The organism is Streptomyces sp. NPDC007945, from assembly GCF_042958885.1.
GTDB lineage: Bacteria > Actinomycetota > Actinomycetes > Streptomycetales > Streptomycetaceae > Streptomyces.
The window spans coordinates 173,966-231,043 of the sequence record NZ_JBIBJV010000001.1; the positions used below are offsets into that span (position 1 = coordinate 173,966).

The following is a 57,078-nucleotide window of genomic DNA, read 5'->3' on the forward strand; positions in this document are numbered from 1 at the left end:
CGGGGCCGGAGGGGCTGTCGGTCGCCGCCTCCTACTTCGACCGCACGCCCTACGTCGAGCAGGACGAGCAGGGGCGGGCGGTGTACGTGGAGCACCACCGGACGCTCGGCGACCGGGTGCGGGACGTGGTGGCGGGCGGGTTCCGGCTGATGGACCTGGTCGAGCCGGAGTGGCCGGAGTGGAACAGCCAGGAGTGGGGAGGCTGGTCCCCGCTGCGGGGGAACCTGATCCCGGGCACCGCGATCTTCGTGTGCGAGCGCGAGGACTGACGGAGCCGGACCGTCCCACCCGAGAGTCGGACAGTCGTAATTATGGGCGGGCCTGTGGACAACCGGGCCCGCCCTTTTTCCTTCGCGTACGAGACTGAGTGCGTGATCCGAAACGACGTACTCGATCTGCTTCCCGTCCGGCATGCCGTGCCCGAGCTGCTGGCCGCGCTCGAAGGGCGCGGCACGGCGGTGCTGCACGCACCGCCCGGCACCGGCAAGACCACGCTGGTGCCGCTGGCGCTCGCGGGGCTGACAGGGGACGGGCCGGAGCGGCGGGTGCTGGTGGCCGAGCCGCGCCGGATGGCGGTGCGGGCGGCGGCCGGGCGGATGGCCTGGCTGCTGGGCGAGGACGTCGGCGGCACGGTCGGCTTCGCGGTGCGCGGCGAGCGGCGGGCGGGGCCCGCGACGCGGGTCGAGGTGGTGACGACCGGCCTGCTGCTCCAGCGGCTCCAGCGGGACCCCGAGCTCGCGGGGGTGGACGTCGTGCTGCTCGACGAGTGCCACGAGCGCCATCTGGACGCCGACACCGCCCTCGCGTTCCTGGTGGACGTGCGGGCCGCGCTGCGGCCGGAGCTGGGGGTCGTCGCGGCCTCGGCGACCAGCGACGCGGAGGCCTGGGCCCGGCTGCTGACCTCCCAGGAGGGCGGCGGGCCCGCGCCGGTGGTGCGCAGCGAGGGCGAGGGGCACGGGTTCGCGGTGGTCCACGCTCCGCCGCCGGCGGGGATCCGGCCGGCGCACGGCACCTGGGTGGATCCGGCGCTGCTGCGGCACGTGGCGGCGACGGTCCGGGAGGCGCTGGCGCGGCACGAGGGAGACGTCCTCTGCTTCCTGCCGGGCACGGGGGAGATCGCACGCACGGCGGGGCTGCTCGACGGGGTGGACGCCGAGGTGCTCCAGCTGCACGGGCGGGCGCCGGCGGCGGTGCAGGACGCGGTGCTGCGGGGCGTGGGGCCCGGTGGCCGCCGACGGGTGGTGCTGTCGACGTCGGTGGCGGAGTCGAGCCTCACGGTGCCGGGGGTGCGGGTCGTGGTGGACGCGGGGCTGGCCCGGGAGCCGCGGATGGACCACGCGCGCGGCCTGGGGTCGCTGGCGACGGTGCCGGTGTCGGCGGCGGCGGCGACGCAGCGGGCGGGGCGTTCGGGGCGTGAGGCGCGGGGGACGGTGTACCGGTGCTGGTCGGAGGCGGAGGAGAGCGGGCGGGCGCGGTTCCCCGCGCCGGAGATCCGGATCGCCGACCTGACGGGGTTCGCGTTGCGGGCCGCCTGCTGGGGCGATCCGGCGGCGGAGGGCCTGGCGCTGCTCGACGCGCCGCCGGCCGGGGCGCTGGCGGCCGCGCGCTCGGTGCTCGCGTCGATCGGGGCGGTGGACGGGGCGGGGAAGGCGACGGGGCGCGGGGTGCGGATGGCCCGGCTCGGGGTGCATCCGCGTCTCGGGCGGGCGCTGCTCGACGGGGCGGCGGAGGTGGGCGCGCGGCGGGCGGCCGAGGTGGTGGCGCTGTTGAGCGAGGAGCCGCCGCGGGAGTACGGGGACGACCTGGCGGCGGCGTGGCGGGAGGCCCGCCGGGGCGGGGACGCGTACGGGGCCAGGTGGCGGGCGGAGGTGCGGCGCCTGGAGCGGGCGGCGGCCGCGGAGGCGGAGGGCGGTGCCGGGGAAGGGCGTGGGGCCGGGGACGACGCGGTCGCGGGGGTGGTGACGGCGCTGGCGTTCCCCGAGCGGGTGGCTCGGGCGCGGGAGCAGGGCGGGCATCTGATGGTGTCGGGGAGCGGGGCGCGGCTCGCGGAGGGTTCGGGCCTGCGGTCGGCGCCGTGGCTGGCGGTGGCGGTGGCGGACCGGACGGCGCGGGACGCGACGGCGCGGGTGCGGCTGGCGGCGGTGGTGGACGAGGCCGTGGCGCGGCGGGCGGCGGGCCATCTGTTCCGCTCGGGCGAGGAGGTGCGCTGGGAGGACGGCGACGTGGTGGCGCGGTCGGTGGAGCGGCTCGGGGCGGTGGAGCTGACCGTGCGCCCGCTGGGGGCGGGGGCCGATCCGGCGCTGGTGCGGGAGGCGCTTCTCGACGGGCTGCGGCGGGAGGGGACGGGGCTGCTGCGGTGGGGGCGGGAGGCGGTGGAGCTGCGGGAGCGGTTGGCGTTCCTGCACGGGGCGGTCGGCGGGGCGTGGCCGGACGTGGCGGAGGAGGCGCTGGTGGAGCGGGCCGAGGAGTGGCTGGAGCCGGAGCTGTCGCGGGCGGCGCGGCGGGCGGATCTGGGGCGGATCGACGCCGGGGAGGCGCTGCGGCGCCTGCTGCCGTGGGCCTCGGGCGAGGCGGGGCGGCTGGACGAGCTGGCGCCGGAGCGGATCGAGGTGCCGAGCGGTTCGCGGATCCGGGTGGCGTACGGGGAGGGGCGACCGGTGCTCGCGGTGAAGCTCCAGGAGATGTTCGGGCTCGCCGAGACGCCTCGGGTGGCGGGGGTGCCGGTGCTCGTCCATCTGCTCTCCCCCGCCGGGCGGCCGGCGGCTGTGACCGCCGATCTGGCCTCGTTCTGGCGGGACGGGTACCGGGCGGTGCGGGCGGAGCTGCGGGGGCGGTACCCGAAGCACCCGTGGCCGGAGGATCCCTCGGTGGCGGTGCCGACCCGGCACACGAGCGCGCGGCTCAGACGGGAGGGGTGACCGGCTCGGGGGCGGGCCGCGGCTCCGGGGGCCGGGCGGTGCCGGGAGCGGGGCGGCGGGCGCGGTGCTCCAGCCCGAGTGCGAGGGCGAGGAGGACGAGGGCGAGGAAGGTGAAGGTCCAGGGGAGCCGCGAGACGAGGAGGAGGACGGTGGTGCGGTTGGCGGAGACCAGCTCGACGGTGTCGGCGATGTAGTCCTCGCGCATCTTCACGATCTTCTCGACCTCGCGGGACGTGAGGGCGCCGTAGTCGAGGAGGGTCGCGGGGCGGGCCTCCAGGACGACCTCCTGGTACTGGTTCGGCGGCACCTTGGCCAGCCGGGGGAAGGCGTACCAGCGCAGGGTGGGCGCCATGGCGGCGAAGAAGACGGCGAAGGAGAGGAGGACGAGGCTGGCTCGGCGGCGCACGGGGGTTCCCTACTTCTTGGGGCCGGGGTCGGCGGTGAGCAGGGGTCTGGGCGAGGTGGCGCCGTGGGGCGGCAGATCGACCAGGGAGACGAGCAGGACGAAGAGCAGGACGGGCACGAGTCCGATCGCCGCGGCGACGAGGGCGCGCATGTCGGCCTCCCGGCAACTGAGCTGATGGGTCGTCAGGAAGTGGGCACGGTAGCAACGCGGCCGTGAGATGAGAACAGCCCGTGGCGGGGCGGACCGGAACGCGCGCCGCCCATGGACGGGGTGGATCGAAACGCGCGCCGCCCCCGGCGTCCCGGGAGGGGACGGCGGGGGCGGCGCGGAGAGCGGAGGTGCGGGTCAGGCGGAGGGCGAGGCGCTCGCGGTGGGCGAGGTGGCGGCGGAAGGGGAGGTCGACGGCGAGGTCGACGGCGACGTGGAGGAGGTCGGGGCCGGGTCCTTGGCCGGCTCCTCGGTCGGGTCCGGGGTCGCGGGCGGTGTGGTCGCCGGGGCGGTGACGGTGAGCGTCACCTTCGCGGTGCCGCCACCGGGGGCGGTGAGCAGCAGGACGTAGTCGCCGGCCTTCTGGCCCGCCACGAGGCCCGCGACGACCAGGCGGCCCTGGGCGTCGGTCTTCAGGACCTTGGTGCGGATCGGGTTGCCGGCGGCGTCCTTGCCGAAGGACGGGCCGTCGGTGCTCTGGGCGTCGGAGTCCGCGGAGTCGGTGATGACGGCGGTGACGGTCACGCCCGGGGCGAGGGCGCCGGCGAGCCGGGACTCGACGGTGACGTCGGCGTAGCCGGCGCCGGTCGCGGCCGTCAGGGCGGTGGTGCCGATCCGGGTGAGGGCGTCGGCCTTGCGGACCTCCACGGTCGCCTTCAGCTCGGCGGCCGGCAGGGAGGAGCGGCCGGGAACGGTGGCGCGGATGGTGAAGGACGCGGCCTTCTCGCCGGCGCGCAGGGCGGGGGCCTTGGCGACGCCCCGCGCGTCCGAGGTGACGGTGACCGTGGTGGCGCCCGCGGGGAAGCGGGCGTCCGTGGTGGCGGGGAGCGCGAAGCGGACGCTGACGCCGGCGACCGGGCGGCCGGAGGCGTCCACGGCGGTGACGGACGCGGTCTGGGCGAAGGTGCTGCCGGTGACCGCGGTGAGCGTCGCCGTGCCGGCCTTCAGACGGGAGACCCGGAGGGTCGGCGGCACCTCGATGGACGGCCGGGTGGGGTCCGCGGTCGGCGGCTTCGTCTGCTCCGCGGGCTTCGCCGGCGGGGTCGTGGCCGGGTCGGTGGGCTTCGGCGACGGCCTGTCCTGCGACGGGCGCGGCGAGGGCGCCGCCGGCGAGCTCGGCGTGACCGTGATCGGGAGGGGCGGCCGGCCGGGGGTGGGGCGGTCGCTGCGGTCGACCGGCAGCTGCCCCGTGCCGTCCGGGACGGTGTGGGCGCCGCGCCCGTAGTACTCGAACCAGTGGAGGACGGTCGTCAGGTACTCCCGGGAGCGGTTGTAGCTGAGGATCGCCTTGTCGAGGTCGGCCTTGATCGCCAGGTTCCGGCCGCCGGCGCACAGGTACATGCCCGCGGCCTGGGCGGCGTCGTAGACGTTCTGGGGGTCCTTCTTCCCGTCGCCGTTGGCGTCCTGGCCCCAGACGGCCCAGGTGGACGGGATGAACTGCATGGGGCCGAGCGCCCGGTCGTGGGTGGCGTCGCCGTCGAAGGCACCGTTGTCGGTGTCCTGGATGAGGGCGAAGCCGTTGCCGTTGAGGGCCGGGCCGAGGATCGGGGTGAAGGTGGTGCCGTTGCCGTCGACACGGCCGCCGTTCGCCTGGCCGGACTCGACCTTTCCGATGCCGGCGAGGAGCTGCCAGGGCAGGTTGCAGGCGGGGTCGGAGGCGCGGATCGAGGCCTCGGCGCGCTGGTAGGCAGCGAGGACGGTCGCGGGTATGCCGGCCGCGGCGGGCCCGGTGACGATCGGCACCTGGGGGGCGGTGGGCGCCACTCCGGGCACCTTCGGGGGGTTCAGCGGCGGCAGGTCCGTGAAGTAGGGCGAGTCGCCGGTCGCCGAGCCGCCGGTGCCTCCGCCGCCGTGCGGGGTGGTGGCGTCGCCGGCGCCGATGGCGGTGTCGCCGTTGAGGTTGTCGGTCGGCGGCGGGATCGCCCCCGGGCCCTGCGAGGCGGCCAGCGCCGCGACCGCGGCGGCGACGATCGCACCGCTCGTCGCTCCCCTGCGCAGGCGGCGGCCGAATTGCGCTGCCATTCCGGAACTCCCTCCCCAGTCGACTGCGGCCCCACGCTCCCCGCGTGCGGCCTCAGGCGACCCTATGCGATGTCCCTAGCACACGAAACCACGGCCTGCCCGTGTTTCACGCTTTCGTCACCCCTTGGCCTCCCGACGGCCGGACACGGAGGTCCGCACTCCGGAGTCGGGCCTCCGAAGCGCCGCCTTCGGGGCGTGAGGGACACGAGGGACAGGCGGTACGGAGGGGGCGCGCGGGAACCGTGCGGGCGGTCCGGTCCCTCTTGCACTCGGGCCGATCATCCGTACGACCGGGAGGTTCTCCGTGCCCTTCACCCTGAGCCATGCCGCCGCCGTCCTGCCGGGGCTGCGCCGGGACGGGACCGCGCGGGGACCGCTGGTCGCCTCCGCCCTCGTCGCCGGAAGCTTCTCCCCCGACCTCACCTACTTCGCGGCGACGGTGGTCCCCGAGGCGATGGCGTTCGGGGACGTGACCCACTCCCCCGTCGGGATCCTCACCGTCGACGTGCTGATCACCGCCGCCCTGGTGGGGCTGTGGCTGACGGTCCGCGAGCCGCTGGTGGGGCTGCTGCCGGCGCGGTGGCGCGGCCGGGTGTACGGAGTGGTGCGCGGCCGGCCGTGGCGGGAGCGGCGGCCGGCCGGCCTCGTTGCCTGGTTCGCGGTCTCGGCGGTGCTCGGCGCGGTCACGCACGTGGTCTGGGACGCCTTCACCCATGTCGACCGGTGGGGGACGCGGGCGATCCCCTTCCTGTCCGAGGTGGTGGCCGGCTTCCCGGTCTACCTGTACGCGCAGTACGGCGGTTCGGCGCTGGCGCTCGCCCTCCTGGTCTGGTGCGCGGCCCGGGCGCTGCGGGCGGTGCCGGCCGGTGCGGAGCCGCCCGCCGCGGTGCCGGTGCCGGGGCGGCGGGGGCGGCGGGCGGTGCTGCTGCTGATCGGGGCCTGCGTGCTGGCGGGGATCGCGCACCGGGTGCTGCGCTGGGCGGCGTACTGGGGCTGGGGCCGGATCGAGACCCCGCTCGACATCATCCCGACCGCCTGTTTCGGGGCGGGCGCGGGGCTCGTCGCGGGGCTGCTGCTGTACGGGACGGCGGCCCGGCTGTGGAGGAGGGGAGGGACTCCGGTCCCGGCCTCCACCCCCGGTCCGGGAGCGGGAGCGGAGGCGGAGGCGGAGGCGGAGGGGGACCCGGCGGACCGTGCGGCGCGCTCCGGTCCGGGCGTCCGCTGATCCCGGAGGCGCGGGGGTGCGGCCGCGCCTGGCGGGGCGGCGGGTGCGCCGGGTCGGCGCGAGGTGCGCGTACCCGACGGCATCCGCGAGGTGCGTACACACCGGTGGCCGCACCCCTCGGGGGAGGTGCGGCCACCGGTGGAGCGGTACGGGATCAGTGTGCGGCGGAGTCCCAGTTCGGGCCGACGCCGACGGAGACGTCGAGCGGGGCGCGGAGGTCGGCGGCGGCCGACATCTGCTCGCGGACCAGGGCCTCGACGCGCTCGCGCTCGCCGGGGGCGATCTCCAGGACGATTTCGTCGTGGACCTGGAGGAGCATCCGGGAGGTGAGGCCGGCCTCGGTGAGGGCCTGGTCGACCTTGAGCATGGCGACCTTGACGATGTCGGCGGCCGTGCCCTGGATCGGGGCGTTGAGCGCCATCCGCTCGGCGGCCTCGCGGCGCTGGCGGTTGTCGCTGTTGAGGTCCGGGAGGTAGCGGCGGCGGCCGAGCATGGTCTCGGTGTAGCCGGTGGCGCGGGCCTCGTCGACGACCCGGCGCAGATAGTCCCGCACCCCGCCGAAGCGCTCGAAGTAGGTGTCCATCAGGCCGCGGGCCTCGCCCGGGTCGATGTTCAGCTGCTGGGAGAGGCCGAAGGCGGAGAGGCCGTAGGCGAGGCCGTACGACATGGCCTTGATCTTGCGGCGCATCTCGGCGTCGACCGCGGACCGCTCGACGCCGAAGACCTGGGAGGCGACGGTGGTGTGCAGGTCCTCGCCGGAGGTGAAGGCCTCGATGAGGCCCTCGTCCTCGGAGAGGTGGGCCATGACGCGCAGCTCGATCTGGCTGTAGTCGGCGGTCATGAGGGACTCGAAGCCCTCGCCGACGACGAAGCCGTGCCGGATGGCGCGGCCCTCGTCCGTCCGCACCGGCACGTTCTGCAGGTTGGGGTCGGTGGAGGAGAGGCGGCCGGTGGCGGCGACGGTCTGGCTGAAGGTGGTGTGGATCCGGCCGTCGGCGGCGATGGTCTTGATCAGGCCCTCGACGGTGGAGCGGAGCCGGGCCTGCTCGCGGTGCCGGAGCATGATCACCGGCAGTTCGTGCTCGGTCTGGCCGGCCAGCCAGGCGAGCGCGTCGGCGTCGGTGGTGTAGCCGGTCTTGGTCTTCTTGGTCTTCGGGAGGTTGAGCTCGCCGAAGAAGACCTCCTGGAGCTGCTTGGGCGAGCCGAGGTTGAACTCGTGGCCGACGGAGGCGTGGGCCTCCTTGACGGCCTGCTGCACGGCCCCGGCGAACTGCTGCTCCATCGCCTCCAGGTGGTCGCGGTCGGCGGCGATGCCGTGCCGCTCCAGGCGGGCGAGGAGGATGGAGGTGGGCAGTTCGATGTCGTACAGCAGCTCGCGGGCGCCGACCTCGTCCAGCTTGGACTCGAAGGCGGCCCCCAGGTCGAGCACGGCGCGGGCCTGGGTCATCAGGGCCTCGGCCTCGGCGTGGTCCTCGGCGCCGAAGGCGAGCTGGCCCTCGGTGGCGGCGGCCGGGGCGAGCTCGCGGCCGAGGTACTCCAGGGAGAGGGCGTCCAGGGCGAAGGAGCGGCGGCCGGGCTTGACCAGGTAGGCGGCGAGCGCGGTGTCCATGGTGACGCCGGCGACGCTCCAGCCGTGCTCGGGGAAGACCCGCAGCGCGCCCTTGGCGTTGTGCAGGATCTTGGGGCGCTCGGGGTCGGAGATCCAGGCGGCCCAGGCCCGCTCGTCGGCCTCGTCGAGCTCGCTGGGGTCGAACCAGGCGGCCTCGCCACCGGCGCCGGCCAGGGCGATCTCGGCGACGGACCCGGTGCCGAGGGCCCAGGCGTCGACGGTGGCGACGCCGAGCGGCTGCTCGCCGTGGGCGGCCAGCCAGGGGGCGAGCTCGCCGGAGCCGAGGACGGTGAAGTCGAGCTCCACGCCGGGAGCGGGGGCCGGCTCGGCCTCCTCGGCGGAGCCGGGGTCGACGGCGAGGAGCCGCTCGCGCAGCGAGGGGTTGCGGATCTCCAGGGTGTCGAGGACCAGAGCGACGGCCTTGCGGTCGTAGGGCTCGCGGGCGAGGTCGGCGACGGTCTTCGGCAGCTCGACGTCCCGGACCATCTCGGTGAGGACGCGGTTGAGCTTGACGGACTCCAGGTGGTCCCGGAGGTTCTGCCCGGCCTTGCCCTTGACCTCGTCGGCGCGCTCGACCAGCTCGGCGAAGGAGCCGAACTGGTTGATCCACTTGGCGGCGGTCTTCTCGCCGACGCCGGGGATGCCCGGGAGGTTGTCGGACGGGTCGCCGCGCAGGGCGGCGAAGTCCGGGTACTGGGAGGGGCTGAGGCCGTACTTCTCCTGGACCTTCTCCGGGGTGAAGCGGGTCAGCTCGGAGACGCCCTTGGTGGGGTAGAGCACGGTGGTGTGGTCGGTGACGAGCTGGAAGGAGTCCCGGTCGCCGGTGACGATGAGGACCTCGAAGCCCTCGGCCTCGGCCTGGGTGGCGAGGGTGGCGATGACGTCGTCGGCCTCGAAGCCGTCGACGGCGAACCGCGGCGCGTTCATGGCGTCGAGGAGCTCGCCGATCAGCTCGACCTGCCCCTTGAACTCGTCGGGGGTCTTGGAGCGGTTCGCCTTGTACTCGGGGAACTCCTCGGACCGCCAGGTCTTGCGGGACACGTCGAAGGCGACCGCGAAGTGCGTGGGCGCCTCGTCGCGCAGGGTGTTCGCCAGCATCGACGCGAAGCCGTAGATCGCGTTCGTCGGCTGCCCGGTCACGGTGGTGAAGTTCTCCGCGGGCAGCGCGAAGAACGCCCGGTACGCGAGCGAGTGCCCGTCCATGAGGAGCAGGCGGGGGCGGGTGTCTGCGGGGGTCTTCGATGCTGTCTGGGCCACACGACGATCCTGCCACGGACCGCCGACAATCCCTTCCACACCGGCCGGGGTGCCGGGCTGTCGGTGCCGCGTGACAGGATCGGGGACGTACGACGCAGGACGATCGCTCAAGGGAGAGCGCGATGGTCAGCAAGCCGCCGGCCGGCGACCCGGTCCAGGACGCACCGCAGGTCACGCCGCCGCAGCACGCCGCCGCCGGGCTGCCCGCGATCGGGCACACCCTGCGGATCGCGCAGGAGCAGATGGGCGCCGTGCGCACCGCGCGCACCCTCCTCAAGGTCAACCAGAAGGACGGCTTCGACTGTCCCGGCTGCGCCTGGCCCGAGGGCGACAAGCGCCACCTCGCGGAGTTCTGCGAGAACGGCGCGAAGGCGGTCGCCGAGGAGGCGACGCTGCGGCGGGTGACGCCGGAGTTCTTCGCCGCGCACCCGGTCGCGGAGCTGGCGGAGCGGAGCGGGTACTGGCTGGGGCAGCAGGGCCGGATCACCGAGCCCATGTACCTGCCGGAGGGCGCGGACCGCTACGAGCCGGTGACCTGGGAGCGGGCCTTCGCGATCCTCGCGGAGGAGCTGACCGCGCTCTCCTCCCCCGACGAGGCGCTCTTCTACACCTCGGGCCGGACCAGCAACGAGGCCGCGTTCCTGCTCCAGCTCTTCGCCCGGGAGTTCGGCACCAACAACCTCCCCGACTGCTCGAACATGTGCCACGAGTCCTCGGGCTCGGCGCTGACCGAGACGATCGGCATCGGCAAGGGCAGCGTCACCCTGGAGGACCTGCACCGGGCGGACCTGATCGTCGTGGCCGGGCAGAACCCGGGCACGAACCATCCGCGCATGCTGTCGGCGCTGGAGAAGGCGAAGGCGGCCGGGGCGCGGATCATCTCGGTGAACCCGCTGCCGGAGGCCGGTCTGGAGCGGTTCAAGAACCCGCAGACCCCTCAGGGCATGCTGAAGGGGGCGGCGCTCACCGACCTCTTCCTCCAGATCCGGATCGGCGGCGACCAGGCCCTGTTCCGGCTCCTCAACAAGCTGGTCCTGGAGACGCCCGGGGCGGTCGACGAGGAGTTCGTGCGGGAGCACACCCACGGCTTCGAGGAGTTCGCGGCGGCGGCCGGGGAGGCCGACTGGGCGGAGACCTTCGCGGCGACCGGGCTGTCCCGCGCGGAGATCGAGCGGGCGCTGGAGATGGTGCTGGCCTCGGAGCGGACGATCGTCTGCTGGGCGATGGGCCTGACCCAGCACAAGCACTCCGTGCCGACCATCCGCGAGGTGGTCAATCTGCTGCTGCTCCGGGGGAACATCGGCCGGCCGGGCGCGGGCGTGTGTCCGGTGCGCGGGCATTCGAACGTGCAGGGCGACCGGACGATGGGCATCTTCGAGCGTCCCGCGCCGGCCTTCCTGGACGCGCTGGACAAGGAGTTCGGGATCGTCTCGCCGCGCCACCACGGCTTCGACGTGGTGCGTTCGATCCAGGCGCTGCGGGACGGCGAGGCGAAGGTCTTCTTCGCGATGGGCGGGAACTTCGTCGGCGCGACCCCGGACACCGAGGTGACCGAGGCGGCGATGCGCAGGGCCCGTCTGACGGTGCACGTGTCGACGAAGCTGAACCGCTCGCACGCGGTGACCGGCGCCCGGGCGCTGATCCTGCCGACGCTGGGCCGCACGGACAGGGACGTGCAGCGGAGCGGGCGCCAGTTCGTGACGGTGGAGGACTCGATGGGTCTGGTGCACGCCTCGCGCGGCAATCTGCCGCCGGCGAGCCCGCACCTGCTCTCCGAGCCGGCGATCGTGGCGCGGATGGCGCGGGCGGTGCTCGGATCGGCGTCGCGGACGCCGTGGGAGGAGTTCGAGGCGGACTACGCGGCGGTGCGGGACCGGATCGCGCGCGTGGTGCCCGGTTTCGAGGACTTCAACGCGCGGCTCGCGGCGAACCCCGGGGGGTTCGCGCTGCCGCACGCGCCGCGGGACGAGCGGCGCTTCCCGACGAAGACCGGCAGGGCGAACTTCACGGCGGCGCCGGTGGAGTACCCGAAGGTGCCGGAGGGCCGGCTGCTGCTGCAGACGCTTCGCTCCCACGACCAGTACAACACCACGATCTACGGTCTGGACGACCGCTACCGGGGGATCCGGGGCGGCCGCCGGGTGGTCCTGGTGCACCCCGACGACGCGGCGGCGCTGGGTCTGGCCGACGGGGCGTACGCGGATCTGGTGAGCGAGTGGACGGACGGCAGCGAGCGGCGGGCGCCCGGTTTCCGGGTGGTGCACTACCCGACGGCCCGGGGCTGCGCGGCGGCGTACTACCCGGAGACGAACGTGCTGGTCCCGCTGGAGTCGACGGCCGACATCAGCAACACCCCCGCGAGCAAGTCCGTGATCGTGCGTCTGGAAGAATCTCCGCAGCCGTCCGCCTAAGCGCTTGCTCAGCCAGCCGGGCGACGGAAGGATCAGCCGTACGACGACGAACGGAGCCGGGCCATGGGTGAGCAGCAGCACGTGAAGTTCCCGCAGGAGGTCATCGACGAGTACGCCGCGCTCGGCGTGGATCTGCCGGCGCTGTTCTCGGCGGGCCACCTGGGGAACCGGATGGGCGTCCAGATCCTGGAGGCCTCGGCGGAGAAGGTCGTCGGCACCATGCCGGTGGAGGGCAACACCCAGCCGTACGGGCTGCTGCACGGCGGCGCCTCGGCGGTGCTGGCGGAGACCCTGGGCTCGGTGGGCTCGATGCTGCACGGCGGCTCGTCGAAGATCGCGGTGGGCGTGGACCTGAACTGCACGCACCACCGCGGCGCGCGCAGCGGTCTGGTGACCGGCGTGGCGACCCCGGTGCACCGCGGGCGGTCGACGGCGACGTACGAGATCGTCATCAGCGACGAGGAGGGGCGCCGGGTCTGCTCGGCCCGCCTCACCTGCATGCTGCGGGAGATCGGTCCGCTGGACGCGGGCAACCTGCCGGCGGAGGGGAAGCTCGGCGGCGCCTGAGCCGCAGGGCCGGTCGACCGGCCCGTCTTCGCCGGAGGGGGCGGTACGCGGACGCGTACCGCCCCCTCCGGCATGTCCGGGGCACATCCGGGCACTTCGGGGAAGAACGCCGGCGCGGGGCCGATCGCGCCGGCTCCCGCCCACGGTCACCCTCCGCGCCCCAACTCCGTTTCCCTAATGCCTCTTTCACGCCAACCCCTCCCAACTCACCGCCCTCGTAGGTACGTTCGAGAGGGACGGGTTCCAGCCGAAGGAAGAGTGACCGACCGACCTTTCGGGAGGCGTTTTCCGTCACGCTGGGTGATCGCCAACGCCGTATGTCGAAAGGACGCCGAGGCTTGACATCCGTCCGCTCAGTTCGGGCGTCGTGTCCGATATCCGGAGACCCACCAAACCTCCACGTCAGCACCAAGATTCCCTCAAGCCCCTTAGCGGAACTGCACGTTCTCACGATGTGAACACCGGCCCGCGGACCGCAATGCCCGGATTTCGCCTGACCTCTCAGCCTCGCTCCACCCGTCGGCATAACAAGACAGTCACATCCTTCCCCCGCCGCTCCCCGACCCTCCCCACCTGCGCTTAGAGTCACCGCCAGTCACCGCGCCACTTGGACGGGACCTCCTGCACGGCCTCGTACCACCACGCAGTACGGCCCGGCATCCACCTCCGGCACCTCTTGCTCCGCAGCTCCACGGCACCGCCTCGGCAGAGGGGGCCGCGCCTGGGAAAGGACCCTTCGTGCGAAACCGTTCGTTGCTCATACTCACCACCGCGGTCACCGCGGGAGCGCTCACCCTCACCGCCTGCGGTTCCCGCGACGACAAGGGCGGCGACAGCTCTGGCGAGGGCGGCGGCGTCACCGTCACCATCGGTCTGGACTCCCCGCTCACCGGCGAGCTCTCGGCCCTGGGCCTCGGCATCAAGAACTCGGCCGACCTCGCGGTCAAGACGGCCAACAAGAAGCAGTACGTCAAGGGCGTCACCTTCAAGCTGGAGGCCCTGGACGACCAGGCCCAGCCCTCCGCCGGCCAGCAGAACGCCACCAAGCTGGTCGCCGACAAGACCGTCCTCGGCGTGGTCGGCCCGCTGAACTCCGGCGTCGCCGAGTCGATGCAGAAGGTCTTCGACGACGCCAAGCTGGCGCAGATCTCCCCGGCCAACACCAACCCGGCGCTCTCCCAGGGCCCGAACTGGGCCTCCGGCGACAAGAAGCGCGGCTACAAGTCGTACTTCCGCACCGCCACCACGGACGCGATCCAGGGCCCGTTCGCCGCGCAGTACGTCTTCAACGACGCCAAGAAGACCAAGGCGTTCATCATCGACGACAAGAAGACCTACGGCGCCGGCCTCGCGGGCACCTTCAAGGGCGAGTTCGAGAAGCTCGGCGGCAAGGTCGTCGGCACCCAGCACATCGACCCCGACACCAAGGACTTCTCCGCGGTCGCCACCCAGGTCAAGAGCTCCGGCGCCGACGTCGTCTACTTCGGTGGCGAGTACCCGGCCGCCGGCCCGCTGGCCAAGCAGATCAAGGAGGCCGGCGCCAAGGTCACCCTCGTCGGCGGTGACGCGCTCTTCAGCCCCGAGTACGTGAAGCTGGCCGGTGCCACCGCGGCCGAGGGCGACTTCGCCACCTCCGTCGGCGCCCCGATCGAGACCCTCGCCTCCGCCAAGGAGTTCCTGGCCAACTACAAGGCCGAGAACTACAAGGAGGCCTACGAGGCCTACGGCGGCTACTCCTACGACTCGACCTGGGCGCTCATCGAGGCCGTGAAGAAGGTCGTCGACGGCAACGGCGGCAAGCTCCCCGAGGACGCCCGCGCCAAGGTCGTCGAGGCCGTCCAGGGCGTCTCCTTCGACGGTGTGACCGGCAAGGTCTCCTTCGACGAGTTCGGTGACACCACCAACAAGCAGCTGACCGTCTACCAGGTCAAGAACGGCGCCCACGCGCCGGTCAAGTCCGACACCTTCGGCGAGTGACCGAGGGCCTCGGCGGCTGATCCCCAGCTCCACCCACTCCAGCACCACTCAGCACCACTCAGCACGATCTTTCACCGCGCGGGGGGCCGCACACCACAGGCACCCCGCGCGGTGTCATATCCGTCGAAAGTCTCGGAGGACAATGCGGTGAACGAACTGCCGCAGCAGCTGGTCAACGGCCTGCTACTGGGATCCATGTACGGGCTGGTCGCCGTCGGCTACACGATGGTCTACGGCATCGTCCAGCTCATCAACTTCGCCCACGGCGAGATCTTCATGACCGGCGGCTTCGGGGCCCTGACGGTCTGGCTCATCCTGCCCGGCGGCACCAGCATGTGGGTCGCGCTGCCCCTCATGATCATCGGTGCCGTGATCGTCGCGACGACCATAGCCGTCGGAGCGGAACGTTTCGCCTACCGTCCGCTGCGCGGCGGTCCGCGTCTCGCCCCGCTCATCACGGCCATCGGCCTCTCGCTCGCCCTGCAGTACGCGGTCTGGGTCTGGTACCCGGAGGCGAAGTCCGCGCGGACGTTCCCGCAGATCCCCGGCGGCCCGATCGAGCTCGGTCCGGTCACCGTGCAGACCGGTGACGTCTTCCTGGTGATCGCGGCCCCGCTCTGCATGGCCTTCCTGGCCTTCTTCGTCATGCGCACCCGCACCGGGCGCGGCATGCAGGCCACGGCGCAGGACCCGGACACCGCGAAGCTCATGGGCGTCAACACCGACCGCATCATCGTGATCGCGTTCGCCCTCGGCGCCATCTTCGCCGCCGTCGGCGCCGTCGCCTACGGCCTCAAGTACGGCGTCGTCGACTACAAGATGGGCTTCCTCCTCGGACTGAAGGCGTTCACCGCCGCCGTCCTCGGCGGCATCGGCAACATCTACGGCGCCATGATCGGCGGCCTCGTCCTCGGCGTCGCCGAGACCATGGCCACCGCCTACGTCGACCAGATCCCCGGTATGGAGCAGCTCGGCGGCCAGTCCTGGGCCAACGTCTGGGCCTTCGTACTCCTCATCGTCGTCCTCCTGGTCAGGCCCCAGGGTCTGCTCGGCGAGCGCGTCGCGGACAGGGCGTGAGCACCATGACCACCATCTCCGAGAACCCCCAGGCACCTGCCGCCGCGGAGACCGTGAAGACCGCCGACCGTGGTCTGATCGGCTTCCTGCCCGAGCGGGTGGCCCGCGCCGTCGTCCTCGGCGGCTCCGTCCTCACCGTCGCGAGCTGTTTCCTCGCCTGGACCTGGGACTCCAGCTTCCCGGGTGACCTCACCGTGTACGGCTACCCGGCCGGCCTCCAGCTCCAGGTGCTGGTGCTGGGTGTCCTGACCGCCCTCTTCGCCCTCTCCTCGTACGGCGTCAAGGGCCTCGGCTGGCTGACGCCGGCCGGCGCCGACGGCGCGGTCAAGCTCGGCGCGCTGGCCTCCTTCGGCACCGCCTGGTTCACCGTCATCGCGATCAGCGTCGAGCTCGGCGGGCTGGTCAACCTGGAGCCCGGCGGCTTCGTCCTGGCGGTGGCCACCCTGGTCACCCTGCTGGCCGCCCTGGACCTGCCCTTCAAGCGCCCGGCCGTGCTGCCGGTCGACCCGGACGACACCGGCTGGGACCAGTTCAAGCACCGGGCGGGCAACGGCTGGGCCTCCTTCCGGGCGTCCTTCTCCGCCCCCCACCCGGTGAAGAAGCTCCCGCCGCTGCCCTCCGCCGTGGAGATCCTGATCATCGCGGGTGTCCTCGCGGTGGCGCTCGGCGTCTTCACCTACGGCATCGGCACCGAGTACGACGAGCTCTTCCTCGGCTTCCTCATCACGGCCGGCCTCGGCTTCGCCGCGATCGGCGCCTCCGGTCTCCTCAAGCAGGCCACGCAGCTCACCTCGAAGCACCAGAACCTGACGATCGCCGGCGCGTTCATCGCCGCGGCGCTGTTCCCCTTCACCCAGACCGACGACCAGTACGCGACGCTCGGCGTCTACATCCTGATCTTCGCCACGGTGGCCCTGGGCCTGAACATCGTCGTCGGCCTGGCGGGTCTGCTCGACCTCGGTTACGTCGCCTTCCTCGGCGTCGGCGCCTACGCGGCGGCCCTCGTCTCGGGCGCCCCGACCTCGCCGTTCGGCGTGCACTTCCCCTTCTGGGCGGCGATCCTGGTCGGCGCCGCGGCCTCGGTGGTCTTCGGCGTCCTGATCGGCGCGCCGACCCTGCGGCTGCGCGGCGACTACCTCGCCATCGTGACGCTCGGCTTCGGTGAGATCTTCCGCATCACGGTGATGAACACGGACGGCACCTCCGGCCCGGACATCACCAACGGCTCCAACGGCATCGCGTCCATCCCGAACCTGAACCTCTTCGGGTTCGACTTCGGCCAGACGCACACCATCGCCGGCTTCACCATCGGCCGCTTCGCGAACTACTTCTTCCTGATGCTGCTGATCACGGCGGTCGTCGTGCTGGTCTTCCGGCGCTCCGGCGACTCCCGCATCGGCCGCGCCTGGGTCGCGATCCGCGAGGACGAGACCGCCGCGCTCGCGATGGGCATCAACGGCTTCCGGGTCAAGCTGGTCGCCTTCGCGCTCGGTGCCGGTCTGGCCGGCCTCGCCGGTACGGTGCAGGCCCACGTCACGTACACGGTGACCCCGGAGCAGTACCTCTTCGCCGGTCCCATCCCGCCCAACTCCGCCTTCCTGCTCGCGGCCGTCGTCCTCGGCGGCATGGGCACGATGAGCGGCCCGCTGGTCGGCGCGGCCCTGCTCTTCCTCATCCCGAACAAGCTCCAGTTCATGGGCGAGTACCAGCTCTTCGCCTTCGGCGTCGCGCTCGTCCTGATCATGCGCTTCCGTCCGGAGGGCATCGTCGCCGACAAGCGGCGTCAGCTGGAGTTCCACGAGCACGACGAGCAGCCGGCGCCGGACGCTACGCCCGCCAAGGCAGGTGCCTGAACCATGACGACGACCACCACCAAGGCCGATGCCACCCCGGAGCCGGCCGCCCGCGAGACCGTGCTCGACGCGCGCGGGGTCACCATGCGCTTCGGCGGTCTGACCGCCGTCCGCGATGTCGACCTCACCGTCAACGCCGGCGAGATCGTCGGTCTGATCGGCCCGAACGGCGCCGGGAAGACGACCTTCTTCAACTGCCTGACCGGTCTGTACGTGCCCACCGAGGGCGAGGTCCGCTACAAGGGCCAGGTCCTGCCGCCGAAGTCCTTCAAGGTCACCGCGGCCGGCATCGCCCGTACCTTCCAGAACATCCGTCTCTTCAACAACATGACGGTCCTGGAGAACGTGCTCGTCGGCCGGCACACCCGCACCAAGGAGGGCCTCTGGTCCGCCCTGCTGCGCGGCCCGGGCTTCAAGAAGGCCGAGGCGGCCTCCGAGAAGCGGGCCATGGAGCTCCTGGAGTTCGTCGGGCTCGCCGAGAAGGCGCAGCACCTCTCCAAGAACCTGCCGTACGGCGAGCAGCGCAAGCTGGAGATCGCCCGCGCCCTCGCGAGCGACCCGGGCCTGATCCTGCTCGACGAGCCGACCGCCGGCATGAACCCGCAGGAGACCCGGGCGGCCGAGGAACTCATCTTCGCCATCCGGGACATGGGCATCGCCGTGCTCGTCATCGAGCACGACATGCGCTTCATCTTCAACCTGTGCGACCGGGTCGCCGTGCTCGTGCAGGGCCAGAAGCTGATCGAGGGCGACAGCCAGACCGTCCAGAGCGACGAGCGGGTCATCGCCGCGTACCTCGGCGAGCCGATCGAGGAGACCCCGAAGGACGGGCCCGCGAAGACGGACGCCCCGGCCGAGACCGAGGCTCCGGCGGACCGGGCCGGCGCGGACGAGGCCGACGCGGACGACGAGGCCGGCGAGGCCGGCGAGGCCGACGCCCCGGCGGACGACGACGCTCCGGCCGGGGAGACCCCGGCCGAGGACGACACCCCGGCGGACGCGGCGGACGCCGCGAAGGACGCCGCTCCGGGCAAGGAGAACGACGCATGACCGCACTGCTCGAAGTCGAGGACCTGCGCGTCGCCTACGGAAAGATCGAGGCCGTCAAGGGCATCTCCTTCTCCGTGGAGGCGGGCGAGGTCGTCACCCTCATCGGCACCAACGGCGCCGGGAAGACCACCACCCTGCGGACCCTCTCCGGGCTCCTCAAGCCGGTCGGCGGACAGATCAAGTTCGAGGGCAAGTCCCTCCGCAAGATCCCCGCGCACAAGATCGTCTCGCTGGGGCTGGCCCACTCCCCCGAGGGCCGGCACATCTTCCCGCGCATGACCATCGAGGAGAACCTGCTCCTCGGCGCCTTCCTCCGGAAGGACAGCGCGGGCATCGCCAAGGACGTGCAGCGCGCCTACGACCTCTTCCCGATCCTGGGCGAGCGTCGCAAGCAGGCGGCCGGCACGCTCTCCGGCGGTGAGCAGCAGATGCTCGCCATGGGGCGGGCGCTGATGTCCCAGCCGAAGCTGCTCATGCTCGACGAGCCCTCGATGGGCCTCTCGCCGATCATGATGCAGAAGATCATGGCGACCATCGCCGAGCTGAAGGCCCAGGGCACCACGATCCTGCTCGTCGAGCAGAACGCCCAGGCCGCGCTGGCGCTCGCGGACCACGGTCACGTGATGGAGATCGGCAAGATCGTGCTCTCGGGCACGGGCGGCGACCTCCTGCACGACGAGTCGGTGCGCAAGGCGTACCTCGGCGAGGACTGACCCGTACGCACACGAGGAGGCCCGCCCCGCGTCGCGCGGGGCGGGCCTCCTGCCGTGTACCGGTACGGGCTACTGCCCCTTCGCGGCCTTCTTCTCCTCGGCGTCCTCGATGACGGCCTCGGCGACCTGCTGCATGGACATACGGCGGTCCATGGAGGTCTTCTGGATCCAGCGGAAGGCGGCCGGCTCGGAGAGGCCGTACTGGGTCTGGAGGATCGACTTGGCGCGGTCGACGAGCTTGCGGGTCTCCAGGCGCTGGCTGAGGTCGGCGACCTCCTGCTCCAGGGCGCGCAGCTCGGCGAAGCGGGAGACGGCCATCTCGATGGCGGGGACGACGTCGCTCTTGCTGAACGGCTTGACCAGGTAGGCCATGGCGCCGGCGTCGCGGGCGCGCTCGACGAGGTCGCGCTGGGAGAAGGCGGTGAGCATGAGGACCGGGGCGATGGACTCGCCGGCGATCTTCTCGGCCGCGGAGATGCCGTCGAGCTTGGGCATCTTCACGTCCAGGATGACCAGGTCGGGGCGGTGCTCGCGGGCGAGCTCGACGGCGGTCTCGCCGTCGCCCGCCTCGCCGACGACCGTGTAGCCCTCCTCCTCCAGCATCTCCTTGAGGTCGAGGCGGATCAGCGCCTCGTCCTCGGCGATGACGACGCGGGTGGTCAGCGGCGGGACGTGGGACCCGTCGGCGTCGTCGGCGGCGGGCTGGGGCGACTCGGGGGCGGTCACGCGGGCTCCTCGTTCCATGGCCTCGTTCCGAGGCGGATACAGCTCCCCATGAGCCTACCTAGCTACGGTATGGTGGACGCGCAGAGGGTCGGGGGAAACCTTTGATTCTGCGGGCCCCGGTAGCCCAATTGGCAGCAGGCAGTGGATTCAAAACCCACACAGTGTCGGTTCGAGTCCGACCCGGGGCACTTTTCCTTCAATTCGAAGGTAGCCGGGTAACGAATGATCGTCACCCTCACGCGTGAATTCTACCCATCCGCAGACAGCCACTAGGGCGAATCGATCACGCTCGACTGCATGTACGACATGGGAACGCGCCAACAGGCACTCACCCTTCTGCGTAGCGGCGCGAAGAACTCGGCTGTCGCCAGGATGCTGAGCGTTCCACTCGGCACGATCGGCTACTGGAAGCATATGGACCGCGCGAAGCGTGGCGAGTGCCCAGGCAGACGCAGCCCCTTGTGTCCACGGTGCGACGGGTGCGAACTCGACGAAGTCGCGTACGCATACCTGCTCGGGCTCTACCTCGGCGACGGCCACATCGCTCAGAGCCGTGCCATGCGGGTTCCCAGTCTTTCCATCTCCTGCACCGACAGCTGGCCCGGCCTCATCGACGCCTGCGTGCGGGTCATGGAATCCGTCCTGCCGGGCAATCATGCGTCGAAGGTCCAGAGGCAGGGGTGTTTTGAGGTCAAGGTCTACTCCAAACACCTCACCTGCCTCTTCCCGCAGCACGGCCCCGGTAAGAAGCACGAGCGGCGCATCGCGCTCGAAGCCTGGCAGCGGGAGATCGTCGACGCTCATCCCTGGGCCTTCATCCGGGGACTCATCCACTCCGACGGAAGCCGGATCACGAACTGGACGACCCGGCTCGTCGGCGGCGAGCGGAAGCGGTACGAGTACCCCCGCTACTTCTTCACCAACTCGTCCACCGACATCCTCGGGCTCTTCACGCATGCCCTCGACCGCGTCGGTGTCGACTGGAAGGCCACCAACCAATCGCGGACCGCGCAGAACATCTCCATCGCCCGCAAAGCCTCCGTCGCGCTCATGGACGCCCACGTGGGCCCCAAGCACTGACCACCGCCACCCGGTCGAGGTTCGGACCCGGCGAAGCCGGCCTCGGGGTGACGCGGCGTCAGGGTTTCCGCGTCCTCACTTGCGCATGACGTGCCAAGTACTCCGGGAGCGCCAGAGCCCAGCCGCCATAAGCGATGGCTGAGCTCTTTCCGATGTTCCGTCGCATGCGACTACGAGAGCGGGTCGCCGATGTGGTGGACGCGGACGAGGTTGGTGGAGCCGGAGACGCCGGGCGGCGAGCCGGCCGTGATCACCACGATGTCGCCCCTCTCGCAGCGCCCGATCCGGAGCAGCTCCTCGTCGACCTGGGCGACCATGGCGTCCGTGGAGTCGACGTGCGGGCCGAGGAAGGTCTCGACGCCCCAGGTGAGGTTGAGCTGCGAGCGGGTCTCCGGGTCCGGGGTGAAGGCCAGCAGCGGGATCGGCGAGCGGTAGCGGGAGAGCCGCCGGACGGTGTCGCCGGACTGGGTGAAGGCGACCAGGAACCTGGCGCCGAGGAAGTCGCCCATCTCGGCGGCGGCCCGGGCCACGGCGCCGCCCTGGGTCCGCGGCTTGTTCCGCTCGGTCAGCGGCGGCAGCCCCTTGGCGAGGACGTCCTCCTCCGCGGCCTCCACGATCCGGCTCATGGTGCGGACGGTCTCGATCGGGTGGCGGCCGACGCTGGTCTCGCCGGAGAGCATCACCGCGTCGGTGCCGTCGATGACGGCGTTGGCGACGTCGGAGGCCTCGGCGCGGGTGGGCCGGGAGTTGTCGATCATCGAGTCGAGCATCTGGGTGGCGACGATGACCGGCTTGGCGTTCCGCTTGGCCAGCTTGACCACGCGCTTCTGGACGATCGGCACCTGTTCGAGCGGCATCTCGACGCCGAGGTCGCCGCGGGCGACCATGATGCCGTCGAAGGCGGCGACGATCTCCTCGATGTTCTCGACCGCCTGCGGCTTCTCGATCTTGGCGATGACCGGGAGGCGGCGCCCCTCCTCGTCCATGATGCGGTGGACGTCCTCGATGTCCCGGGCGGAGCGGACGAAGGAGAGGGCGATGACGTCGGCGCCGGTGCGCAGCGCCCAGCGGAGGTCCTCGACGTCCTTCTCGGAGAGGGCCGGGACGGAGACGGCGACGCCCGGGAGGTTGAGCCCCTTGTGGTCGGAGACCATGCCGCCCTCGACGACCCGGGTGTGCACCCGGGGGCCGTCGACGGAGGTGACCTCCAGGGTGACCCGGCCGTCGTCGACGAGGATCCGCTCACCGGCGGTGACGTCCCCGGCGAGGCCGGCGTAGGTGGTGCCGCAGCCGTGGCGGTCGCCCTCCCTCGGCTCGACGGTGATGGTGAACGCGTCGCCGCGTTCAAGGAGTACCGGGCCCTCGCGGAAACGGCCGAGCCTGATCTTCGGGCCTTGAAGGTCGGCCAGGACGCCGACGCTCCGGCCGGACTCGTCGGCCGCCTTGCGGACCCGCCGGTATCGCTCCTCGTGCTCGGCGTAGGTGCCGTGGCTGAGGTTGAGGCGGGCCACGTCCATTCCGGCCTCGATCAACGCCTTGATCTGGTCGTATGTTTCGGTGGCGGGCCCAAGGGTACAAACGATTTTCGCTCGGCGCATGAAACGAGCCTAGGGCCTTACCCATCAGTAGCCGCCGGGTCCCGCATGACTACTCAACAACCTTTCCGTGAAACGTTGTTGACAAGACTTGAATCTGTGCGCCGCACTGCTCCGATGAGCGTTTTCCGCGCCCCGGAGCGTCTCGTCTCAGAGTGCGGGCGGCAGCATCGTGAACCGCGCGACGACCTCGGCGGTCACCGTCCGGCGCTGCGGTTCGAGGTCGAGCGCGGGTGTCCCTCCCGGCTCCTCCGCCGCGAAGGCGGCGAGCCTCGGGGAGAAGCCGCCGCCCCGCCAGGCGCCCGGCTCGGACGACCCGGCGTCCGACAGTTCGAGGAGTGAGCCCAGCGAGGTGCCCAGCGCCTCCGCGTAGGCCCGGGCCCGCCGCACCGCCTCCGCCACCGCGAGCCGGCGCGCCTCGGCGTACGCCTCCGAGTCCTGGCGCAGCTCCCACCACGGGCCGTCCACCTCGACCTGCTCCCGGTCGGCGAGCTCGGTCACCAGCTCGCCGAGGGCGGTGAAGTCGGTGAGCTCGGCGGTGATCCGCACGTGCCCCCGATGGCTCCGCGTCCGCTCGCCCTTCCCCCGCCGGGGCCGCTCCGGGGCGATCGAGAAGCCGCCCGTCTCCAGCTTGGCCACGGCCGCCCCGCGCGCCTTGACCAGGTCGAGGACCTCGGCGTTGCGCCGGGTGAGGTCGGCGAGGACCGGGGTCCGGTCGACGCCGCGCGCCGTGACGGTCACCGCGATCCGCGCCAGCTCCGGCTCGACCTCGATCAGACCCTCGCCACGGACCGTCACCTGGGGCGCCTGCGGGGTGGGGTGGGGGTGCGTCACGACAGGCTCCTCGGGACCGGGGATCGGTGGCATACGAACACTTTCCCACTCCGTAACCCGAAAGGGCTGTTGTCGGCGAAAGGTCTGAGCCAGAATCTACGCGCGTTGTGCACCCGAGACAGCGCCACGGAACAAGGAGAGACACACATGCCGCTGAACCGCCGGACCTTCCTGGAGAGCTCCGCCGCCCTCGGCGCCGGGGCCGCCCTCACCGCCGGGACCGCCGCCCCCGCCGAGGCCCACGGAGCCCGTCCCAAGCCGGCCAAGCGGTACTCCTTCACCGTCATGGGCACCACCGACCTGCACGGCAACGTCCTCAACTGGGACTACTTCACGGACAAGGAGTTCGACGACAAGGCCCACAACGACGTCGGCCTCGCCAAGATCTCCACCCTGGTGAACCAGGTCCGCGCCGACAGGGGACGCCGCAACACCCTCCTCATCGACGCCGGCGACACCATCCAGGGCACCCAGCTCTCGTACTACTACGCCAAGGTCGACCCCATCACCCGCGAGGGCGGCCCGGTCCACCCGATGGCCCAGGCGATGAACGCCATCGGCTACGACGCCGCCGCGCTCGGCAACCACGAGTTCAACTACGGCATCCCGGTGCTCCGGAAGTTCGAGGAGCAGTGCGACTTCCCGCTGCTCGGCGCCAACGCGCTCGACGCCACGACGCTGCGCCCGGCCTTCCCGCCGTACAGCCTCCACCGGCTGCGCACCCCGCACGGCAGGGACGTCCGCGTCGCGGTGCTCGGCCTCACCAACCCCGGCATCGCCCTCTGGGACAAGGCGAACGTCAGCGGCAGGATGGTCTTCCCCGGCCTGGAGGAGCAGGCCGCGAAGTGGGTGCCGAAGCTGCGCTCCATGGGCGCCGACGTCGTGATCGTCTCGGCCCACTCCGGCTCCAGCGGCACCTCCTCGTACGGCGACCAGCTCCCCCACGTCGAGAACGCGGCCGGCCTCGTCGCCGAGCAGGTCCCCGGCATCGACGCGATCCTCGTCGGGCACGCCCACACCGAGATCCCGGAGTACCGCGTCGCCAACAAGGAGACCGGCAAGGAGGTCGTCCTCTCCGAGCCGCTCAAGTGGGGTCAGCGCCTCACCCTCTTCGACTTCGACCTCGTGTGGGAGAAGGGCCGCTGGACGGTGGAGAAGGTCGCCGCCCAGGTCCTCAACTCCAACACCGTCGAGGAGGACCCGCGGATCACCGGGCTGCTCGCCGACGAGCACCGGAAGGTCGTGGCGTACGTCAACACCGTCATCGGCACCTCCACCGCCGCCATGACCACGGCCGACGCGCCGTGGAAGGACGAGCCGATCATCGACCTGATCAACGTCGTCCAGGCCGAGACCGTGAAGGCGGCGCTGGCCGGCGGCGCCCACGCGGACCTGCCGGTGCTCTCGCAGGCCTCCTGCTTCTCCCGCACGGCCCGCATCCCGGCCGGCGAGATCACCATCAAGGACGCCGCCGGGCTCTACCCCTTCGAGAACACCCTGGAGGCCCGCCTGATGACGGGCGCCCAGCTGAAGGAGTACCTGGAGTACTCGGCTAAGTACTACGTCCGGACCCCGGCGGGCGCCCCCGTCGACACCGCGAGGCTCACCAACGCGGACGGCACCCCGGACTACAACTACGACGCCGTCTCCGGGCTCACGTACGACATCGACATCGCCCAGCCGGTCGGGCAGCGGATCACCGGCCTGTCCTTCGAGGGCAAGCCGCTCGACCCGGCCGCGCGGTTCGTCCTCGCCGTCAACAACTACCGCGCCAGCGGCGGCGGCGCCTTCCCGCACGTCGCCAGGGCCGAGCAGCTGTGGGCGAACTCGGACGAGATCCGCAACACGATCATCCAGTGGGTCCGGGCCAAGGGCACGGTCGACCCGGCGACGTTCGCGTCCGCGGGCTGGAGGCTGACCCGGGACGGCGTGCCGGTCTTCTAGGACACCGGGGCGTCAGTGCTCCACGAGAGGCGTCAGCTTCCGTTCCTGCGACGGGATGCTCGGCGCCTCTCGTGCCACCAGGCCGAAGCTGGTGAAGGCGGTCCTGCGGGGCAGCGGGTACGGCTCCTTGCCGGTCACCGCGTTGAGGATCACGGCGCTGCGCCAAGCGGCGAGCCCCAGGTCGGGGGCGCCCACGCCGTGGGTGTGGCGCTCCGCGTTCTGCACGAACACCGCGCCGGTGACGGACCGGTCGAGGACCAGCCGGTAGTGCTCGTCGATCTTCGCCCGGCCCGCCGCGTCGTGCCGCAGGTACGGGTCGAGGCCGGCCAGCATCCGGTCGACCGGGCGCTCCCGGTATCCGGTGGCGAGGACGACGGCGTCGGTGGTGAGCCGGGACCGGGTGCCCTGCTGGACGTGCTCCAGGTGCAGCTCGACCTGGGTGGTGGCGACCCGACCGGCGGTGCGCACCCGCACGCCGGGGGTGAGGACGGCGTCCGGCCAGCCGCCGTGCAGGGTGCGGCGGTAGAGCTCGTCGTGGACGGCGGCGATGGTCTCCGCGTCGATCCCCTTGTACAACTGCCACTGGCGCGGCACGAGTTCGCCCCGGACCTGCTCGGGAAGGGCGTGGAAGTAGCGGGTGTAGTCGGGGGTGAAGTGCTCCAGGCCCAGCTTCGAGTACTCCATCGGCGCGAAGGCCTCCGTGCGGGAGAGCCAGCTGATCCGCTCGGCGCCGGCCGGGCGGCCCCGCAGCAGGTCGAGGAAGACCTCGGCGCCCGACTGGCCGGAGCCGATGACGGTGACGTGCCCGGCGGCGAGCAGCGACTCGCGGTGGGCGAGGTAGTCGGCGGCGTGGAAGACCGGCACGCCGGGGGCGTCGGCGAGCGGGCGCAGCGGCTCCGGGACGTAGGGCTCGGTGCCGACGCCGAGGACCACGTTCCGGCTGTAGGCGCGGCCGAGGGCGGCGGCCTCGCCGTCCGGGTCGAGCTGGGTGAAGTCGACCTCGAACAGCTTCCGTTCGGGGTTCCAGCGGACCGAGTCGACCTGGTGGCCGAAGTGCAGGCCCGACAGCCGCTCGCTCACCCAGCGGCAGTAGGCGTCGTACTCGGCCCGCTGGATGTGGAACCGCTCCGCGAAGTAGAAGGGGAAGAGGCGCTCGCGGCTCTTCAGGTAGGAGAGGAAGGACCAGGGGCTGGCCGGGTCGGCGAGGGTCACGAGGTCGGCGAGGAAGGGCACTTGGAGGGTGGCTCCCTCGATGAGAAGGCCCGGGTGCCAGTGGAAGGCCGGCCGCTGCTCGAAGAAGCTCGCCGCGATCCCGCCGGGGACGCCGTCGGCGAGGGCGGCGAGGGAGAGGTTGAACGGGCCGATGCCGACGCCCACCAGGTCGTGCGGGCGGTCGAGGTCCTGCTGGTGGGTGCTGCCGGTCATCGGTCGGTGCCGCCTTCCGCGAGTGCCGTGAGGGTCAGGGTGACGAGCCGGTCCAGGTCGTCGGGGGTGGTGTGGGGGTTGAGGAGGGTGGCCTTGAGCCAGAGCCGGCCGTCGGCCTCGGCGCGGCCGAGTACGGCGCGGCCCTCGGCGAGGAGCCGGCGGCGGACGCCGGCGACCGCCGCGTCGTCGGCGCCGGCCGGGCGGAAGAGGACGGTGGTGAGGACGGGCCGGTCCCGGAGTTCCAGCCCGGGATGCTTCTCCACCAGGTCGGCGAGGTCCCGGGCGTGCTCCATGCAGCGGTCGACCAGGGCGCCGAGGCCGGTCCTGCCGAGGGCGCGGAGGGTGACGGCGGCCTTGAGGACGTCGGGGCGGCGGGTGGTGCGCAGGGAGCGGCCGAGGAGGTCGGGGAGGCCGGCCTCGGTGTCGTCGTCGGCGTTGAGGTAGTCGGCGGTGTGGGCGAGGGCGGCGAGGTCGCCGGTCTCGCGGACGGCGAGGAGTCCGGCGGCGACCGGCTGCCAGCCGAGCTTGTGCAGGTCGAGGGTGACGGTGCGGGCCCGGTCCAGGCCGTCCAGGAGGTGGCGGTGGGCGGCGCTGAGCAGGACCGGGCCGCCGTAGGCGGCGTCGACGTGCAGCTCGGCGCCGTGGGCGGCGCAGGCGTCGGCGAGGGCGGGCAGCGGGTCGATCAGTCCCTCGTCGGTGGTTCCGGCGGTGGCGGCGAGGAGGACCGGCCCGTCCTGGGCGGCGAGGGCCCGGGCGGTGGCCTCCGGGTCGAGGACCCCGCGCGGGGTGGGGACGGTGACCGGTTCGGGGAGGCCGAGGAGCCAGGCGGCGCGGCGGACGGAGTGGTGGGTGTGGGCGCCGGTGACGGTGGTGAGGCCGGGACCGTGCCGCTCCCGGGCGAGGAGCAGGGCGAGCTGGTTGGACTCGGTGCCGCCGGTGGTGACGAGCGCGTCCGGCCGGTCGGCCGCCGGGAAGACCTCGGCGGCCAGCGCGGCGGTCACCTCGGTCTCCAGGGCGGAGGCGGCGGGGGCCTGGTCCCAGGAGTCCATCGAGGGGTTGAGCGCGGCGGCGGCCAGGTCGGCGGCGGCGGCGAGGGCCAGCGGCGGGGTGTGCAGGTGGGCGGCGCAGAGCGGGTGCGCGGGGTCGGCGGCGCCGGCGGCGACCAGGTGGACGAGGGTGCGCAGCGCCTCGTCGGCTCCGGTCCCGGTGTCGGGGAGTACGGCGCCGAGGGCGGCGCGCACGCGTGCCGCGACGGCCGTCGGTCCGCCGGGCGGCAGCGGCCCGCCCCGTTCCTCGGCGCCGGTGCGCAGCGCGTCCAGGGTGATGCCGAGGAGGCGGCTGAGCGGGGTGGGCTGGGCGGCGAGGGGCGGCGGGGGTGCGACACGCATGGACGACAGGGTGCCGGGGCCGGTGTGTCGTTGTCCGGGGAGTGGGGGGTTGTGACCCGAACGAGGGACGGCACCCCGGTGCGGGGTGCCGTCCCCGCTGCTCAGCCCTGGCGGACGCGCAGGGCGCGGGCCAGGTCGTCAAGCTGGTCGACGAGCTTGCGCCGCAGGGCCGGGATCACGGCGTCGTCGGCGAGCCGGCGTTCGCCGAGGGCGAGGGAGTCGGCGTCGATCGCGTACGCGGGGAAGGCGTAGCGGCCGGCGGCCTCGGCCATCGCGGGGCCCCGGCGGTCGCCGAGGGCGGCGGCGGCGTCGTAGAAGCGCTCGACGTACGGGCCCACCAGCTCGGCCTGCTCGGGCTGCCAGAAGCCGAGCGCGGTGGCGGTGAAGAGGTAGTTCGACAGGTCGTCGGACTCGAACATGGCGGCCCAGGCCGCCGCCTTGGCGGCCGGGTCGGGGAGGGAGGCACGGCAGCGGGCGGCGCCTTCCTGGCCGGTGGCGCTGGGGTCGCGTTCCAGTTCGGCGGCGATGGCGGCCTCGTCGGTGGCGCCGAGGACGGCGAGCCGGGCGAGGATCCGCCAGCGCAGCTCCGGGTCGAGCTCGGGGCCGCCGTGGACGGTGCCCTCGTCGAGCCAGGAGGCGATCTGGTCGGGGGTGGTGGCGCTGTCGATGAGGGCGCGGACGGCGGTGAGGCGCAGTCCGGGGTCCTCGCCGTCCTCGGTGCGGCGGAGGAGGGCGCGGGCGATCTCGCGGAGGGTGGCGAGCGCGGCGGGGCGGTCGTCCTCGGGGACGTACCGGTCGGCGACCTGCTGCCGGGCGAAGGCGAGGACGCCCTGGACGATGCCGAGGTCGGTCTCCTCGGTGAGGTGGGCGAGGGCGGTCTCCAGGTAGGCGGAGGGCTCCAGTTCGCCGTCGCGGACCATGTCACGGAGGCTGTTCCAGACGACGGCGCGGGTGAGCGGGTCGGGGATGCGGGAGAGGCCGCGGAGGGCGGACTCCCGGGAGACCTCGTCGAAGCGGAGCTTGGCGTAGCTGAGGTCGCCGTCGTTGAGGACGACGAGGGCGGGGCGGGGGCCGGTGAGGCGGGCGGGCTCCCGCTGGGGGACGTCGAGGGCGACGCGCTCGCGCAGGGCGAGTTCGCCGTCGGGGCGGCGGTCGTACAGGCCGGCCTCGATGCGGTGGGGGCGGCTGCCGGCGCGGTCGGCGGTGAGTTCCCAGCGGTTGCCCTCGCCGGTGAGGCGGGGGGTGAGGGTGTCGACGCCGGTGGTGCGCAGCCACTGCTCGGCCCAGGCGTGGACGTCGCGGTCGGTGGCGGCGGCGAGGTTGTCGATGAAGTCGGCGAGGGTGGCGTTGCCGAACTTGTGCCGCTTGAAGTGGATGTTGATGCCGGCGAGGAAGTCGGCCTCGCCGAGCCAGGTGACGAGCTGGCGGAGGGCGGAGGCGCCCTTGGCGTAGGAGATGCCGTCGAAGTTGAGGAGGGCGGAGGCGGTGTCGGGGACGGCCTCGGGGTCCGGGGCGACGGGGTGGGTGGAGGGGCGCTGGTCGGCGTCGTATCCCCAGGCCTTGCGGGCGACGCCGAAGTCGATCCAGGTGTCGGCGAAGAGGTCGGAGCAGGCTTCGTTGACGGTCTGGTAGCCCATGTACTCGGCGAAGGACTCGTTCAGCCAGATGTCGTCCCACCAGCGGAGGGTGACGAGGTCGCCGAACCACATGTGGGCCATCTCGTGGGCGATGACCATGGCGCGGGTCATGCGCTCGGTGGCGGTGACGGCGGAGCGGAAGACGAACTCGTCGCGGAAGGTGACGAGCCCGGGGTTCTCCATGGCGCCGGCGTTGAACTCGGGGACGAAGGCCTGGTCGTAGGAGTCGAAGGGGTAGGGCTCGTCGAACTTCTCGTGGAAGCGGTCGTAGCAGGCCTTGGTGACGGCGATGATCTCGTCGGCGTCGGCGTCGAGGTGGGGGGCGAGCGAGCGGCGGCAGTGGATGCCGAAGGGCAGTCCGGCGTGCTCGGTGCGGACCGAGTGCCAGGGGCCGGCGGCGACGCAGACGAAGTAGGTGGAGAGCGGCGGGGTGGTGGCCGCGGTCCAGCGGCCGTCCTCCTGCCGCTCGGTGATGCCGTTGGAGAGGACGGTCCAGCCCTCGGGGGCGGTGACGGAGACGTCGAAGACGGCCTTGAGGTCGGGCTGGTCGAAGGCGGCGAAGACGCGCTGGACGTCCTCCATGAAGAGCTGGGTGTAGACGTAGGACTCGCCGTCGGTGGGGTCGAGGAAGCGGTGCATGCCCTCGCCGGTGTGCGAGTAGCGCATGGTGGCGGTGACGGTCAGCTCGTGCTCGCCCTCGGTGAGGTCGAGCGGCAGCCGGTTCCCGGCCAGGGCGGCGGGGTCGAGCGGCGCGCCGTCGAGGGTCGCGGAGTGCAGGGTGTCCGGCTTGAGTTCGACGAAGGTGGACCCGGCGGCGCGGGCGGTGAAGCGGATGCGGCTGGTGGACCCGAAGGTCTCGTCGCCGTCGGTGAGGTCGAGGTCCACCGCGTAGTGGTGGACGTCGAGCAGCTGGGCACGGGTCTGCGCTTCGTCGCGCGTCAGTACGGACATGGGCCCTATGCTGCCCGATCGTCCGGTCGGCGGGCAGAGGTGTTGCCGATCCGTCCCGCTTCGAGGGGAAGGGTCCCGGGCGGGTCAGGCGAGGCCGGTGCCGTCGAGGTGGGCGAAGGCGGCGGTGATCCGGGGCCGGTCGTAGCCGGCGGGTCCCGCGGCGCCGCTGGAGACGAGGGCGGCGAGCAGCAGCCGGGCCTTGGCGGGGTCGAGCGGGCCGGCCGGGATCAGGCCGTGGTGGAGGAGGTCGTGCTCGGAGCCGGGGCCGCGGTAGGTCTCGGTGAGGCCGGTGCCGGCGCCGGTGCGGGAGGCGAGGACGACGGGGATGCGGCGGGCGAGCTCCGCGAGGGGTTCGACGAGCCAGGAGGGGGCGTGGCCGGCGCCGAAGGCGGCGACGACGAGGCCCTGGAAGCGGTCGTCGACGGCGGTGAGCAGCTCGCCGCGGTCGCCGAGGGCGAGGGTGAGCAGGGCGATCCGGACGGCGGGGTCGTAGGACAGCCGGCAGGGCGCGGTGGGCACGGTGGGGCGGAGCAGGATCCGCGGGGTGCCCTCGACGACGGTGCCGAGGGGGCCGGCTCCGGGGGAGGCGAAGGTGGCGACCGAGGTGGTGTGGGTCTTGCGGGCGTGCCGGGCGGCGTGGATCTCGTCGGCGAGGACGACGAGGACGCCGAGGCCCCGGCAGGCGGGGTCGGCGGCGACGGCGAGGGCGGCGGCGAGGTTGGCGGGGCCGTCGGCGCCGGGCAGGTCGGGGCGGCGCATGGCGCCGGTGACGGCGATGGGGGCGTGCTCGGTGGGGCAGAGCAGGTCGAGGAGGAAGGCGGTCTCCTCCAGGGTGTCGGTGCCCTGGACGACGACGACGCCGGAGCCGGTCGCGACCGTCTCGTTCACCTCGGCGGCGAGGGCGGCGAGGTCCTCGGGGGCGAGGGAGGAGGAGGGGAGCCGGCGGAAGTCGCGGAGTACGACGTCCTCGGGGGCGCCGAGGGCGGCGAGGACCTCGGGGCCGGTCATCCGGGCCGCGTCACCGCCTCGCGCGGAGATGGTTCCTCCGAGGGTGAAGACCGTGACGCGGGCCATCAGCGTGCTCCGTCCGCGATCGTCTCGTGGTGGCGGATGACCTCGGCGATGATGAAGTTGAGGAGCTTCTCCGCGAAGGCCGGGTCCAGTTTGGCGCTCTCGGCGAGTTCGCGCAGCCGGGCGATCTGGCGGGCCTCGCGGGCCGGGTCGGCGGGCGGCAGCTGGTGCTCGGCCTTGAGGACGCCGACCTGCTGGGTGCACTTGAAGCGTTCGGCGAGCATGTGGACGACGGCGGCGTCGATGTTGTCGATCGACTCGCGCAGCCGGGTGAGCTCGGCTCGGACGGCGGGGTCGATGTCGCGGGAGTCGTTCCTGGTGTCGCTCATGGTCATCGAGCCTAGCCGGAGTCCCCGGTGAGGGTGGGCGGGTGTTCGGGATCCGGTACGCGGTCGCTCCAGCCGCCGTGGACGGCGCGGCCCTGCTGCTCGCGGAAGCGGACGGGGGCGAGTCCGACCCTGCGGGTGAAGAGGCGGGAGAAGTAGGCGGGGTCGTCGTAGCCGACGCGGCGGGCGACGGAGGCGACGGGCAGTTCGGTGGCGGCGAGGAGTTCCTTGGCGCGGCCGAGGCGGACGGTGAGCAGGTAGTCCTTGGGGCTGCAGCCGGCGGCGCGGCGGACGGCGGCGCGCAGCTCGGCGGCGGTCATGCCGTGCCGGGCGGCGTGCTCGGCGACGGAGAGCGGCTGGAAGGCGTCGCGGGCGAGGCCGGTGAGGACGGGGTCGCCGTCGGCGTCGGTGTCGGCGCGGGCCCGGCGCAGGGCGACGAGGAGTTCGTGGACGGCGGCGGCGGTCTCGACCTCCAGGAGGGGGTTGCCGGGGCGGGCGGCGCGGGCGATGCGGCCGATGGCGGCGCGGGCGGGGCCGGCGTCGGCGAGGGGGACGACGGGCCGGTCGGGCTCGATGTAGCCGAGTTCGGTGTAGGTGGCGGCGGCGGGTCCGGTGAAGTCGACGAAGGACTCGTCCCAGCCGGTGGCGGGGTCGGCGCCGTAGTGGTGGGGGACGCCGGGGGTGAGCCAGAGGAGCGCGGGGGCGGCGACGGGGGTGGTGCGGCCGTCGGCGGAGCGGTACCAGCCGCCGCCGGCGGAGACGAGGACGGCGACGTGGTGGTCGAGGGTGCGGGGGCCGACGACGGGGAGGCGGCCGTGCTGGAGTCCGACGCCGAGGCAGACGAGGCCGAGGCGGTGGTGGACGGGGCCGGGCGTGAAGTAGCGCATCCAGGTGTGGTACATCCGCCGGCCCGCCCTTCCGCGTCGTCCAAGGTCCAAACTGCGACGATCTTTGTCCATGGACCGGCTCGCCGCCAGGGGGCGAGGGTGGGGCCATGAGCACGTTCGCTGTGGGTGACGAGGACTTTCTGCTCGACGGGCGGCCGGTGCGGCTGCTGTCGGGGGCGCTGCACTACTTCCGGGTGCACGAGGGGCACTGGGAGCACCGGCTCCGGATGCTGCGGGCGATGGGCCTGGAGTGCGTGGAGACGTACGTGCCGTGGAACCTGCACGAGCCGGAGCCGGGCCGGTGGGCGGACCCGGAGGCGCTGGGCCGCTTCCTGGACGCGGTGGCGGCGGCCGGGATGCGGGCGCTCGTGCGTCCGGGCCCCTACATCTGCGCGGAGTGGGAGAACGGCGGGCTTCCGCACTGGGTGACGGGGCCTCTGGGGCGGCGGGTGCGGACCCGGGACCCGGAGTTCCTGGCGCCGGTGGAGCGGTGGTTCCGCCGGCTGCTGCCGCAGGTGGTGGCGCGGCAGGTGGACCGGGGCGGGCCGGTGCTGATGGTCCAGGTGGAGAACGAGTACGGGAGTTACGGGAGTGACGCCCGCTATCTGGAGTGGCTGGCCGGGTTGCTGCGGGAGTGCGGGGTGACGGTGCCGCTGTTCACCTCGGACGGGCCCGAGGACCACATGCTGACGGGCGGCTCGGTGCCGGGGGTGCTCGCGACGGCGAACTTCGGCTCGGGCGCGGCGGAGGGCTTCGCGGCGCTGCGCCGGCACCGGCCGTCGGGGCCGCTGATGTGCATGGAGTTCTGGTGCGGCTGGTTCGACCACTGGGGCACGGAGCACGCGGTGCGGGGCGCGGAGGACGCGGCCGGGGCGCTGCGGGAGGTCTTGGAGTGCGGGGCGTCGGTGAACGTCTACATGGCGCACGGGGGCTCGAACTTCGGCGGCTGGGCGGGCGCGAACCGTTCCGGCGACCTGCACGAGGGCCGGCTGCTGCCGACGGTGACCTCGTACGACTACGACGCCCCGGTGGACGAGTGGGGGCGGCCGACGGAGAAGTACCACCGCTTCCGGGAGGTGCTGGCGGCGTACGCGGCCGGTCCGCTGCCGGAGGTGCCGGAGCCGCCGGCCCGGCTGGCGGCTCCGGCCCGGGCGGACCTGGCGGAGTGGGCGCCGCTGGACGCGGTGCTGGAGGGGCTGGGCGGTACGGAGACGGAGGCCGGTATGCCGCCGTCCTTCGAGGAGCTGGGCGTGGACCGGGGGCTGGTGCGCTACCGCTTCGCCGTGCCGGGTCCCCGGCAGCCGTATCCGCTCCGGGTGACGGGGCTGCGGGATCGGGCGCAGGTGTGGGTGGACGGCGTCTTCGCCGGGGTGCTCACGGAGGAGGACGCGGTGCTGACCGAGCCGGTGACGGGCCCGGCGGTGGTGGACCTGTGGGTGGAGTCGCTGGGCCGGGTGAACTACGGGCCGCGGCTCGGCGAGCCGAAGGGGATCACGGGCGGGCTGCTGCACGAGCGGCAGTACGCGCACGGGGTGCGGGCCCGGGGGCTGCGGCTCGACGCGTTCACGGCGGGGGCGGTGGACCGGGTGCCGTTCCGGCCGGCGGCGGAGCGGTCCGACGGCCGGGGGCTGTACCGGGCCTCGGTGGAGGTCGCGGGCGGGGGTGACGCGGAGCTGCGGCTGCCGGGCGCGGGCCGGGGCTTCGTCTGGGTGAACGGCTTCTGCCTGGGCCGGTACTGGCCGGCGGCGGGCCCGCAGGAGGGTCTGTTCGTGCCGGGGCCGGTGCTGCGGGAGGGGGCGAACGAGGTGTGGGTGCTGGAGGTGGAGCCGGCGGCGGAGGGGGTCGGGCCGGTGGTCGTGGAGCTGGGCTGAGGCCGGACGCGGAGGGGCCCCGGGGCGCTGTGCCGCCCCGGGGCCCGGTACCGGGGCGGGTTACAGCGTGGCCGCGGCGGACTTGATCGCGGCGGCGAAGGTCGAGACCTCCGTGTAGACGCCGGGGTAGCCGGCCCGCGCGCAGCCCTCGCCCCAGCTCACGATGCCGACCTGGATCCAGGCGCCGGCGTTGTCCTTGCGGAACATCGGGCCGCCGGAGTCGCCCTGGCAGGTGTCGACCCCGCCCTGGCTGTAGCCGGCGCAGATCTCCTCGGACGGGACGAGGTCGCTGCCGTACGCGGCCTGGCAGGAGGCGTCCGAGACGAAGGGGACGTTGGCCTTGAGGAGGTAGCGCTGCTGCGCGCCGCCCTCGCGGGCCGCGCCCCAGCCGGCCACGGTGAAGGTGCCGCTGTTGTACGCGGTGGTCTCGGCGATCTTCAGGGTGGGCAGCGAGGTGATGGGGCTGGCGAGCTTGATGAGCGCCCAGTCCTTGCCCTTGCCGTTGTAGCCGGGGGCCTGGAGGACCTTGGTGGAGCGGACCTTGATGGCGCTCGTGGACTGGAGGTCCACGACGCCGGCGGTGGCGGTGATGGAGGTGTTGTTGCCGGAGCCGCTGACGCAGTGGGCGGCGGTGAGGACGATCTGCGGGGTGATGAGGGAGCCGCCGCAGCCCATGGAGAGCCTGACCATCCAGGGGAACTCGCCCTGCGCGGCGCGGGTTCCGCCGACGACCGGCGGGGCGGCCGCGCTGGCGGAGGAGACGGGCTGGAGGCTGAGCGCGGCGAGCGCGACGGCGCCGGCGGCGGCGAGTTTCTGCAGGGTGCGGACGAACCTGTTCTTCTGCACGGTCTGCCTTCTTTCGTGGGGGGTGGTGCATGGGGGTACGACGCTGACGGTGGGTGGCACACGCCCGTGTGATGACATGCGCCCGTCAAGTCATGTCCGGATTATGGACAGCCTCAACTGCCGCCACAAGGAAGCCTTTTCGGCCAGATATCGCGATCGGACCGTACAGTGGACGAAGGGGGTGAGCACGCATGACGGACCGCCACAGGGCCGACCGGGCCCGCGAGGACACCCATGGGGTGGAGCACGGCTTCCCCCACCGGGAGGCCGTACGGGCCTCGCTCACCGCGCTCCACCGGCGCCTCGGCCCCACCGGCGTCGAGCGCTATCCGGCCAGCGTGACCGCCTCCGACGTGGCCCTCCTCCCCGGCGAGGACCCGCTCCTCGGCGCCACCCGCGTCGCCGGGGTCCTGGTCCGCCACCTCCGCCTCCCCGAGGCCCGGATCGCCGTCTCCTTCCGGACGATGGAACACGCCGCCACCGTCGAACTCACCGCGGGACCCGAGTACTCCGTCGAACTCAACACGCGCTTCCGGCGCCGCCCCCGGGACATCGGCGCCGCCCTCGCCCACGAGATCACCCACCTCCTGCTGCACCGCCTCGACCTGGGCTTCCCCGACCGGGAACGCAACGAGATCCTCACCGACGTCGTGACCGCCTACCTCGGCGCCGGCTGGCTGCTTCTCGACGCCTTCCGGCAGGACGGCGTCGAGAGCCAGAAGCTCGGCTACCTCACCCCGGAGGAGTTCGGCTGGGTCCTCGCGCTGCGCGCCGAACGCTTCGGCGAGGACCCCTCCCCCTGGTTCACCGGCGCGGCCGCGTACGAGGCCTGGCGCCGCGGCCGGGCCGAGGCGCGCCGCGAGCGGCGGCTGCCCCCGCTCGCCGCCGCCGGCTGGACGGCCCGCCGCCGCTACCTCCACGACCGCCACCTCGGCCGCCCCTCCCCCGGCGCCCCGTACGCCTTCGACGGCGCCGCCCCCGCGAGCGCCGTCACCTTCCCCTGCCCCGCCTGCCACCAGCGCCTGCGCCTCCCGGCCGGCCGCCGGCTGCGTGCCCGCTGCGGACTGTGCGGGACCGTCCTCGACTGCGCCACCTGACCGTGTCCCGGCGGAAAAGACCACGACTTCCCGGCCCCCGGCGGCGACCATGGGGACATGACGCGGAGTTTCGAGGACCTGGTGGCGGAGGCCGAGGCGGCCCCGATGGAGGGCTGGGACTTCTCCTGGCTCGACGGGAGGGCCACCGAGCAGCGCCCCTCGTGGGGCTATCAGCGCCTGCTGGGCGAACGGCTGGGCCGCGCCTCGGCCGCGCTCGACGTCCAGACCGGCGGCGGCGAGGTGCTCGCCGGGGCCGGGCAGCTGCCGCCGCTGACGGCCGCCACCGAGTCCTGGCCGCCGAACGTGGCGAAGGCGACCCGACTGCTGCACCCCCTCGGCGCGGTCGTCGTCCACGACGAGGACGAGCCGCCGCTCCCCTTCGGCGACGCCGCCTTCGACCTGGTCGCCAGCCGCCACCCGGTGACCGTGTGGTGGGAGGAGATCGCGCGGGTGCTGCGGCCGGGCGGCACCTACTTCTCCCAGCAGGTGGGCCCGGCCAGCGTCTTCGAGCTCGTCGAGTACTTCCTCGGCCCGCAGCCGGAGGACGTCCGCCGCGCCCGGCACCCCGAGGACGCCCGGCGGGCCGCCGAGGCGGCCGGCCTGGAGGTGGTGGACCTGCGGGCGGAATCGCTGCGGACCGAGTTCCTGGACGTGGGCGCGGTGGTCTGGTTCCTCCGGAAGGTGATCTGGATGGTGCCCGGCTTCACCGTGGACGCCCACCGCGACCGGCTCCGCGAGCTGCACGGACGGATCACCGAGGAGGGCCCCTTCGTCGCGCACACCACCCGCTTCCTCATCGAGGCCCGCAAGCCCTGACCCGGCCGGGACGGATTTGCGCCGGGAGCGGACGGGGGGTCAGGGTCGAGCCATGAGCACGCTGTTCGAGGGCATCACCGGCGGGGACGAGGACGCGGTCGTACGGGCGCTGCGCGCCGGGGCGGATCCCGAGGCCGTCGACGACGGGGAGACCGCGCTGTACCGCGCGGCCGTCGCCGACGAGACGGGGATCGTGCGGCTGCTGCTCGCCGCCGGGGCCGATCCCGGGCGGCCCAGCGGGCCCGAGGGCGGCGACCTGCCGCTCTGCGGGGCGGCCTGCGGGGGCCACGTCCCCACCGTGCGGGCCCTGCTCGCGGCGGGGGCCGGGGTCGACCAGGAGGAGGAGTTCGGGTTCACCGCGCTCGCCTGGGCGGTGCGGCTCGGACAGACGGAGGTCGTACGGGAGCTGCTCGCGGCCGGCGCCGACCCCGACCGGATCGGGCCCGACGGGCTCGACCCGCTGGCCGCCGCCGCCCGGCGAGGCTCCGCCGCCTGCGTACGGGCGCTGCTCGACCACGGCGCGCGGGGCGCGGAGGACGCGCTGCGGGAGGCCCGGCGGTGGATCGGGGTGGACATCGCGGCCGAGCTGCGGCGCGGACTCGTCGCGGGGAACGGCGGCGGGGAGACGTACGAGGCCGTGGTGCGGCGGGTGCGCGAGGACGGCGGGGTGACCGTGGTCGTCGAGCTGCTCCGGGAGGACGGCCGGCCCGGGCGCGGCGACGAGCGGCAGACCGGGCACGCGGCGGTCGCGACCCTCCTGGAGGAGGCGCTGGGCCTGCGGGTGCCGCACGAGGAACTGGCCGCGCGGGCGCTGCGCTGCGGCGACCCGGAGCTGGACGACTGGACGACGGCGGTGGACGCGCTCGCCGCGCGCGCCGACGAGGAGACCTTCGTGGCGGCCGCGGCCTGGTGCGCCGACCGCGATCCACTGCGGCGGGCACTCGGCGCGCGCGTCCTGGCCGCCCTGCCGGGGTTCGCAGCGAGCGCGGTGCCGGTGCTGCGGAGGGTGGCGGTGGAGACGGCCGAGCCGACGCGCGAGCCGGTGCTGTCGGTGGTGACGGCGCTCGGGGCGTGTGCGGACCCGGCGGCGGTGCCGGAGCTGCTGGCCGCCGCGGACCACCCGGACCCGGAGGTGCGGCGGGCGGTGGCGGGCGCGCTCGCCGGGCTCGTGCCGGCCGGACACCTGGAGGCGCTGGGGGTGCTGCTCGGGCTGAGCCGGGACGGGGACGCGCGGGTGCGGGACTGGGCGGTGCTGGCCCTCGCCGAGCTGCCGGACGACACCCCGCTCGTCCGGGAGGCGCTGGCGGAGCGGCTCGCCGACCCCGATCCGGAGACGGCGGCGGAGGCGGCCCGCGGGCTCGCCATCCGGCAGGACCCGCGGGCGGTGGACGCGCTGGCGTCGCTCCTGGCGGACGGCGACCCGGACGGCGCGCCCCGGGAGACGGCCCTTGCCGCCCTGGAGTTCGTGCGCGACGCCCGCGTGAGGACCCGGCTCGAATGGACCGCCCCGCGCCGCCGCTGACGGACGGAGCACCGGGCACCACCGGCCCGGGCGGCCCTTGCGGCCCGTGGGGCCTGTGGGACCCGTGCGGCTCATGGGCCCTGTGGGACCCGTGCGGCTCGTGGGTGCCGTGCGGCTCGTGGGACCCGTGGGACCGCGCACGCGGCCGGTGGGCGGACGCGGGGTGCGGGCCGGGGACGCGTACGCCGGGAGGTGTCAGCCGTCCACGGCGATGCCGTCGAGGACCATCGACAGGTACTGGCGGGCGATCTCCTCGGGGCTGTGGCCGCCGCCCGGCCGGTACCAGGAGGCCGCGACCCAGACGGTGTCCCGGACGAAGCGGTACGTGAGCCGGACGTCGAGGTCGCCGCGGAACGCCCCGTCCGCCACGCCCCGCTCCAGCGTGCCGAGCCACGCCTTCTCGAACCGGCGCTGCGAGTCCGCGAGGTAGTGGAAGCGGGGCAGGTCCATCAGGTGGCGGGACTCCTTCTGGTAGATGGCGACGGCGGCGCGGTGCCGGTCGATCTCCCGGAAGGACTCGGTGACGAGGGCCTCGATGGTCTCCCGGGGGCCGAGACCGGCGGCGAGGACGGCGTCGTACCCCTCCCACAGCTCGGTGAGGAAGGTGGAGAGGATCTCGTCGAGCATCGACTCCTTGGAGTCGAAGTGGTAGTACAGGCTGCCGGCGAGCATGCCGGCGGCGTCCGCGATCTTGCGGACGGTGGTGGCGTTGTACCCCTGGGCGGCGAACACCTCGGCGGCGGTGTCGAGGAGTTCCCGGCGCCGCTCGGGGGCGGGTGCGGTCGCCTGGTTCTTCTTCTTGGTCGCTGACACCCGCCCATTGTCGTCGGTCCGTGCCCGGCGGTCCGCGCCGGCGGGTTCAGCCGTCCTCGCGCGGCGGGGCGTCGTCGTTGCCGCGCCGCAGGGTGCGGAGCGCCCGCCCCGGGCGCCAGGTGGTGAAGTGGATCTCCTCGCCCTCCACCCAGGTCCGCACCACCTCGGCGGGCTCCACCCGGAAGAGGTGGAAGGGCAGCGGGGCCCCGGCCTCGGCGGCGTACCGCGCGAGCGCGTCCGGGTCCGTGACCTCGACGGCCCGCCCGGAGACGCGTACGTCCCCGCCGCCCATGCCGGTGCCGGCGCCCGGGTTGGCGAGCAGCGCGAGACGCGGGTCGCGGCGCAGGTCGAGCGCCTTGCGCGAGTTCGGCATCATGCCGAGCCACAGCTCGCCGCCCCGGAAGTCGGCCTCGATGCCGCTGAGCCGCGGCGAGCCGTCCTTCCTGAGAGTGGCGAGGGCATGGTGGGTGTACTGCCCGAAACGCTCGCGCACGGTCGCGGCGAACGCGGGCTCGGCGGCCTCGAAGGCCACCCAGGGGGTACCGGTGTCCGTCATGCCCTCCAGCAGACACCGGATACCCGACACCTACGGTCCGGATTGCTCCGGAAGAGAGGCGGAATCTCCCGGCGGCTCAGCCGCCCGCGCGCTCCGCCTTGCTGCGCTCCACGCAGAACTCGTTGCCCTCCGGGTCGGTCATCGTCGCCCAGCCGGTGCCGTCCGCGTTGCGGTGGTCGCCGACCAGCTTCGCGCCGAGGGCGAGCAGCCGCTCGACCTCCTCGTCCCGGGTGCGGTCCTGCGGCTGGAGGTCGAGGTGGACGCGGTTCTTCACCGTCTTGCCCTCGGGCACCCGGATGAAGAGCAGGCTCGCGCCCGCCGACTCCACCGTGGCCTCGGGGTCACCGGGGTTGTCGTCGTCGGCGAGCGTGCCGTCCAGGACCTCCGCCCAGAACGTGGCGAGGGCGTGGGCGTCGGCGCAGTCGATGGTCACGTGGCGTACGAGAGAGCTCATGGCGCCATGATTCCCCCGCGGGCGGAGCGCGGCCACTCCATTCCGACGCCCCGTCACCCGCGGGCCTCCGCGAGGGCCTTGCCCTCGGTGGCGGCGACGAGGGCCGCCAGCGAGGAGCGGGCGTCCTGGAGGTCGTGGATCCGCGCGTCGATCGCGTCGAGCCGGGCGACCAGGAGGGGGCTGAGGCAGGGCTCGATCTCGGCCTCGCTGCCGCAGACGCAGTCCAGGACCTCGGCGATGACCCGGGTGGGGAGGCCGGCGCCGAGGAGGGCGCGGATGCGGCGGACGACGGCCGGGGCGTCGGGGCCGTAGCGGCGCTGGCCGCCCGGGGTGCGGTCCGGGACGAGCAGGCCCTGCTCCTCGTAGTAGCGGAGCAGCCGGACGGCGACGCCGGTCTCCTTCGACAGCTCACCGATCCTCATGTGATCCCCCTCACTTCGCCTGGCCGGAGCTTGAAGCTCACATCCGTGTGAGCTCCTAGCGTCTCCCCCATGACGACGAACACGAACGACGCGAACGCCTCCATCCTCCCCGACCCCTCCCACTTCTCCGGCCTCTCCCACCTCTCCGGTTCCTTCCCGCTCGGCGGCGACCTCCCCGTCCGCCGCATCGGGTACGGCACCATGCGGCTCGCCGACGGCCCGGACGACCCCACCGGCCCCGAGGCGCGGATCTGGACGGCGCCAGCCGACCGGGCGGCGGCGGTCCGGCTGCTGCGGACGGCCGCCGACGCCGGGGTGACGCTCTTCGACACGGCGGACGCGTACGCCCTGGGCGCCGGCGAGGAGCTGCTCGCCGAGGCGCTCGCCCCGTACGGGGACGAGGTCGCCGTCGCGACCAAGGTGGGCCTGGTGCGGCCCTCCCCCACCGAGTGGGTGCCGCTCGGCCACCCCGCCTTTCTGCGCCAGCAGGCCGAGCTGAGCCTGCGCCGGCTCCGTACCGAGCGGATCGACCTGCTGTACCTGCACCGGCTGGACGAGAACGTGCCGGTGGCCGAGCAGGTCGGGGCCCTGCGGCGGCTCCAGGAGGAGGGGAAGGTCCGGCACATCGGCCTCTCGGAGGTGACGGTGGCGCAGCTGACGGAGGCGGAGTCGGTGGCGCCGGTCGCGGCCGTGCAGAACCTGTACAACCTGGCGGCCCGCGAACACGAGGCGGTCCTGGAGCACACCGCCGGGCGCGGGATCGCGTTCGTGCCCTTCTTCCCGATCGCGATGGGCGGGCACGCGGGCCCCGGCGGCACGGTCGCGGAGGTGGCCCGCGAGATCGGGGCCACCCCGGCGCAGACGGCGCTGGCGTGGCTGCTGCACCGGGCGCCGCACGTCCTGCCGATCCCCGGCACCTCCTCCGAGCACCATCTGCGGGAGAACCTGGGCGCGCTGGACGTGCGGCTCACGGACGCGCAGTTCGCCCGGCTGTCGGCCGCGCCGGCGTCATGACCGCACGATGCCCTGGGCGCGGGCGGCGGTGAGCCAGCGCGGGAACTCGGCCACCAGCCGGTCGTACAGCTCCGCGTCGGGGACGCGGCCGGGCTCCTTGCCGGCGTGGAAGAAGCCGGCGTTGTCGACGCACCGGCGCTCGGGGACGGCGAGTTCGTCGAGCCGGCGCAGGAAGTCGAACTGCTTGCTGCCGGGATCGCCGAAGCCGACGAACTGCCAGAAGAGCGGCAGCCGGGCCGCCTTGCATACGTACCGTTCGGCGGCGAGCCGGTTGATGGGGCCGCCGTCGGTCTGGAAGACGACGAGCGCGGGCGCGGTGGCGCCGCTGTCGAGGTAGTGGTCGATGACGGCGTCCATGGCGAGGTGGTAGCTCGTCTTCCCCATGTGGCCGAGGCCGGCGACGATCCGGTCCACCCTGCCCCGGTGGTCGTCGAGGCGGATCTCGGTCTCGGCGTCGACGTCGGTGGAGAAGAAGACGACCGGCACCCGCCCGTCGTCGTCGAGGTGGGCGGAGAGCCCGAGGACCCGGTCGGCGAGGGCCTGGACGGTGCCGTCCTTGTAGTACGGCCTCATCGAGCCGGAGTAGTCGACCACCAGGTAGACGGCGACGCGCTGCCCGTCGACGCCGTGCCGCCGCAGCGACTCCCCGGCCGTCTTGTAGAGGCTGACCAGCGCGGGCGCCTCCTCCTCGACCTTCCGCAGACTCCATGCCATGAGCCGCCCCCTTTTCTCTCCGCGCATCATGGCCGTTCGGGGCGGGCGAGGAAAGCCGGGGGCGGACCGGAGCGGCGGTGGGACGCGGTGCGGAGGCGGCGACGGGGCCCGGGAGGAGCCGGGAACGCCACGACGCCCGCCCCCTGGTCCTTGGTCGGGGACGGGGCGGGCGTCGCTCGGTTCCGTACGCCGTTGTACGGGACGTTCGGGGTGGTCCGGCCGGATCAGACCAGCAGGGACCGGTCCGTCGGGCGGATCGGGGCCGGCAGGGAGCTGGCGCCGGTGAGGTAGCGGTCCACGCCGCGGGCGGCCGAGCGGCCCTCCGCGATGGCCCACACGATCAGCGACTGGCCGCGGCCGGCGTCGCCGGCGACGTACACGCCGTCGACGTTGGTGGCGAAGTCCGCGTCGCGGGCGATGTTGCCCCGCTCGTCGAGCTCCACGCCGAACTGCGCGACCAGGCCGTTGGCGACGTCGGTGCCGGTGAAGCCCATGGCGAGGGTGACCAGCTGGGCGGGGATCTTCCGCTCGGTGCCCGGCTTCTGGGTCAGCTTGCCGTCGACGAACTCGACCTCGATGAGGTGCAGGAACTGGACGTTGCCGTCCTCGTCGCCCTCGAAGTGGGTGGTGGAGACGGAGTAGACCCGCTCGCCGCCCTCCTCGTGCGCCGAGGTGACCTTGTAGAGCATGGGGAAGGTCGGCCAGGGCTGGTTGGCGCTGCGCTCCTCGCCCGGCTTTGGCATGATCTCCAGCTGGGTGACGGACGCCGCGCCCTGGCGGTGGGCGGTGCCGACGCAGTCGGCGCCGGTGTCGCCGCCGCCGATGACGACGACGTGCTTGCCCTCGGCGGTGATCGGCGAGGCCACGAAGTCGCCCTCGACGACCTTGTTGGCGAGCGGCAGGTACTCCATCGCCTGGTGGATGCCCTGGAGCTCGCGGCCCGGCACGGGCAGGTCGCGGGCGGTGGTGGCGCCGGCGGCGACCACGACCGCGTCGAACCGCTTGCGCAGGTCGGTGGCGGTGATGTCGCGGCCGACCTCGACGCCGGTGCGGAACTTGGTGCCCTCCGCGCGCATCTGCTCGATGCGGCGGTTGATGTGCCGCTTCTCCATCTTGAACTCGGGGATGCCGTAGCGCAGCAGGCCGCCGATGCGGTCGGCTCGCTCGTACACGACCACGGTGTGGCCGGCCCGGGTCAGCTGCTGGGCGGCGGCGAGGCCGGCCGGGCCGGAGCCGATGACGGCGACGGTCTTGCCGGAGAGCCGCTCGGGCACCTGCGGCTTCACGTCGTTGGCGTCCCACGCCTTGTCGATGATGGAGACTTCGACGTTCTTGATGGTGACGGCCGGCTGGTTGATGCCGAGCACGCACGCCGACTCGCACGGAGCCGGGCACAGGCGGCCGGTGAACTCCGGGAAGTTGTTGGTGGCGTGGAGGCGCTCGGACGCCGCCGACCAGTCCTCGCGGTAGGCGTAGTCGTTCCACTCGGGGATCAGGTTCCCGAGCGGGCAGCCGTTGTGGCAGAACGGGATGCCGCAGTCCATGCAACGGCCGGCCTGCTTGCTGATGATCGGCAGCAGGGAGCCGGGGACGTAGACCTCGTTCCAGTCGCGGACGCGCTCCGCGACCGGGCGGGTCTCGGCGACCTCGCGGCCGGTGGTGAGAAAGCCCTTCGGGTCAGCCATGGGTCGCCGCCTCCATCATCTTCTCGGTGGTCTCCCGCTCGGAGAGACCGGCGAGCTCAGCGGCGTCCTTGGCGGCGAGCACTGCCTTGTACGTGGTCGGGATGATCTTGCTGAAGCGGCTCACCGCCGCGTCCCAGTCGGCCAGGAGCTTCTCGGCCACGGTCGAGCCGGTCTCCTCCTGGTGGCGGCGCACGACGTCGTGCAGCCACGCCTTGTCGGCGTCCGACGGGGCCTCGACGGCGTCGAGGTTGCCGGGGTTGACGTGCGACCGGTCGAGGTCGATGACGTAGGCGACGCCGCCGGACATGCCCGCCGCGAAGTTGCGGCCGGTCTCGCCGAGGACGACCGCCGTGCCGCCGGTCATGTACTCGCAGCCGTGGTCGCCCACGCCCTCGGAGACGACCAGGGCGCCGGAGTTGCGGACGCAGAAGCGCTCGCCGGTGCGGCCGCGCAGGAACAGCTCGCCGCCGGTGGCTCCGTACGCGATGGTGTTGCCCGCGATGGTGGAGTACTCGGCCAGGTGGTCGGCGCCCCGGTCCGGGCGGACGATCACGCGGCCGCCGGAGAGGCCCTTGCCGACGAAGTCGTTGGCGTCGCCCTCCAGGCGGAGGGTGACACCGGCCGGCAGGAAGGCGCCGAAGGACTGGCCGGCGGAGCCGGTGAAGGTGAGGTCGATGGTGTCGGCCGGGAGGCCGGCGCCGCCGAACCTCTTCGTCACCTCGTGGCCGAGCATGGTGCCGACCGTGCGGTTGATGTTGCGGATCGCGACCTGGGCGCGGACCGGCTGGGCCTCCTCGGCGGAGGGGGCGTTCAGCGCCTCGGCGGCGAGCTGGATCAGCTCGTTGTCGAGCGCCTTCTCCAGGCCGTGGTCCTGCTCGATCAGGGCGTGGCGGACCGCGCCCTCGGGCAGCTCCGGCACGTAGAAGAGCGGCTCCAGGTCCAGGCCCTGCGCCTTCCAGTGGGAGACGGCGCGGCTGGTGTCGAGCAGCTCGGCGTGGCCGACGGCCTCCTCGATCGTGCGGAAGCCGAGCTCGGCGAGGAGCTCGCGGACCTCCTGCGCGATGAACTCGAAGAAGTTGACGACGTACTCGGCCTTGCCGGAGAAGCGGTCGCGGAGGACCGGGTTCTGGGTGGCGATGCCGACCGGGCAGGTGTCGAGGTGGCAGACGCGCATCATGACGCAGCCGGAGACGACGAGCGGGGCGGTGGCGAAGCCGAACTCCTCGGCGCCGAGGAGCGCGGCGATGACGACGTCGCGGCCGGTCTTCAGCTGGCCGTCGGTCTGGACGACGATCCGGTCGCGCAGGCCGTTGAGCAGCAGCGTCTGCTGGGTCTCGGCGAGGCCGAGCTCCCAGGGGCCGCCCGCGTGCTTCAGCGAGGTGAGCGGGGAGGCGCCGGTGCCGCCGTCGTGGCCGGAGATGAGGACGACGTCCGCGTGGGCCTTGGACACGCCGGCCGCGACCGTGCCGACGCCGACCTCGGAGACCAGCTTCACGTGGATGCGGGCCGCCGGGTTGGCGTTCTTCAGGTCGTGGATCAGCTGGGCCAGATCCTCGATGGAGTAGATGTCGTGGTGCGGCGGCGGCGAGATGAGGCCGACGCCGGGCGTCGAGTGACGCGTCTTGGCGACCCACGGGTAGACCTTGTGGCCGGGCAGCTGGCCGCCCTCGCCGGGCTTGGCGCCCTGCGCCATCTTGATTTGGATGTCGTCGGCGTTGACCAGGTACTCGGAGGTGACGCCGAAGCGGCCGGAGGCGACCTGCTTGATCGAGGAGCGGCGCGCCGGGTCGTACAGGCGCTCCGGGTCCTCGCCGCCCTCACCGGTGTTCGACTTGCCGCCGAGCCGGTTCATGGCGATGGCGAGGGTCTCGTGCGCCTCCTGGGAGATGGAGCCGTACGACATGGCGCCGGTGGAGAAGCGCTTGACGATCTCGGAGACCGGCTCGACCTCGTCGATGGAGATCGGGGTGCGGCCCTCGGTGGCGAAGCCGAACAGGCCGCGGAGCGTCATCAGGCGCTCGGACTGCTCGTTCACCCGGTCCGTGTACTTCTTGAAGATGTCGTACCGCTTGTTCCGCGTGGCGTGCTGGAGGCGGAAGACGGTCTCGGGGTCGAAGAGGTGCGGCTCGCCCTCGCGGCGCCACTGGTACTCGCCGCCGATGTCCAGGGCGCGGTGCGCGGAGGCGATGCCGGTGGCCGGGTACGCCTTGGCGTGGCGGGCGGCGACCTCGCGGGCGACGACGTCCAGGCCGGCGCCGCCGATCTTGGTGGCGGTGCCGTTGAAGTACCGGCCGACGAACTCCTCGTCGAGGCCGACGGCCTCGAACACCTGGGCGCCGCGGTAGGAGGCGACCGTGGAGATGCCCATCTTCGACATGACCTTGAGGACGCCCTTGCCGAGGGCGTAGATCAGGTTGCGGATGGCCTGCTCGGGCTCGATGTCCGACAGGAAGGTGCCGGCGCGGAGCAGGTCCTCGACGGACTCCATGGCGAGGTACGGGTTGACCGCCGCGGCGCCGTAGCCGATGAGCAGGGCGACGTGGTGGACCTCGCGGACGTCACCGGCCTCGACGAGCAGGCCCACCATGGTGCGCTGCTTGGTGCGGATGAGGTGGTGGTGGACGGCGGCGGTGAGGAGCAGCGAGGGGATCGGCGCGTGCTCGGCGTCGGAGTGCCGGTCGGAGAGGACGATCAGGCGGGCGCCGCCCTCGATCGCCGCGTCGGCCTCGGCGCAGATGGCGTCGAGGCGGGCGGCGAGGGCGTCGCCGCCGCCGGAGACCCGGTAGAGGCCGGAGAGCGTGGCGGCCTTCATGCCCGGCATGTCGCCGTCGTGGTTGATGTGGATGAGCTTGGCCAGCTCGTCGTTGTCGATCACCGGGAAGGGCAGGGTGACCGAGCGGCAGGAGGCCGCGGTGGGGTCGAGCAGGTTGCCCTGGGGGCCGAGGGAGGAGCGGAGGCTCGTCACGAGCTCTTCGCGGATGGCGTCCAGCGGCGGGTTGGTGACCTGCGCGAACAGCTGGGTGAAGTAGTCGAAGAGCAGCCGGGGGCGCTCGGAGAGGGCGGCGATCGGCGAGTCGGTGCCCATGGAGCCGATGGGCTCCAGGCCGGTGCGGGCCATCGGGGCGAGGATGACGCGGAGCTCTTCCTCGGTGTAGCCGAAGGTCTGCTGGCGGCGGGTGACCGAGGCGTGGGTGTGCACGATGTGCTCGCGCTCGGGGAGGTCGAGGAGCTCGATCTCGCCGGTCTCCAGCCACTCGGCGTAGGGGTGCTCGGCGGCGAGGGCGGCCTTGATCTCGTCGTCCTCGACGATGCGGTGTTCGGCGGTGTCGACGAGGAACATCTTGCCGGGCTGGAGGCGGCCCTTGCGGACGACCTTGGCGGGGTCGATGTCGAGGACGCCGACCTCGGAGGAGAGGACGACGAGGCCCTCGTCGGTGACCCAGTAGCGGCCGGGGCGCAGACCGTTGCGGTCGAGGACCGCGCCGACCTGGACGCCGTCGGTGAAGGTGACGCAGGCCGGGCCGTCCCAGGGCTCCATCATCGTGGAGTGGTACTGGTAGAAGGCGCGCCGGGCCGGGTCCATGGAGGCGTGGTTCTCCCACGCCTCGGGGACCATCATCAGGACCGAGTGGGGCAGCGAGCGGCCACCGAGGTGGAGGAGCTCCAGGACCTCGTCGAAGGAGGCCGTGTCGGAGGCGTCCGGCGTGCAGATCGGGAAGATCCGCTCCAGGCCCTTGCCGGCCTTGCTCTCGCCGAAGACGTCGCCGGCGAGCTGGGCCTCGCGTGCGGTCATCCAGTTGCGGTTGCCCTTGACCGTGTTGATCTCGCCGTTGTGGGCGACGAAGCGGTAGGGGTGGGCGAGCGGCCAGCTCGGGAAGGTGTTGGTGGAGAACCGGGAGTGGACGAGGGCGATGGCGGAGGCCAGGCGCCGGTCCGACAGGTCCGGGAAGAAGGGCTCCAGCTGGCCGGTGGTCAGCATGCCCTTGTAGACGAGGGTGCGGGCGGAGAGCGACGGGAAGTACGCCGCCGCCTCGCGCTCGGCGCGCTTGCGCAGGACGAAGGCCTTGCGGTCCAGCTCGATGCCGGTGGACCGGCCGTCGGTGACGAAGAGCTGGCGGAAGACCGGCATGGTGGAGCGGGCGGTGGCGCCGAGCAGGGCGGGGGCGACGGGGACCTCGCGCCAGCCGAGGACGGTGAGGCCCTCGTCGGCGGCGATGGCCTCGACGGCGGCGGCGGTCTCGTCGGCGCCGTCGACCGGGAGGAAGGCGGTGCCCACGGCGTACCCGCCGACCGCGGGGAGCTCGAAGCCGGCGACCTCACGGAAGAAGGCGTCCGGGATCTGGAGCAGGATGCCGGCGCCGTCGCCGGAGTCGGGCTCGGAGCCGGTGGCGCCGCGGTGTTCGAGATTGCGCAGTACGGTCAGCGCCTGCTCGACCAGCGCGTGGCTGGCCACACCGGTGAGGGTGGCCACGAACCCGACACCGCAGGCGTCGTGCTCGTTACGGGGGTCGTACATGCCCTGGGGGGCGGGGCGACCGTCCATGGGCGACCAGGCGTCGGAACGCATCGGCTCTCCCGTCGTCGTCGTGGCATATGCAGATGCCGAGGGACGACGTTGGCCCTCCGCGAAATTTCGTGCAGGTTACATGATGGCGTGCTTCTCGCCTAGCGGATAGCTCGTTCCAGCATGCGGACACCTCCGACACGGAGCGGTGGTGCGCGTTCACCTGTTTCTTCGGAACGCGGAGGCAGTGACGGCACCGTGACTGATCCGCGGGGGACGGAACCGTACCGGTCCGCCTGGAGTGGGCCTCATTGCCCGACGACGCTTCTGCCTCTTTCCCGGGGGTCACGGGTTCGAAACCGCCGGGTAACCGGCTACATATGTGGCGTCGTGCATAGTGTCTCACCGCCGCGGGGATTCCGAACAGGGATATGCGTCACAGCGAGAATGCGGCTTCCGCCCCGAAAAGTCATCCCGGAAAGCCCGAAAGGCCCCTTGTGGGGGCCTCTCGGGTGGGGGGCCGGGTGCGGATTCCGTTCCGCACCCGGCCGGGGACGGCGGGTCAGAGCGCCGCGCCGAAGGCCATGCCGAGGCCGTACGTGACGGCCGCCGCGGCACCGCCGAGGAGCAGCTGGCGCAGGCCGCTGAACCACCAGCCGCGGGCGGTCACCCGGGCCACCAGCGCGCCGCAGCCGAAGAGCCCGAGGAGTGCCAGGAGGACGGCCGGCCAGAGCGCGGTCGCGCCGAGCAGGTACGGCAGCAGCGGGAGCAGCGCGCCCAGGGCGAAGGAGGCGAAGGAGGAGACGGCGGCGACGGTGGGCGACGGCAGGTCGTCGGGGTCGATGCCGAGCTCCTCGCGGGCGTGGATCTCCAGCGCCTGCTCGGGGTCCTTCGACAGCTGCATGGCCACCTCGCGGGCGAGCGCCGGCTCCACGCCCCGGGAGACGTAGAGGGCGGCGAGCTCCTCCATCTCGTCGATCGGGTGCTTGCGCAGCTGTCGGCGCTCCACGTCCAGTTCGGCCTGGACGAGCTCGCGCTGCGAGGCGACGGAGGTGTACTCGCCGGCCGCCATGGAGAAGGCGCCCGCCGCGAGTCCGGCGAGGCCGGTGATCACGATGGTCTCCGAGGAGACGGCCCCGCCGGCGACACCGGTCATCAGGGCGAGGTTGGAGACCAGTCCGTCCATCGCGCCGAAGACCGCGGGCCGCAGCCAACCGCCGTTCACGTCGCGGTGGGTGTGGTTGTCGCGGTGTGCCTCGTGCAGTGGTGCCTGGGCCTCGATGATGGACATGGTTCTCCCCTCGTCACGGCGGGCCGGGTCGCTCCCGCCGCCCCCAACACACTCGAAAATACGCCCGATGTAAGGGGCGCGCCAGCAAGGCAGGCCGTACTTAGTAAGGCCCTCCTCAGTGTGGCAAGCCTTGCCTGACACCCCCTCAACCTCCCTCTTCGCGCTGACAGACGGGTGACAGACGCCGTCCGCGGGCGAGTCGGCGGCCCGCGGTGGCACAGATCCAGGCGAAGGGGTACCGCCGAAGCGGTGCCCGCACCGAGCAAAGGGGCGCGCGGATGGTGGCCACGACATGCGACACCCGGGAACGGGCGAGGGGCGCACTGCTCGGCCTCGCCGTCGGCGACGCGCTCGGCGCCCCCGCCGAGAACATGAAGCCCTCCGAGATCCGCCGCCGCTGGGGCCGGATCGAGGGCTTCCTGACGGACCGTCCCGCCGGCACCGACGACACCGAGTACGCGATCTTCTCGGCGCTGCTGCTCGCCCGGCACGGCTCGGCCCTCACCGTCGCCCACGTCGAACGAGCCTGGCACCGCTGGATCGCCGACCTCGACGAGGGCCCCTTCCGCGGCGCCGGCTTCTCGGAGCGCGGCACCCTGGAGAACCTCCGGCGCGGACTCGCGGCCCCCATCTCCGCCCAGCACCGCCACGCGTGGTCGGACGGCCTGGCGATGCGCGCCGCCCCCTTCGGCGTCTTCGCCGCCGGGCGCCCGGCGGAGGCCGCCCGGCTGGTCGCCATCGACGGCAGCGTCAGCCACGAGGGCGAGGGCATCTACGGCGGCCAGGCGGTGGCGGCGGGCGTCGCGGCCGCGATGTCCGGCGCGACGGTCACCTCCGTCATCGCGGCGGCCCTCTCGGTGATCCCCATGGACTCCTGGACCGCCCGCTCGCTGCGGCGCGCGGTCGTCGCCGCCCAGCGGGTCCAGCCCGACCCGCTCACCCGCGAACGCCAGGTCCGCTCCGCGGTGGTCATCGGCGGCTACCCCTGGACCGACCTCGCCCCGGAGGCCGTCGGACTCGCCTTCGGCGCCTTCGCGGCGGCCCGCGGCGACTTCCGCACGGCGGTCCTGACGGCCGTCAACATGGGCCGCGACGCCGACACCACGGCCGCGGTGGCCGGCGCCCTGGCCGGGGCGGCGGGCGGCCTCGCGGCGATCCCGCGGGAATGGGCGACCGCCATCGCCCCGGTCACCGGCAGCTGCCTGCCCACGATGCGCGGCCACCACGTCCTGGAAGTAGCCGACCTCCTCACCCCGGAGCCCACCCCATGACCGGCACCGCCACCTCCACCCCGCCCCAGGACGTCCCCCGGCCCGCCGCACCGGCCGGCGCGAGCCGCGACAGGATCGAGGGCCTCCTCCTGGGCCTCGCCGCGGGCGACGCCGCCGGCTGGCCCGCCGCCCGGCACCGCGCCGCCCGCATGCCCGAATGGACCCGCCGCCTCACCCGCGAGCTCGACACCTTCGCGGAGCAGAACGCGACGACCACCCTCCCCGTCCCCATCGCCCTGAACCAGCCCCCCGAGCCCCTCCGCCTCGGCCCCTCCGACGACGCCGAGTGGGCGGCCTTCACCGCGGAGGCGGTGCTGGCCGCCGCCGGCCCCCTCTTCGCCGCCCTCCCCGCGGAGCGCCGGCTCCGCGCCGCCGTCGACCTCTCCTGGAACCACCTCGCGGGTCAGGTCGCGGCCGCCGCCGCGCGGGCGCCGGAGATCGAGTCCGCCGTCCTCCCCCTGCGCGCCCGCATCTCCGTCCGCGCCGGTCTCGGCAATCTCGCCACCGGTCTGCGCCCGCCCGCCACCGGCCACGACAACCCGCACTACTTCGACGACGCCGCCTGCGTCCGCGCCGCCGTCCTCGCGACCGTCCATCCGGGCGACCCGCGCGCCGCCGCCGAACTCGCCGAATTCGACGCCCGGTTCACCCAGGACGGCGACGGCGTCCACGGCGCCCGCGCCACCGCCGCCGCGGTCGCCGCGGCGCTCGGCGGCGCGGACCCCGGCACCGCCGTCGAGGCCGCGCTCGCCGAACTCCCGCCCGTCACCGAGATCGGCCGCAACGCCCGCCACGCCGTGAAACTGGCCCGCACCGCCGACACCGCCTTCGAGCTGGTCCCCCTCCTGGAGCACCAGATCGTCGACCACGTCTACAGCTACGGCATCGCCGCCGCCGAGACCGTCCCGGTCGCCCTCGCGCTGACCGTCGCCGCGCGCGGCGCGATGACCGCCGCCGTCCCGGCCGCCGCCTGCCTCTCCCGGGTCGCCGACTCCGCCCCCGCCCTGGCCGGCGCGCTCACCGGCGCCCTGGGCGGCGGCCGTTCGGTCCCGGCGAGCTGGCGGGACGCCTGCCGCACGCTCTCCGGCTGCGCGCTGCCCCGCCTCGCCGGTACGGACCTGGTGGAACTCGCCGGGCTCCTGGGAGCCACGGAACCGACGCCCCCAGGTGGACAATTCCGACATGACACCCACTCTGGATGACCGGATCACCGGAAGTCTCCTCGGTGCCGCCGTCGGCGACGCCCTCGGCGGCCCCGTGGAGGGGTACACCCCCGAGCAGATCACCGAACGCCACGGCGGCCGCGTCACCGGCATCGTCGGCCCCTGGAACGGCGACGCCTGGCGCACCGCCCGCCCCATCGCCCCGTACCACAAGGGCGACGGCCACGTCACCGACGACACCCTGATGACCCACGCGCTGATCCGGGTGTACGAGAAGGTCCGCGACCACCTCGACGCGTACGCGGTCGCGGACCACCTCGTCCCCGAACTCATGGGCACCCCCGTGTGGATCCCCGAGCTGGAGGCGGAGGCGCTCCCCCTCCAGCGGATCTTCCTCGCCGAGAAGTGGCTGGTCGCCCGCCTCCACTACGGGCACCACGACCCCCGCGAGGCCGGCACCGGAAACATCGTCAACTGCGGCGCCGCCATGTACATGGCCCCGGTCGGCCTGGTCAACGCCGCCGACCCGCACGGCGCCTACGCCGAGGCGATCGACGTCGCCGGCGCCCACCAGTCCTCGTACGGCCGCGAGGCGGCGGGCGTCCTCGCGGCGGCGGTCGCCGCGGCCTGCGTCCCCGGCGCGACCCCCCGCTCGGTCGTCGACACCGCCCTCTCCCTCGCCAAGGACGGCACCCGCGCCGCGATCGAGGCGGTCGCGGAAGCCGCCGACCGCCACCGGGACTTCGAGTCCGCGCTCGTACCGCTCCGCAGGGCGGTGGCCCCGTACGACTCCGTCGGCCCCGACTACCGCAACCCCGGTCTCGACGCCCGCCGCCCCTCCCGGCTCCACTCCATCGAGGAGCTGCCGATCGCGCTCGGCATGCTCCTGGTCGGCGAGGGCGACTACCGCCGTACGGTCCTCGGCGCGGTCAACTACGGCCGCGACTGCGACTCCATCGCCACCATGGCGGGCGCCCTCGCCGGCGCCCTGCACGGCGAGGCCGCCGTCCCCGCCGACTGGGCGAAACGGGTGGCGGAGGCCAGCCGCCTCGACCTCCACGCCCCGGCCCGCTCCCTCGCCGCGGTGACCGCCGAGGTGTTCGCCCGCGACGCCGACCGCCGCCGAGCCCGCGAGGCCGCCCGCGCCGCCCTGACGGACCCGGCCCGATGACGGCCCCCGCGACCGCCCCCGCACCACCCGGTCCCGTCCGCCTCACCTGGGTGCAGCCCGAGGACCTCGTCGGACACGAGCTGCGGCAGGCCGCCGAGGACGGACGGGACGCGCGGGAGCTCGCGGCCCGCTGGTACGCCGCCGGCGGACCCCCCGCACCGCCCGCCTCCGGCGCCTCCCCCGACCCCCGGCCGGAGCTGCGGCCGCTCGCCGAGGAGCTGCTCGACGCGCTCGCCGCCCTCCCCTCCCCCCTCGCCGACGACGAGCCCACCGCCCTCGACGCGATCGTCGCCGCCTGCCCCGACTGGCCGGCCCCGCCGCCGCGCGGCGCTCCCCCGCACGACCCCGGCCTCCGCGACCGCCTGCACGCCGCCTGGCTCGGCAGGGCCGTCGGGTGCCTGCTCGGGAAGCCCGTCGAGAAGCTGCCGCTGGACGCGATCCGGGAACTCGCCCGGGCCGCGGGGAACTGGCCGCTCGACGACTGGTTCACCGCGCGCGGGGTGGCGCCGGAGCTGCTGGCCGCGCACCCCTGGAACCGCCGCTCCGCCACCACCTCGCTCGCCGAGAACATCGACGGCATGCCCGAGGACGACGACCTCGACCACGCCCTCCTCGCCCTGCTCCTGCTCCGCCGCCACGGCCGCGGCTTCACCACCGCCGACCTCGCCCGCCTGTGGCTGGACGAACTCCCCGCCGGCCGGACCTTCACCGCCGAGCGGATCGCCTACCGCAACCTCCTCGACGGCGTCGAACCGCCGCTGACCGCCGTCCGCCGCAACCCCTTCCGGGAGTGGATCGGCGCCCTCATCCGGGCCGACGTCCACGGCTGGACCCGCCCCGGCGACCCCGCGGGGGCCGCCGCCCAGGCCCACCGGGACGCCGTCCTCAGCCACACCGGCGCCGGCGTCCACGGCGCGATGTTCGTCGCCGCCACCCTGGCCGCCGCCGCGGACGGCACCGGCGACCCGCACCGGGCGCTCGCCGTCGGCCTCCGCGTCGTCCCGCCCCGCTCCCGGCTCGCCGAGGCCGTCCGGTACGGCATCGCCACCGCCCGCGCCGTTCCCGCCTTCGACACCGTCGTCGACCGGCTGCACGCCCGCTACGGCGGGTACCACTGGGTCCATGCCGTGCCGAACACCGCGCTGCTCGCCGCCGCCCTCACCCACGCCGACGGCGACTTCACCCGCTCGATCTGCGCGGCGGTCTCCGGCGGCTGGGACACCGACTCCAACGGCGCCACCGCCGGCTCCGTCGCCGGCCTCCTCGCCGGGCACCCCGACCGGCTCCCGGACCGCTGGACCTCCCCCCTGAAGAACCGGCTCTCGACCTCGGTGGCGTCCTTCGACGGCATCGGGTTCGACACCCTCGCCGACCTGACCCACCTGGAGGCAGTACGCCCATGACCAGCATCGTGGTACTCGGGAGCACCAACATGGACCTCGTCGCCTACGTGGCGAAGGCCCCGGCCCGCGGCGAGACCGTCACCGGCCGCGCCTTCCGCACGATCCCCGGCGGCAAGGGCGCCAACCAGGCGGTCGCCGCCGCCCGCGCCGGCGGCGAGGTCGCCATGATCGGCGCCGTCGGCGCCGACGACTTCGGCCACCGCCTCCGCGACGTCCTGGAGCACTGCTCCGTCGACACCGACCTGCTCCGCACCGTGGAGGGCGCGTCCGGCACCGCCCACATCGTCGTCGACGACGAAGGCGGCAACGCGATCGTCGTCGTCCCCGGAGCCAACGGCACCGTCACCTCGCTCAGCCAGGGCGACGAGGCCCTGATCACCGGCGCCGACCTGCTCCTCCTCCAGCTCGAACTCCCCCTCTCCGTCGTCGTCGACGCGGCCGAGCACGCCCGCCGGCGCGGCGTCCGCACCGTCCTCACCCCGGCCCCCGCCCAGCCCCTGCCGCCCGAACTCTTCGACGCCACCGACCTCCTGGTGCCCAACGAGCACGAGGCCACCGCGCTCACCGGCCGCGCCGACCCGCACGCCGCCGCCCTCTCCCTCCTCGACGTCGTCCCCGAGGTGGTCGTCACCCTCGGCGCGGCGGGCTGCCTCTACGTGGCGCGCGACAAGGAGCCGCTCACCGTGCCCGCCCCCCGGGTGCGGGCCGTGGACACCACCGCGGCCGGCGACACCTTCGTCGGCGCCCTCGCGGTGGCCCTCGGCGAAGGCCGCCGCATGCCCGACGCCCTGGCGTGGGCGGCCGCCGCGGCCGCGCTGTCCGTCCGGCGCGAGGGCGCCTCGACCTCGATGCCGTACCGCACCGAGATCGACGCCGCCCTCGGTTCCCCCGCGTCCCTGGAGGCCGATCCCGCATGACCGCCGCACCCCCGCCGCTCCCCCCGACCCCTCCTCCGGCCACTCGCCCGTCCGCTGCGTCGTCCGAGAAGCTCCCGCCCCTCCAGGGGCTGCGCGTCCTCGACCTGGCGACGCTCTTCGCCGGGCCGCTGGCCGCCATGATGCTCGGCGACTTCGGCGCCGACGTCGTGAAGATCGAGCATCCCCGCAAGCCCGACCCGTCCCGGGGCCACGGGCCCGCCAAGGACGGGGTGGGCCTGTGGTGGAAGGTCCTGGGCCGCAACAAGCGGGCCGTGACCCTCGACCTGTCCGCCCCCGGCGGCCGGGACGCGCTGCTGCGCCTCGCGGCCGACGCCGACGTGATCGTGGAGAACTTCCGCCCCGGCACCCTGGAGCGCTGGGGCCTCGGCTGG

Annotated in this window: 44 protein-coding genes, 1 tRNA gene and 1 pseudogene (2 of these 46 only partly in view); 24 read left to right on the forward strand and 22 right to left on the reverse strand. The window is 73.4% G+C overall.

The genetic code is table 11. The features are described 5' to 3' along the window. Together ACFZCF_RS00825 and hrpB are read left to right on the forward strand one after the other, a co-directional pair. Positions 1-269, forward strand: the 3' end of a protein-coding gene (locus ACFZCF_RS00825) for a class I SAM-dependent methyltransferase (protein WP_388439420.1). Its footprint begins 571 nt before the window's first position; only the last 269 of its 840 coding nucleotides appear in the window; the start codon falls outside the window, past its left edge; its stop codon occupies positions 267-269. 102 nt (positions 270-371) lie between these two features. Beyond that, positions 372-2,918: an ATP-dependent helicase HrpB gene (hrpB, locus tag ACFZCF_RS00830; protein WP_391283732.1), complete on the forward strand. Its 2,547-nt coding sequence runs from the start codon at positions 372-374 to the stop codon at positions 2,916-2,918. A gap of 211 nt (positions 2,919-3,129) precedes the next feature. Here the strand turns inward: hrpB and ACFZCF_RS00835 are convergent. The 3 genes and pseudogenes from ACFZCF_RS00835 to ACFZCF_RS00845 form a co-directional block, all read right to left on the reverse strand. After that, positions 3,130-3,324 (reverse strand): annotated as a pseudogene (locus ACFZCF_RS00835) (porin PorA family protein); the annotation flags it as partial. Positions 3,325-3,333: 9 nt separating this feature from the next. Continuing rightward, a complete protein-coding gene (locus ACFZCF_RS00840; RefSeq protein ID WP_391283734.1) occupies positions 3,334-3,474 on the reverse strand; it encodes an SPW_0924 family protein in 141 nt (46 codons plus the stop codon). 195 nt (positions 3,475-3,669) lie between these two features. Continuing rightward, the gene (locus tag ACFZCF_RS00845) at positions 3,670-5,553 is read right to left on the reverse strand and encodes a lytic murein transglycosylase (RefSeq protein ID WP_391283736.1); all 1,884 of its coding nucleotides are present in this window, start codon (positions 5,551-5,553) and stop codon (positions 3,670-3,672) included. A 304-nt stretch (positions 5,554-5,857) separates the two neighbouring features. Between ACFZCF_RS00845 and ACFZCF_RS00850 the strand changes: the two genes are divergently transcribed. Continuing rightward, complete coding sequence (locus ACFZCF_RS00850) at positions 5,858-6,778, forward strand: DUF4184 family protein (RefSeq protein ID WP_391283738.1); 921 nt, start codon at positions 5,858-5,860, stop codon at positions 6,776-6,778. 154 nt (positions 6,779-6,932) lie between these two features. On the opposite strand, the gene polA is transcribed toward ACFZCF_RS00850, so the two are convergent. Beyond that, positions 6,933-9,644 carry a DNA polymerase I gene (gene polA / locus ACFZCF_RS00855; protein WP_391283740.1) on the reverse strand — a complete coding sequence of 904 codons (2,712 nt, stop codon included), beginning with the start codon at positions 9,642-9,644 and terminating at the stop codon, positions 6,933-6,935. A gap of 122 nt (positions 9,645-9,766) precedes the next feature. On the opposite strand from polA, the gene ACFZCF_RS00860 reads away from it, so the two are divergent. From ACFZCF_RS00860 to ACFZCF_RS00890, 7 genes are all read left to right on the forward strand, one after another. Beyond that, the gene (locus ACFZCF_RS00860; RefSeq protein WP_391283741.1) at positions 9,767-12,055 is read left to right on the forward strand and encodes an FdhF/YdeP family oxidoreductase; all 2,289 of its coding nucleotides are present in this window, start codon (positions 9,767-9,769) and stop codon (positions 12,053-12,055) included. Between the two features lie 63 nt (positions 12,056-12,118). Then, on the forward strand, positions 12,119-12,622 hold the full coding sequence (locus ACFZCF_RS00865; protein ID WP_382812073.1) for a PaaI family thioesterase: 504 nt from the start codon (positions 12,119-12,121) through the stop codon (positions 12,620-12,622). Between the two features lie 738 nt (positions 12,623-13,360). After that, positions 13,361-14,599: a branched-chain amino acid ABC transporter substrate-binding protein gene (locus ACFZCF_RS00870; RefSeq protein WP_388439440.1), complete on the forward strand. Its 1,239-nt coding sequence runs from the start codon at positions 13,361-13,363 to the stop codon at positions 14,597-14,599. Positions 14,600-14,746: 147 nt separating this feature from the next. Further along, positions 14,747-15,676 (forward strand): branched-chain amino acid ABC transporter permease, encoded by a 930-nt coding sequence (locus ACFZCF_RS00875; RefSeq protein WP_388439443.1) that lies wholly within the window; start codon positions 14,747-14,749, stop codon positions 15,674-15,676. Between the two features lie 5 nt (positions 15,677-15,681). Continuing rightward, the gene (locus tag ACFZCF_RS00880) at positions 15,682-17,529 is read left to right on the forward strand and encodes a branched-chain amino acid ABC transporter permease (protein WP_388439446.1); all 1,848 of its coding nucleotides are present in this window, start codon (positions 15,682-15,684) and stop codon (positions 17,527-17,529) included. A gap of 3 nt (positions 17,530-17,532) precedes the next feature. Beyond that, on the forward strand, positions 17,533-18,579 hold the full coding sequence (locus ACFZCF_RS00885; RefSeq protein ID WP_391283743.1) for an ATP-binding cassette domain-containing protein: 1,047 nt from the start codon (positions 17,533-17,535) through the stop codon (positions 18,577-18,579). Further along, the gene (locus ACFZCF_RS00890; RefSeq protein ID WP_043219280.1) at positions 18,576-19,292 is read left to right on the forward strand and encodes an ABC transporter ATP-binding protein; all 717 of its coding nucleotides are present in this window, start codon (positions 18,576-18,578) and stop codon (positions 19,290-19,292) included. Before ACFZCF_RS00885 ends, ACFZCF_RS00890 begins: the two co-directional genes overlap by 4 nt. Before the next feature lie 69 nt (positions 19,293-19,361). On the opposite strand, the gene ACFZCF_RS00895 is transcribed toward ACFZCF_RS00890, so the two are convergent. Beyond that, positions 19,362-20,018, reverse strand: coding sequence for a response regulator (locus tag ACFZCF_RS00895; RefSeq protein WP_359526574.1), 657 nt, complete (start codon positions 20,016-20,018; stop codon positions 19,362-19,364). A gap of 113 nt (positions 20,019-20,131) precedes the next feature. Here ACFZCF_RS00895 and ACFZCF_RS00900 point away from each other — a divergent pair. Then, positions 20,132-20,206: transfer RNA gene (locus ACFZCF_RS00900), tRNA-Leu, on the forward strand. Positions 20,207-20,315: 109 nt separating this feature from the next. After that, the gene (locus tag ACFZCF_RS00905; RefSeq protein WP_391283746.1) at positions 20,316-21,098 is read left to right on the forward strand and encodes a helix-turn-helix domain-containing protein; all 783 of its coding nucleotides are present in this window, start codon (positions 20,316-20,318) and stop codon (positions 21,096-21,098) included. Between the two features lie 170 nt (positions 21,099-21,268). Here ACFZCF_RS00905 and pyk read toward each other — a convergent pair whose 3' ends face one another. Beyond that, entirely contained in the window at positions 21,269-22,696 is a 1,428-nt protein-coding gene (gene pyk, locus ACFZCF_RS00910) for a pyruvate kinase (RefSeq protein ID WP_391283748.1), read from the reverse strand. Between the two features lie 147 nt (positions 22,697-22,843). Continuing rightward, complete coding sequence (locus ACFZCF_RS00915; RefSeq protein ID WP_391283750.1) at positions 22,844-23,560, reverse strand: SIMPL domain-containing protein; 717 nt, start codon at positions 23,558-23,560, stop codon at positions 22,844-22,846. Positions 23,561-23,674: 114 nt separating this feature from the next. Between ACFZCF_RS00915 and ACFZCF_RS00920 the strand changes: the two genes are divergently transcribed. After that, a complete protein-coding gene (locus ACFZCF_RS00920; protein ID WP_388439464.1) occupies positions 23,675-25,471 on the forward strand; it encodes a bifunctional metallophosphatase/5'-nucleotidase in 1,797 nt (598 codons plus the stop codon). Positions 25,472-25,483: 12 nt separating this feature from the next. Here the strand turns inward: ACFZCF_RS00920 and ACFZCF_RS00925 are convergent, their stop codons facing one another. From ACFZCF_RS00925 to ACFZCF_RS00950, 6 genes are all read right to left on the reverse strand, one after another. Then, positions 25,484-26,896 carry a lysine N(6)-hydroxylase/L-ornithine N(5)-oxygenase family protein gene (locus ACFZCF_RS00925; RefSeq protein WP_388439467.1) on the reverse strand — a complete coding sequence of 471 codons (1,413 nt, stop codon included), beginning with the start codon at positions 26,894-26,896 and terminating at the stop codon, positions 25,484-25,486. Further along, positions 26,893-28,284: a pyridoxal phosphate-dependent decarboxylase family protein gene (locus ACFZCF_RS00930; RefSeq protein WP_388439470.1), complete on the reverse strand. Its 1,392-nt coding sequence runs from the start codon at positions 28,282-28,284 to the stop codon at positions 26,893-26,895. Before ACFZCF_RS00930 ends, ACFZCF_RS00925 begins: the two co-directional genes overlap by 4 nt. Before the next feature lie 101 nt (positions 28,285-28,385). Beyond that, entirely contained in the window at positions 28,386-30,872 is a 2,487-nt protein-coding gene (gene pepN / locus ACFZCF_RS00935; RefSeq protein ID WP_388439473.1) for an aminopeptidase N, read from the reverse strand. Between the two features lie 84 nt (positions 30,873-30,956). Further along, positions 30,957-31,946 carry an asparaginase domain-containing protein gene (locus ACFZCF_RS00940; RefSeq protein ID WP_391283753.1) on the reverse strand — a complete coding sequence of 330 codons (990 nt, stop codon included), beginning with the start codon at positions 31,944-31,946 and terminating at the stop codon, positions 30,957-30,959. Beyond that, the gene (locus ACFZCF_RS00945; RefSeq protein WP_388439479.1) at positions 31,946-32,278 is read right to left on the reverse strand and encodes a chorismate mutase; all 333 of its coding nucleotides are present in this window, start codon (positions 32,276-32,278) and stop codon (positions 31,946-31,948) included. Before ACFZCF_RS00945 ends, ACFZCF_RS00940 begins: the two co-directional genes overlap by 1 nt. A 5-nt stretch (positions 32,279-32,283) precedes the next feature. Further along, complete coding sequence (locus ACFZCF_RS00950) at positions 32,284-33,171, reverse strand: AraC family transcriptional regulator (RefSeq protein WP_169085826.1); 888 nt, start codon at positions 33,169-33,171, stop codon at positions 32,284-32,286. A 92-nt stretch (positions 33,172-33,263) separates the two neighbouring features. On the opposite strand from ACFZCF_RS00950, the gene ACFZCF_RS00955 reads away from it, so the two are divergent. After that, entirely contained in the window at positions 33,264-35,027 is a 1,764-nt protein-coding gene (locus tag ACFZCF_RS00955; protein ID WP_391283756.1) for a beta-galactosidase, read from the forward strand. A 60-nt stretch (positions 35,028-35,087) separates the two neighbouring features. Here ACFZCF_RS00955 and ACFZCF_RS00960 read toward each other — a convergent pair whose 3' ends face one another. Continuing rightward, complete coding sequence (locus tag ACFZCF_RS00960) at positions 35,088-35,873, reverse strand: S1 family peptidase (protein WP_388439486.1); 786 nt, start codon at positions 35,871-35,873, stop codon at positions 35,088-35,090. Positions 35,874-36,064: 191 nt separating this feature from the next. On the opposite strand from ACFZCF_RS00960, the gene ACFZCF_RS00965 reads away from it, so the two are divergent. The 3 genes from ACFZCF_RS00965 to ACFZCF_RS00975 are packed head-to-tail and all read left to right on the forward strand — an operon-like array spanning position 36,065 to position 39,308. Continuing rightward, entirely contained in the window at positions 36,065-36,970 is a 906-nt protein-coding gene (locus tag ACFZCF_RS00965) for a hypothetical protein (RefSeq protein ID WP_388439489.1), read from the forward strand. 57 nt (positions 36,971-37,027) lie between these two features. After that, entirely contained in the window at positions 37,028-37,786 is a 759-nt protein-coding gene (locus ACFZCF_RS00970) for a methyltransferase domain-containing protein (protein ID WP_388439492.1), read from the forward strand. Between the two features lie 52 nt (positions 37,787-37,838). Continuing rightward, positions 37,839-39,308, forward strand: a complete 1,470-nt coding sequence (locus tag ACFZCF_RS00975) for an ankyrin repeat domain-containing protein (protein WP_391283758.1) — start codon at positions 37,839-37,841, stop codon at positions 39,306-39,308. Between the two features lie 195 nt (positions 39,309-39,503). Here ACFZCF_RS00975 and ACFZCF_RS00980 read toward each other — a convergent pair whose 3' ends face one another. The 4 genes from ACFZCF_RS00980 to ACFZCF_RS00995 all read right to left on the reverse strand — a co-directional run bounded on the left by ACFZCF_RS00980 (position 39,504) and on the right by ACFZCF_RS00995 (position 41,553). Then, complete coding sequence (locus tag ACFZCF_RS00980; protein WP_391283760.1) at positions 39,504-40,121, reverse strand: TetR family transcriptional regulator; 618 nt, start codon at positions 40,119-40,121, stop codon at positions 39,504-39,506. A gap of 46 nt (positions 40,122-40,167) precedes the next feature. After that, positions 40,168-40,677: a pyridoxamine 5'-phosphate oxidase family protein gene (locus tag ACFZCF_RS00985; protein ID WP_391283762.1), complete on the reverse strand. Its 510-nt coding sequence runs from the start codon at positions 40,675-40,677 to the stop codon at positions 40,168-40,170. A gap of 76 nt (positions 40,678-40,753) precedes the next feature. After that, a complete protein-coding gene (locus ACFZCF_RS00990; RefSeq protein WP_391283764.1) occupies positions 40,754-41,131 on the reverse strand; it encodes a VOC family protein in 378 nt (125 codons plus the stop codon). 53 nt (positions 41,132-41,184) lie between these two features. After that, positions 41,185-41,553, reverse strand: a complete 369-nt coding sequence (locus ACFZCF_RS00995; RefSeq protein ID WP_391283766.1) for a MerR family transcriptional regulator — start codon at positions 41,551-41,553, stop codon at positions 41,185-41,187. A 69-nt stretch (positions 41,554-41,622) separates the two neighbouring features. Here ACFZCF_RS00995 and ACFZCF_RS01000 point away from each other — a divergent pair, with 69 nt between their 5' ends. Beyond that, a complete protein-coding gene (locus ACFZCF_RS01000; protein ID WP_391283768.1) occupies positions 41,623-42,567 on the forward strand; it encodes an aldo/keto reductase in 945 nt (314 codons plus the stop codon). Here the strand turns inward: ACFZCF_RS01000 and ACFZCF_RS01005 are convergent. The 4 genes from ACFZCF_RS01005 to ACFZCF_RS01020 form a co-directional block, all read right to left on the reverse strand. Continuing rightward, entirely contained in the window at positions 42,562-43,281 is a 720-nt protein-coding gene (locus ACFZCF_RS01005) for a vWA domain-containing protein (protein WP_388439513.1), read from the reverse strand. The two genes, ACFZCF_RS01000 and ACFZCF_RS01005, sit on opposite strands and share 6 nt — an antisense overlap. Before the next feature lie 224 nt (positions 43,282-43,505). Next, positions 43,506-44,966, reverse strand: a complete 1,461-nt coding sequence (locus ACFZCF_RS01010) for a glutamate synthase small subunit (protein ID WP_391283770.1) — start codon at positions 44,964-44,966, stop codon at positions 43,506-43,508. Continuing rightward, positions 44,959-49,533: a glutamate synthase large subunit gene (gltB, locus tag ACFZCF_RS01015; RefSeq protein WP_391283772.1), complete on the reverse strand. Its 4,575-nt coding sequence runs from the start codon at positions 49,531-49,533 to the stop codon at positions 44,959-44,961. The genes ACFZCF_RS01010 and gltB overlap by 8 nt, the downstream gene beginning before the upstream one ends. A 499-nt stretch (positions 49,534-50,032) precedes the next feature. Beyond that, positions 50,033-50,761, reverse strand: a complete 729-nt coding sequence (locus tag ACFZCF_RS01020) for a VIT1/CCC1 transporter family protein (RefSeq protein ID WP_388439521.1) — start codon at positions 50,759-50,761, stop codon at positions 50,033-50,035. A gap of 278 nt (positions 50,762-51,039) precedes the next feature. Here ACFZCF_RS01020 and ACFZCF_RS01025 point away from each other — a divergent pair, with 278 nt between their 5' ends. The 6 genes in view from ACFZCF_RS01025 to ACFZCF_RS01050 are tightly spaced (each overlapping or abutting the next) and all read left to right on the forward strand, a layout consistent with a single transcriptional unit that may run on beyond the window. Further along, positions 51,040-52,032 (forward strand): ADP-ribosylglycohydrolase family protein, encoded by a 993-nt coding sequence (locus ACFZCF_RS01025; RefSeq protein WP_388439524.1) that lies wholly within the window; start codon positions 51,040-51,042, stop codon positions 52,030-52,032. Beyond that, the gene (locus tag ACFZCF_RS01030) at positions 52,029-53,234 is read left to right on the forward strand and encodes an ADP-ribosylglycohydrolase family protein (protein ID WP_388439526.1); all 1,206 of its coding nucleotides are present in this window, start codon (positions 52,029-52,031) and stop codon (positions 53,232-53,234) included. The genes ACFZCF_RS01025 and ACFZCF_RS01030 overlap by 4 nt, the downstream gene beginning before the upstream one ends. Beyond that, positions 53,215-54,366 carry an ADP-ribosylglycohydrolase family protein gene (locus ACFZCF_RS01035; RefSeq protein ID WP_388439529.1) on the forward strand — a complete coding sequence of 384 codons (1,152 nt, stop codon included), beginning with the start codon at positions 53,215-53,217 and terminating at the stop codon, positions 54,364-54,366. The genes ACFZCF_RS01030 and ACFZCF_RS01035 overlap by 20 nt, the downstream gene beginning before the upstream one ends. Further along, positions 54,363-55,769: an ADP-ribosylglycohydrolase family protein gene (locus tag ACFZCF_RS01040; protein WP_388439532.1), complete on the forward strand. Its 1,407-nt coding sequence runs from the start codon at positions 54,363-54,365 to the stop codon at positions 55,767-55,769. The genes ACFZCF_RS01035 and ACFZCF_RS01040 overlap by 4 nt, the downstream gene beginning before the upstream one ends. After that, positions 55,766-56,686: a ribokinase gene (gene rbsK, locus ACFZCF_RS01045; protein WP_388439535.1), complete on the forward strand. Its 921-nt coding sequence runs from the start codon at positions 55,766-55,768 to the stop codon at positions 56,684-56,686. The genes ACFZCF_RS01040 and rbsK overlap by 4 nt, the downstream gene beginning before the upstream one ends. Then, on the forward strand, positions 56,683-57,078 hold the beginning of the coding sequence (locus ACFZCF_RS01050; protein WP_391283777.1) for a CoA transferase. Its footprint extends 864 nt past the window's final position; the window shows 396 of its 1,260 coding nt (coding positions 1-396); it begins with the start codon at positions 56,683-56,685; its stop codon lies off the right edge, out of view. The genes rbsK and ACFZCF_RS01050 overlap by 4 nt, the downstream gene beginning before the upstream one ends.

Bases quoted from the DNA above. Each gene is read 5' to 3' on its own strand.
- ACFZCF_RS00940 (WP_391283753.1), bottom strand. From the start codon at position 31,946: ATGGCCCGCGTCACGGTCTTCACCCTCGGAGGAACCATCTCCGCGCGA.
- ACFZCF_RS01025 (WP_388439524.1), top strand. From the start codon at position 51,040: ATGGTGGCCACGACATGCGACACCCGGGAACGGGCGAGGGGCGCACTG.
- ACFZCF_RS00950 (WP_169085826.1), bottom strand. From the start codon at position 33,171: ATGTACCACACCTGGATGCGCTACTTCACGCCCGGCCCCGTCCACCAC.
- rbsK (WP_388439535.1), top strand. From the start codon at position 55,766: ATGACCAGCATCGTGGTACTCGGGAGCACCAACATGGACCTCGTCGCC.
- ACFZCF_RS00920 (WP_388439464.1), top strand. From the start codon at position 23,675: ATGCCGCTGAACCGCCGGACCTTCCTGGAGAGCTCCGCCGCCCTCGGC.
- ACFZCF_RS00930 (WP_388439470.1), bottom strand. From the start codon at position 28,284: ATGCGTGTCGCACCCCCGCCGCCCCTCGCCGCCCAGCCCACCCCGCTC.
- ACFZCF_RS01010 (WP_391283770.1), bottom strand. From the start codon at position 44,966: ATGGCTGACCCGAAGGGCTTTCTCACCACCGGCCGCGAGGTCGCCGAG.
- ACFZCF_RS01005 (WP_388439513.1), bottom strand. From the start codon at position 43,281: ATGGCATGGAGTCTGCGGAAGGTCGAGGAGGAGGCGCCCGCGCTGGTC.
- ACFZCF_RS00890 (WP_043219280.1), top strand. From the start codon at position 18,576: ATGACCGCACTGCTCGAAGTCGAGGACCTGCGCGTCGCCTACGGAAAG.
- ACFZCF_RS01040 (WP_388439532.1), top strand. From the start codon at position 54,363: ATGACGGCCCCCGCGACCGCCCCCGCACCACCCGGTCCCGTCCGCCTC.
- pyk (WP_391283748.1), bottom strand. From the start codon at position 22,696: ATGCGCCGAGCGAAAATCGTTTGTACCCTTGGGCCCGCCACCGAAACA.
- ACFZCF_RS01020 (WP_388439521.1), bottom strand. From the start codon at position 50,761: ATGTCCATCATCGAGGCCCAGGCACCACTGCACGAGGCACACCGCGAC.
- ACFZCF_RS00945 (WP_388439479.1), bottom strand. From the start codon at position 32,278: ATGACCATGAGCGACACCAGGAACGACTCCCGCGACATCGACCCCGCC.
- ACFZCF_RS00860 (WP_391283741.1), top strand. From the start codon at position 9,767: ATGGTCAGCAAGCCGCCGGCCGGCGACCCGGTCCAGGACGCACCGCAG.
- ACFZCF_RS00965 (WP_388439489.1), top strand. From the start codon at position 36,065: ATGACGGACCGCCACAGGGCCGACCGGGCCCGCGAGGACACCCATGGG.
- ACFZCF_RS01035 (WP_388439529.1), top strand. From the start codon at position 53,215: ATGACACCCACTCTGGATGACCGGATCACCGGAAGTCTCCTCGGTGCC.
- pepN (WP_388439473.1), bottom strand. From the start codon at position 30,872: ATGTCCGTACTGACGCGCGACGAAGCGCAGACCCGTGCCCAGCTGCTC.
- ACFZCF_RS00840 (WP_391283734.1), bottom strand. From the start codon at position 3,474: ATGCGCGCCCTCGTCGCCGCGGCGATCGGACTCGTGCCCGTCCTGCTC.
- ACFZCF_RS00905 (WP_391283746.1), top strand. From the start codon at position 20,316: ATGTACGACATGGGAACGCGCCAACAGGCACTCACCCTTCTGCGTAGC.
- ACFZCF_RS00925 (WP_388439467.1), bottom strand. From the start codon at position 26,896: ATGACCGGCAGCACCCACCAGCAGGACCTCGACCGCCCGCACGACCTG.
- ACFZCF_RS00845 (WP_391283736.1), bottom strand. From the start codon at position 5,553: ATGGCAGCGCAATTCGGCCGCCGCCTGCGCAGGGGAGCGACGAGCGGT.
- ACFZCF_RS01000 (WP_391283768.1), top strand. From the start codon at position 41,623: ATGACGACGAACACGAACGACGCGAACGCCTCCATCCTCCCCGACCCC.
- ACFZCF_RS00995 (WP_391283766.1), bottom strand. From the start codon at position 41,553: ATGAGGATCGGTGAGCTGTCGAAGGAGACCGGCGTCGCCGTCCGGCTG.
- ACFZCF_RS00970 (WP_388439492.1), top strand. From the start codon at position 37,028: ATGACGCGGAGTTTCGAGGACCTGGTGGCGGAGGCCGAGGCGGCCCCG.
- ACFZCF_RS00865 (WP_382812073.1), top strand. From the start codon at position 12,119: ATGGGTGAGCAGCAGCACGTGAAGTTCCCGCAGGAGGTCATCGACGAG.
- ACFZCF_RS00915 (WP_391283750.1), bottom strand. From the start codon at position 23,560: ATGCCACCGATCCCCGGTCCCGAGGAGCCTGTCGTGACGCACCCCCAC.
- ACFZCF_RS00885 (WP_391283743.1), top strand. From the start codon at position 17,533: ATGACGACGACCACCACCAAGGCCGATGCCACCCCGGAGCCGGCCGCC.
- ACFZCF_RS00955 (WP_391283756.1), top strand. From the start codon at position 33,264: ATGAGCACGTTCGCTGTGGGTGACGAGGACTTTCTGCTCGACGGGCGG.
- ACFZCF_RS00990 (WP_391283764.1), bottom strand. From the start codon at position 41,131: ATGAGCTCTCTCGTACGCCACGTGACCATCGACTGCGCCGACGCCCAC.
- ACFZCF_RS01030 (WP_388439526.1), top strand. From the start codon at position 52,029: ATGACCGGCACCGCCACCTCCACCCCGCCCCAGGACGTCCCCCGGCCC.
- ACFZCF_RS00985 (WP_391283762.1), bottom strand. From the start codon at position 40,677: ATGACGGACACCGGTACCCCCTGGGTGGCCTTCGAGGCCGCCGAGCCC.
- ACFZCF_RS00975 (WP_391283758.1), top strand. From the start codon at position 37,839: ATGAGCACGCTGTTCGAGGGCATCACCGGCGGGGACGAGGACGCGGTC.
- gltB (WP_391283772.1), bottom strand. From the start codon at position 49,533: ATGCGTTCCGACGCCTGGTCGCCCATGGACGGTCGCCCCGCCCCCCAG.
- ACFZCF_RS00880 (WP_388439446.1), top strand. From the start codon at position 15,682: ATGACCACCATCTCCGAGAACCCCCAGGCACCTGCCGCCGCGGAGACC.